Raw genomic sequence first — 56162 nt, 5'->3', positions numbered from 1 at the left:
AGACATGGACGCCCGGCTGCTTCGGCTCACTCGCCTTCAACGCCATATCCGCCACGAAGCCACGCGCGCGCGCCTCCTCCAGCGGCAGGAGTGCGTTGGCGCCCTTCCCCTCGCGCGCCTTGCGGACCGCTTCGTAATCGGCGGCGACCTGCGCCACATAGGGGTCGCGCTGGGTGTCGGACACGAGCGTCGTCGCCACGCCGACCGCACGGCTGGCGTCGAGGACGTGGACCACCGGGCCCGAATAGGCAGGCGCGATACGCAGCGCGGTGTGGACCTTGGACGTGGTGGCGCCACCGATCAGCAGCGGCATGGTCATGCCCGCCCGCTGCATCTCCTCGCCCACCGTCACCATCTCGTCCAGCGACGGGGTGATCAGGCCCGACAGGCCGATCATGTCGGCATCATTCTCGTTCGCCGCCGCGATGATCTTCGACCAGGGGACCATGACGCCCAGATCGACCACCTCGAAGCCGTTGCACTGAAGCACGACGCCGACGATGTTCTTGCCGATATCGTGCACGTCGCCCTTCACGGTCGCGAGCACGATCCTGCCCTTGCCCTTGGCGCCCGGTTCCTTGGCCGCCTCGATGAAGGGCAGCAGGTGCGCGACCGCCTTCTTCATGACGCGGGCGGATTTCACCACCTGCGGCAGGAACATCTTGCCCGAACCGAACAGGTCGCCGACGACGTTCATCCCGTCCATCAGCGGGCCTTCGATCACTTCGATCGGCCGGGCGAACTGCTGGCGGCATTCCTCGGTATCGTCGACGACATGCGCGTCGATGCCCTTGACCAGCGCATATTCCAGCCGCTTGGTGACGGGCAGGCTGCGCCACTCGGCGGCCTGCTTCTCGGCGACCGCATCGGTGCCGCGATAGCGCTCGGCGAGCGCGACCAGCCGCTCGCCAGCCTCGGGGTCACGGTTGAGGACGACATCCTCGCACGCCTGGCGCAGTTCGGGGTCGATCGTGTCGTACACGTCGAGCTGCCCCGCATTGACGATCGCCATGTCCATGCCAGCCGGGATGGCGTGGTACAGGAACACCGAGTGCATCGCGCGGCGCACCGGCTCGTTGCCACGGAAGCTGAACGACAGGTTCGACAGGCCGCCCGAGATATGGACGTGCGGGCAGCGCGCCTTGATTGCGCGGCACGCCTCGATGAAGTCGACGCCGTAATTGTTATGCTCTTCGATACCGGTCGCGACCGCGAAGACATTGGGGTCGAAGATGATATCCTCGGGCGGGAAGCCGATCCCCATCAGCAGGTCGTAGGCGCGCGCGCAAATCTCGACCTTGCGCTCCTTGGTGTCGGCCTGCCCGACCTCGTCGAAGGCCATGACCACCACCGCCGCGCCATACGCCATGCAGCGGCGGGCATAGTACAGGAACGACTCCTCGCCTTCCTTCATGCTGATCGAATTGACGATCGGCTTGCCGCTGACGCACTTCAGCCCCGCCTCGATCACGCTCCACTTCGAGCTGTCGATCATGATCGGCACGCGCGCGATATCGGGCTCGGCGGCGATCAGCTTGAGGAAGGTGGTCATGGCGTATTCGGCGTCGAGCAGCCCTTCGTCCATGTTGACGTCGACCACCTGCGCGCCATTCTCGACCTGGCTGCGCGCCACCTCCACCGCGCGGGTGTAATCGCCCGCCAGGATCATCTTCTTGAACGCCGCCGAGCCGGTGACGTTGGTCCGCTCGCCGACATTGACGAAATTGGTGGAGGATGCGGTCTGGGTCATGGGTTCTTCTTCAAATCCTCCCCGCTCGCGGGGAGGGGGACCAGCGAAGCTGGTGGAGGGGGGTCTCCGCAAATCATGTCGCTGGTGGATACCCCCCTCCACCGGCCTCCGGCTGGTCCCCCTCCCCGTTCCGGGGAGGAGTGTTCAGGCCGCCATGGTGAACGGCTCCAGCCCGGCGAGGCGGGTGACGACCGGCGGGGTCGGGATCGCGCGAGGGCTCATGCCGCGCACCTTGTCCGCGATCGCCTTGATATGTGCCGGGGTCGAGCCGCAGCAGCCGCCCAGCACATTGACCTGCCCCTCGACCGCCCATTCACCGACCAGACCGGCGGTGGTGACGGGCGCCTCGTCATAGGCCCCCAGCTCGTTGGGCAGCCCGGCATTGGGATAGATCATGATGAGCGTGTCGCAGATTTCGGAGAGCGTCTTCACATGCGGACGCAGCTGCTCCGCCCCGAACGAGCAGTTCAGCCCGATGGTCAGCGGCCTGGCATGGCGAACCGCGTGCCAGAAGGCCTCGACCGTATGGCCCGACAGGTTGCGCCCCGACAGGTCGGTCAGCGTCATCGACAGCATGATCGGGATTTCGCGGCCCAGCGCCTCGCCCGCCTCGATCGTTGCCATGATCCCCGCCTTGGCGTTGAGCGTATCGAACACCGTCTCGATCAGGATGAAGTCCGCGCCGCCCTCGACCAGCGCGTCGATCTGTTCGCGGTACACGTCCTTGAGGAAATCGAAGTCGATTTCGCGGTAACCCGGATCGTTGACGTCCGGGCTGAGCGACAGCGTCTTGTTGGTCGGCCCGATCGCGCCCGCGACGAAGCGGGGGCGCCCATCCTTCGCCTGATATTCGTCGGCGAGGCGACGGGCGAGCCTGGCGCTCTCGACATTGATCTCGCGCACCAGATGCTCGGCGCCGTAATCGGCCTGGCTGATCCGGTTGGCGGAGAAGGTGTTGGTCTCGGCAATGTCCGCCCCGGCCTCGAAATAGGCGCGGTGGATGGATTCGGGCACCTCCGGCTTGGTCAGCGCCAGTATGTCGTTATTGCCCTTCTGGTCATGGGTCAGGCCCAGCGTTCCCGCATAGGCCGCCTCGTCCAGCTTCCAGTTCTGGATCTCGGTGCCGAACGCGCCGTCGGTGATCAGGATGCGCTTGGCGGCTTCGGCCAGGAAGGTGTCGCGGGTCGTCATCGTCTTGCTCCTGCTCTGGCGAGCGGTTGTTCTTTTCGGGGTGGAGAGCCTCAGACGATTTGCCTGCGGCCCTGCCCTCCCCCATCCCCTCCCGCTTGCGGGAGGGGCGTGCCCAGGTCGACGGTCGACCCTCAATTCTCTTCTCCCCTCCCGCAGGCGGGAGGGGTCGGGGGAGGGCAAGCCGCAAGCGAAACCCTATGTCTTATCGCCCCTACCCCCGAAGCATTACCATCACGCCGCCGCGACCGCCTCCGCCGTCTTCCCCCGCACGCCCAGCAAATGGCTGATCGCGTAGGCCAGTTCGGCGCGGTTGAGCGTGTAGAAGTGAAACCCCTTCACTCCGCCCGCATACAACCGACGACACATCTCGGCCGCAATCGTCGCGGCGACCAACTGGCGCGCGCCGGGATGGTCGTCCAGCCCCTCGAACAGCCGGTCCATCCAGTCGGGGATGCGCGCGCCGCACATCGCGGCGAACTTGCGTGTCTGCGCCACGTTCGACACCGGCAGGATGCCCGGCACGATCTCCGCCGTGATCCCCGCCGCCGCCGCCGCGTCCCGGAAACGGAAATAGGCCTCGGGCGAGAAGAAGAATTGCGTGATCGCCCGGGTCGCGCCCGCGTCGATCTTGCGCTTCAGATTGTCGATGTCCGCCGCCTGGTCGACCGAGTCCGGGTGGCATTCGGGATAGGCCGCCACCGAAATCTCGAACGGGTGCAACTTCTTGAGGCCCGCGACCAGATCGGCGGCATTCTCGTAACCGCCCGGATGGCTGACGAAGCGCGCACCCTCGGCGGGGGGATCGCCGCGCAGCGCGACGATGTGCCGCACGCCCGCCGCCCAATATTCGTGCGCGACCTGGTCGATCTCCTCGCGGGTCGCCTCGACGCAGGTGAGGTGCGCGGCGGCGTCCATCGTCGTCTCGCGCTGGATGCGCGCGACGGTCGCATGGGTCCGCTCGCGGGTCGAGCCGCCAGCGCCATAGGTCACCGAGACGAAGCGCGGATCGAGCGGCTCCAGCGTGCGGATCGCATCCCAGAGCTGCGCGTCCATCTTCTCCGTCTTGGGCGGGAAGAATTCGAAGCTGACCGCGATATCGCCGCCGACATCGGCGAACAGCGGTTCCTCATGCGCCAGCGCGGCCTCTGCTCGCGTCAGGATCGTGTTCGTCATGCCGCCTTCACCCTATTCGTCTCGACGGGCCGAAGCCCCTTTTTCACACCCAGCCAGAGTTTGACGGTCAGTTCGCCACCTTCCAGCGTCTCGGTCTGCGCCAGCGTCAGCCCGGCGGGGCCGAACCAGCCCGCAATCTGTTCGTCGGCAAAGCCCAGACGGCTATGCGCCGCGCGCTGCCGCAATTCCTCGCGATCATGCGGAGCGAAGTCGGCGATCAGCAGCCGTCCGCCCGCATTCAACACCCGCGCCGCCTCGGCGATCGCCGCGCCGGGCTGTTGCGCGAAGTGGAGGACGTGGTGGAGGATCGCGATATCCGCCGCGCCATCGCTCATCGGCAGCGCGTAGAGATCGGCCTGACGCAATTCGGTATTGGCCCGGCCATACAGCTTCGCGCGGGCAAGCCGCAGCATCTCCGACGACCGGTCGATCCCCAGGGCGGCGTCGGCACGATTGCCGAACAGCTCGAGCATCCGCCCGGTGCCGGTGCCGATATCGATCAGCGTGCCGAGGTCGCCCTCGCCGATCAGGCCCGCCATCGCCTCCTCGATCTCGCTGTCGGCGACGTGGAGCGAGCGGATCGCATCCCACTCGCCCGCGTGATCCTCGAACCAGGCGGCCGCGCTCGCGGCGCGGTCGGCGCGCACCGCCGCCAGCCGCGCGACATCCGCGACCATCCAGGGGTCGGGAGAGTCCGCCGTCCAGCGATCCAGCGCCGCCATCATCGGATCCACCGCCTCGCGGTCGCCAAGCGCGACGAAGACCCAGCTTCCCTCCTTGCGCCGTTCGGCCAGTTCGGCATCGACCAGGATCTTCACATGACGGCTGACCCGTGGCTGGCTCTGTCCCAGCACCTGCGCCAGCTCCCCCACAGACAGCTCCATCGAACGCAGCAAGGCGAGGATGCGCAGTCGCGTCGGATCGCTGAGGGCGCGAAAGATTTCGAGCGCGTTGGCCATGGATCACGATATAAAGATATCTTTATATGCGGTCAACGACAGGAACTCATTTCCTAAGTCACGGACCCGAAACGGTCTCTCTGCGTTGGCACGCCGATCAATAGTGAAAACGGGAGTGTATGCCATGAAGAAGGCCATGATCCTCGCCATGACCGGCGCCGCCGCCATCTCGCTCGCCGCGTGCAGCCAGAACAGCCGCGAACAGACGCAGCAGGCGGCCGACGCGATCGGTTCGGACGTCAAGGCGACGACCCAGAACGCATCGGACGATGTCGAAGCCGCGACCTCCAAGGCCCTGAACTCGGCCGAGAACACCATGGACCGCGCTGGCGACAAGCTCGATCGTGCGGGCGACCGCGCTGCTGCCAAGGCCGACCAGGCAGGCGACAATATCGATCGCGGCCTCGACCGCGCGGGCGACAAGATCGAACGCGGCACCGATAATGCACGCCAGGCGACCGGTAACGCCCTGGTCCGCGCCGGTGAGGATGTGAAGCGCTAAGCGCCTACCCCTGATAGTAAGGGCGGGTCGGCGATGGAAACATCGTCGGCCCGTTTCTTTTTCGCTTCCGGGCTTCGCCGTGGAGGCGCGTGGTGAGGGTTTCCACGCTCTACCCCGCTCAATCGAACCGCACCTTGCCTCGCCCCGCCTTGACCTGGGCCCGCCCCTTCTTGGCGTCGACCCGGCGCGTCTGCGAGGCGCGCGTCGGTTTGGTCGGACGGCGCTTCTTGGGCACGATCGTCGCCTCACGGATCAGGTCGATCAGCCGCTCGCGGACCTCGCGCCGGTTCATTTCCTGCGAACGGCTGGCATCGGCGCGCAGCGTCAGCACGCCGTCCTTGCTCAGACGCTGTCCCGCGAGCACCGCCAGCCGCGCCTTCACCATCTCGGGCAGGCTGGGCGAGCCGCCCACGTCGAAGCGAAGCAGCACCGCGCTGTCGGTGGTGTTCACATGCTGGCCGCCCGGACCCGAGGCACGGGTGAAGCTCTCGGCGATCTCGCGCTCGTCGATCGCGATGGCGCGGGTGACGGGGATCAGCGCCATCGCCCGCCCCCCTAGTCCCGGAACGCGCCGAAGCGTTCGGGCACCGGGGCCTCCGCCGTGATCGGGTCCTTGTCGGCGCCGCGCGGCACGGTCAGGCTGGCGGCGTGGAGCAACATGCCCCCCGCCTCGCCCGCGCCATAGACGGGATCGCCGACCACCGGCGCGCCCAGACCGGTCGCCGCATGGACGCGGATCTGATGCGTGCGCCCGGTTTCCGGACGGAACTCGACCAATGTGCGCCCGCCCTCGTGACGCAGCGCGCGCCAGGCGGTCCGTGCCGCCTTGCCCGACGGATCGGCGACCATCCGCCAGCCTTCCTCGCGACTCGAAACCTTGGCGAGCGGCAGGTCGATCATCCCCTCGCCCTCGACAAGGCCGCCCAGCACCGCAAGGTAGCGCTTCTCGACCAGCCCGCCCTCGAATGCCTGCTGGAAGCGCGCATGGGCCTTGGGGTTGCGCGACAGCAACAGGCAGCCGCTGGTATCGCGATCCAGCCGGTGTACCGCATGCGGCCAGCGCTTGAACCCGAACTTGAGCGATTCCAGATGGTTTTCGAGGCTGATCGACCCGTTGCGGGGCCGATCGACGGGAAGGCCCGCCGGTTTGTCGATCACCAGCGCCTCGCCGTCGATGAATAGAACGCGATCTCCGTGCATCGCGCTCCCTTGCCACCGCGCGCGCCGACATGCCAGAGCCACGCGCGACATGCCGACCGCTCTCGCCGTTTTCCTCCGCCTCCTCGCGCTGCTGACGATCGCCTCGATGCCCATCGTCGCGCAGGCGCAGGGCTGTGACGGCCCGCTGCCGCCACCGGGCCCCGATGGCCGGGTCGCGGGCCATTTCCCCTATGGCGACGCGTCGCCCGCCGACATCGTGCCGGCGCCGCCCGGCTTCGGGCTCAAGCCCTATTGCCGCCTGCACCGCGCGATGATCCCCGATCTGCAGCGGCTGCTCGACGCGGCGCGGGCCGATCCATCGGTCGGCGGCACGCTCCACGGCCTGTCCTGCCATCGCGAGGTCGCACGTCAACGCAACGTCTTCTGCCGCGACCGCAGCGTCTCCGCCGCCGAACGCGCCATCTCGGTCGCGCCGCCGGGGCATAGCGAGCACGCGACCGGTTACGCGATCGACTTCGCGGTACGCCCGGCACGGGGGTGCCCGGATGCCGAGGCCTGCATGGCCGCCTCGCCCGCCGCACGCTGGCTGATCGCCAATGCTTCGCGATTCGGGTTCGAGATGAGCTTTCCGGCGGGCAATCAGCAGAGGGTGAAGTGGGAACCCTGGCACTGGCGCTGGGTCGGCACCAGCCCGGCCGAGCCGGGCGCGGCGCAGGCCCGCGCGATCTTCGCGAGGGCGCGGGCGCAGTTTCCCGCGAATCCGGGCGTGCGCGATTTGCTGAAGGTCCGGGTGACGGGCCAGCCGCCGGTTCCGGTGGTGACGCCGGTGGTGGCTCCGCCTGCGCCGGTGAAGAGGGGTCGGCGGCGTTAGGGCTTCCCCTGGCCTTCGACGTTTACCCAAAAGGAAAGCGGGGGCGCCCATCGGCACCCCCGTCTCCGATCACCCGAACAGCTTGGCAGCCGTCTCGGCGATACGCTTGCCCTGGTAGCGGGCGCCGTCCAGATCGACCTGGCTCGGCTGGCGGCTGCCGTCGCCATCGGCCAGGGTCGAGGCGCCATAAGGCGTGCCGCCATGGACTTCCTTGACACCCATCTGACCCTGGAAGCCGTAGTCGAGCCCGACGATGGTCATGCCGTGGTGGATCAGGTTGGTCAGAACCGAGAACAGCGTCGTCTCCTGCCCGCCATGCTGGCTGGCGGTCGAGGTGAAGGCACCGCCGACCTTGCCGACCAGACCGCCCTTCATCCAGACGCCGCCCGTCGTGTCCCAGAAGGCCGCCATCTGGCTCGCCATCCGGCCATAGCGGGTGGGCGTGCCGACGATGATCGCGTCATAGTTGGTCAGCGCGTCGGGGCCTTCGATCTCCGGATGCGCGGTGTCGGTCTTGAAGTGCGCGGCGGCGACCACCTCGGGCGGGGCGGTTTCGGCGACGCGGCGGATATCCACCTCGGCACCCCCGGCGCGCGCACCCTCGGCGATCGCGTCGGCCATCTTCTCGATGTGACCGTAGGACGAATAATAAAGGACCAGAACCTTGGCCATGTGAGATACTCCCTTCAAGAAACGATGGTTATTCCGAATCGACCAGAACGATCTCGGCATCCTCGATCGCGGTGATCGTCAACGTCCGCCCGCCGGACAGCGCCGCACCGTCGCGTGCCGCGAACGGCACACCGTCGATTTCGATCCGTCCGGTGGCGGGGACGAGATAGGCGTGACGCCCCTCGCCCACCCGATGCTCGACGCTTTCCCCGGCGCGCAAGGTCGCGCCCAGCACGCGGGCATCGGCACGGATGCGCAAGGTGTCGCCATCCTCCTCGAACCCGCTGGCCAGCGTGACGAACCTGCCCGACCGCTCGCCCTTGGGAAACGGCTTGGCGCCCCAGCTCGGCTGGCCGCCCCGGCTGCGCGGCTCTATCCAGATCTGGAACAGCGTCGTCGGCTCGGCCTCGAGATTGTATTCGGCGTGGCGGACACCGGACCCGGCGCTCATCACCTGAACGTCGCCCGCCGCGGTGCGACCGACATTGCCCATCGAGTCCTGGTGCGTGATCGCGCCGGTGCGGACATAGGTGATGATCTCCATGTCGGCATGGGGATGCGGCGGAAAGCCCGCATTGGGGGCGATGATATCGTCGTTCCAGACGCGGATCGCGCCCCAGCCCATGCGGGCGGGATCATGATAGTTGGCGAAGGAAAAATGATGCCGCGCGTCCAGCCAGCCATGGTTGGCATGGCCGAGACTTTCGAAGCTGCGACGCTCGATGCCCTGATCGATAGTGGTGGCGTTCACGGAATTTCTCCCTTGGTTGCGACCAAGATAGGCATCGGCACGGTTGCGTAAACGGAAACGCTGGAAACCGATCGTTTCCGTGTGCATTGTAGCGCGAAGCCGGTCCGTTTCGGTCCGCGCGAGGGGGCGAACTGGGTGTCGATGCGTCTGCCGGATCTGGAGGCCTGGGCGATCTTCGCCGCCGTCGTCGAGCACCGATCGTTCAGCGGCGCCGCCGACGCGATCGGCCTGTCCAAGGCGACCGTGTCCAAGGCGATCACCCGTCTGGAGGCGCAACTCAGCCAGTCGCTGTTCCACCGCACCTCGCGCCGCCTGGCGCTGACCGAGGCGGGCAAACCGCTGGCCGACCACGCCGCGCGCATCCTGGCCGAGGCGCGCGCCGCCGAGGAGGCCGCGCGCGACGCCGCCAGCGCCCCCGCCGGACGGATCCGCCTCGCCGCGCCCATGTCGTTCGGGGTGACGAACATCGCGCCGCTGATCGCCGAGTTCCTGACGGCGCATCCGGGGATCGAGATCGAGCTCAGCCTGTCCGACGCGCGGGTCGATATCGTCGCGGAGGGCTATGACATCGCGCTGCGCATCGCGGACCTGCCCGACAGCTCGCTGCGTGCGCGACGGCTGTGCGGGATATCGACCCATGTGATCGCCTCGCCCGGCTATCTGGCGGCGCATGGCACGCCGAGGCACCCGAACGAACTGGGCGAGCATCGGCTGCTCAGCTATTCGAACATCACCGGCCCCTGGCGCTTTCGCCATCCCGACGGCGCGGAAGTCTCCGTCCGCCCGCAGGGGCCGCTGACCGCCAATAGCGGCGACGCGCTGGTCCCCGCCGTGCTGGCGGGGCTGGGCATCGCGCGGCTGCCGGGCTTCATCATCGGACCGCACCTGGCCTCGGGCGGGGCGGTCGCGATCCTCGAAGACTGGACCCCGCCGCTGATCGGGCTTCACCTGCTCACCCCGCCCAGCCCGTTGCGACCGGCGCGAGTCGAGGCGCTGATCGCCTGGCTGGCCGACCGGGTCCGCGACCCCTGCACGATCGCCCGCGTGGCGGAGCCGGTACGATGAACCGCCTCCGCCCCGACCGGAGCGATACCCGCTTCATCCGGCGGATCATCGTCACGCTGCTGATCCTGGCGCTGACCGCCGCGCTGTTGCGCGCAGGCGATCTGCTGATCCTCGCCTTCGGCTCCATATTGGGTGCGATCGTCATCCATGCGATCGCCGACCTCTATGCCGACCATCTGCCGCTCGGGCCAAAGCGGTCGCTGACCCTGTCGATCGTCACCATATTGGGGGTGCTGGGCTTCCTGGCCTGGCTGTTCGGCGTCGCCTTTCGCCAGCAGCTCAACACGCTCGTCACCCAATTGCCCGATCTCATCGACCAGCTCGCCGCCTGGGCGTCGCAGTCGCCGGTCGGGGCCAAGGTCGTCGACGCGGTTCGCGCCGCCTATGCGGGCAGCCGGGTGGCGCAGGATATCGGCGGCATCGTGTCGGGCGCGGGCGAATTCGTGCTCAACTGCCTTCTCCTGCTGGTCGGCGCGTTGTTCTTCGCCGCCGATCCCAAGGTCTATGAACGCGGCTTCCTGCTGCTCATCCCCCGCTCGATGCGCCCCGCGATGGAGGACGCGCTATTCGACACGGGTTCCACGCTGCGGCTTTGGCTGCGCGCGCAACTCATCCAGATGACGACGATGGGGGTCCTCGTCGGCGTCGGACTCGCGATCGCCGGGGTGCCGTCGGCAGCGGCGCTCGGGCTGCTGACCGGGCTCAGCGAGTTCGTCCCCTATGTCGGGCCGATCGCCGCGATGCTGCCCGCGCTCGGGCTGGCGGCGCAGGCCGGGAACGGCGCGATCGTCGGCACCCTCGTCACCTTCGCGGTCGTCCGCCTGATCCAGACCAACGCGATCACGCCCTTCGTCACCAGCCGGGTGGTTTCGATCCCCCCCGCCGTCACGCTGTTCGCGATCATCGGGATCGGGACGATCTTCGGGCTGTTCGGCCTGTTCTTCTCCGCCGCGCTGCTGATCGTCGTGTTCACGCTGGTCCGCAGCCTGTATCTGCGCGAGGTGCTGGGCGAAGATATTCCGCCCGTCGCGCATCAGACCTTGCTCGATCCCGCCGCCCGCGTGAAACAAGAGAATAATAATCCGGGTTAGGAACGAATTAACCTTTTGCGTTCACCTCATCGTTGGTTAATGATTAAGGTATCGGGTCGCCCGGGGACATTGGTGGCGGCCAATCGCGAATGGGGATAGTCGATGCGCGTATTGCTGATCGAGGACGAACCGACGACCGCCAAGGCGATCGAATTGATGCTCGGAAGCGAGGGTTTCAACGTCTACACCACCGATCTGGGCGAAGAGGGCCTCGATCTGGGCAAGCTGTACGACTACGACATCATCCTGCTCGACCTGAACCTGCCCGACATGCACGGCTATGACGTGCTGAAGCGTCTGCGCGTCGCACGGGTGTCGACCCCGGTGCTGATCCTGTCGGGCATCAACGAGATGGACTCGAAGGTTCGCAGCTTCGGCTTCGGCGCCGACGACTATGTGACCAAGCCCTTCCACCGCGAGGAGCTGATCGCGCGTATCCACGCCGTCGTCCGGCGTTCCAAGGGTCATTCGCAGTCGATCATCCGCACCGGCAAGCTGGCGGTCAATCTCGACGCCAAGACGGTCGAGGTCGACAATGCCCGCGTCCACCTGACCGGCAAGGAATATGCGATGCTGGAGCTGCTCTCGCTCCGCAAGGGCACGACGCTGACCAAGGAGATGTTCCTGAACCATCTCTATGGCGGAATGGACGAGCCCGAACTCAAGATCATCGACGTCTTCATCTGCAAGCTGCGCAAGAAGCTGAGCATGGCGTGCGAGGGCGAGAATTATATCGAGACGGTCTGGGGCCGCGGCTATGTGCTGCGCGAGCCCGACGAGGCGGAGGCGGAACAGGCCGTCGCCTGATCCCGTCTTTCGGTTATGGAAAGGCCGGTTCGCGGGCGCGCGGACCGGCCTTTATCGTTGGGGTGTCGCCCTTCGACTTCGCCCCCCGGCCTATTTCCGCTCCCAGACCTTCTGCCCGCCGATCCAGGTTTCTTCCACCTGCGTCCCGCGCAACTCGCTCGGGTTGATGTCCAGCGGATTGCGGTCGACGATGACGAAGTCGGCCTGCTGCCCCTGCCCCAGCCGTCCGAACAGATCCTCGGCGAACCCGGCATAGGCGCCGTCCATGGTGAAGGCGCGCCATGCCGCCTCGCGCCCGATGATCTCCTGCGGCTGCCACCCGCCATAGGGCTGGCCGTCCGGGCCCTGGCGCGTGATCGCCGCCGCCCAGCCCGCGAAGGGATCGGGGCTCTCGACCGGATAGTCCGAACCGAAGACCAGGGTCGCGCCGTTCTTGAGCATCGTGTTCCACGCATAGGCGCCCGCCAGCCTGGCCGGGCCGAGCCGCGCCTCCGCCATCTGGCGATCGCTGGTTTCGTGCGTCGGCTGCATCGACGCGATGATGCCGTGCTTGCCGAAGCGGGGCAGGTCGACCGGATCGACGATCTGCGCATGTTCGATCCGCCAGCGCCGGTCGCCCTTATAGGTTTCGGCCAGTTCGTCGATCGCGTCGAGAACCTGCGCATTGGTGCGGTCGCCGATCGCGTGGACCGCGACCTGGTATTTGTCCATCGCCGCGCGGCTCATCAGGTTGCGGATGACGTCGTCGGTCATGAAGCCCAGGCCGCTTTGCCCCGGCGCATCGGCATAGGGCTGCTTCAGCCAGGCGCCGCGCGAGCCCAGCGCGCCGTCACCGTACAGCTTCACCCCGACAAGCCGGAGCTTGTTATTGTACAGCCACGGCGTCGGGCCGGTGCCGCCGATCCGGATCGTATCCTCGACCCCGCCGCCATAGCTCATGATGCGGACGCGCAGATTGCCGGCGTCGCCCATCCGGCGATAGGTCATCCACTCGTCCAGCGTCGTGCCCATATCGGCGGTCGCGGTGATGCCGTGGCTCAGCAACTCGTTCTGCGCCTTGAGGAAGGCGGTGTTGCGATCCTTGGCTAGCGGCTGCGGCATCGCCTTCTGGATCAGCGCCATCGCGGCATCGACGAACACGCCGGAGGGCTGTCCGCCGACCTTCTCGATCCGGCCACCGGCGGGGGCGACGGTCTTGGCGGTGATCCCCGCCACCCTCATCGCCGCGCTGTTCGCCCAGAGCGCATGGCCGTCCGCGCGCTCCAGCACCACCGGCCGATCGGACGCGACCGCGTCGAGGTCGGCGGCGGTCGGGAAGCGACCGAGGCCCCAGCTTTCCTGGTTCCAGCCGCCACCCAAAATGACCTTGCGATCCGGATTGGCCGCGACATAGGCCGCGATCCGGCTGCGCGCTTCGTCGAGCGACTTGGTGGTCGACAGGTCCAGCTCGATCAGCCGGAAGCCCAGGCCCATCACATGCCCGTGCGAATCGACGAAGCCGGGCAGCATCACCCGCCCCTTCATGTCCGCGCGCCAGTCGAGCTTCTCGGGGCGCTTGTCCTTCGCGCCCAGCAGCCGGACGACCTTTCCGTCGGGGGTCAGCAGCAGCCCCGTGAAGCGGACGACCTTGCCGTCCTTGTCGAGCGTCAGCCCCGTGACATTGTCGACCAGCGCGTCGGCCAGCGCCGCGACGGGGGTCAGCACGGTCGCCAGCACGGCGGCAAGGATGGTCCGGAGCGGACGACGAAGACGAGCCTGATTTGCCATAGGCGTCCGTTCCTAATCGCTGAATGGTCCGGTTGGAAGGTCGCCTCGGACAGGGAAGCGACGATCGATGCGGATCGTTGACTTGTCCCCTATCGAGGGAGACATCATGTCCAACGCTTGGAAAGGGGAATGACCGGCATGGCGTGGCACCACCGGATGGCCGGAAAGCTCCTTCGCCGCGTCTGGCGCATCACCCGCCCGCGCACGCTCGGCGTCCGGGCGATCCTGCTCGACCCCGATGATCGGATCGCGCTGGTCCGCCACACCTATACCGACCACTGGTATCTGCCGGGCGGCGGAGTGAAGAAGGGGGAAAGCACGCTTGCGGCGATCCGGCGCGAATTGCGCGAGGAGGTGGCGATCGACGACGCCCGGTTCGCGGCACTGCTCGGCGTCTATCACGCGACCGGAGAGGGAAAGGACGACCATGTCGTCATCTATGTCGCGCGGACCGTGACGCGTCGGGGCGATGCGCTGGAGGCCGCCGACACGGTCGAGATCGCGCAGGCGAGGTGGTTCGCGCTCGACGCGCTGCCGGACGATCTGTCGCCCGCGACGAAGCGGCGGATCGCGGAATATCGCGGCGGGGGAATGACCGCCGAACGCTGGTAGGCCGCCCCGTCAGGACCGCCGCACCACCTCGCGAATGACGAAGTGCGAGGCCAGCCGCGTCACCCCCGGCAGTCGCGCCAGCGTCTCGCGGTGGATCCGTTCATAGCTGTCGTCGCGGCGAACCTCGACCTGGATCATGTAATCCGCCTCGCCGCTCATCAGGAAGCATTCGACGATCTCCGGGCAACGCAGTATCTCGCGCTCGAACGCCGCCATCGTGTCCTGCCGTTGATCCTTGAGCGTCACATTGACCATCACCGTGGAGGGCCGCCCCCGCGCCTCGCTGCTCAGGATCGCGCGATAGCCGGTGATGACCCCCGCCTCACGCAACTGCGCGACGCGGCGATGCGCGGCGCTGGCGGACAGGCCGACCTTCTCACCCAGCGCGGCGCTGGTCAGGTCGGAATCGCGGGCCAGCTGGGCCAGGATGCGGCGGTCGATCGCGTCGGACATTCCATCCCGCTATCACGGGCCATCGCGCAAGGAAATCCTGTCGTAGCGCTACCGGCGGGACGGCTTTGCACACCTCTCCCGCCCGATCGGCGCTACTATCGCGGTAACATCTAACGGAGAGTCGATCATGCGCGTCGGTGTGCCCAAGGAAATCAAGAACCACGAATATCGCGTCGGCCTGACCCCGCCGTCGGTCGCCGAGCTGGTCGCCGCAGGGCATGAGGTCATCGTCGAGACCAAGGCCGGCAGCGGCATCGATTTCGAGGATCAGGACTATGTCGACGCGGGCGCGCGCATCGTCGCCACCGCCGCCGAGGTGTTCGACCAGGCCGAGATGATCGTGAAGGTCAAGGAGCCGCAGGCGAGCGAAGTCGCGATGCTGCGCCCGCATCACCTGCTCTTCACCTATCTCCACCTCGCCGCCGACAAGCCGCAGGCCGAAGGGCTGATGAAGTCGGGTGCGACCTGCATCGCCTATGAGACGGTCACCAGCCCCCGCGGCGGCGTGCCGCTGCTCAAGCCGATGTCGGAAGTCGCTGGCCGCATGGCGGTGCAGGTCGGCGCGCATTATCTCGAAAAGCAGCAGGGCGGCCGTGGCATCCTGCTCGGCGGCGTGCCCGGCGTGGCACCGGCCAAGGTCGCGATTCTCGGCGGCGGCGTTTCCGGCGTGAACGCGGCGCAGATGGCGGTCGGCCTGCGCGCCGATGTCACCATCTACGACATCAACAACGACCGTCTGGCCGAGCTGGACATGTTCTTTTCCAGCCAGATCAAGACCGCCTATGCGTCGAAGGCGGCGATCGCGGCGGCGGTGAAGAACGCGCACCTCGTCATCGGCGCGGTGCTGGTCCCCGGCGCCGCCGCACCGAAGCTGGTCACCCGCGACATGCTGAAGACGATGAAGCGCGGCTCGGTGATGGTCGACATCGCCATCGACCAGGGCGGCTGTTTCGAGACCAGCCACGCCACCACCCACCAGGACCCGGTGTTCGAGGTCGACGGCGTGATCCATTACTGCGTCGCCAACATGCCCGGCGCGGTCGCACGCACCTCGACCTTCGCGCTGAACAACGCGACCCTGCCCTTCGCGGTGAAGCTGGCGAACATGGGCGCCGAGGCCGCGATGAAGGCGGACGCGCACCTGGCGAACGGCCTGAACGTCTCGGGTGGCAAGATCCGCCACGCGGCGGTCGCCGAAGCGCTCGACCTGCCGTTCGAGGCCTGGGCGGGCTGAACGCACGCCGCCGTTCGCGCCGAGCGGGGTCGAGGGGCCTGCCCCGGGGGTTCGCCACACAGGCGGCCCCCCTGGCCTTCGATGCCGCTCAGCCCGCACGGAGCGCAAGAGCAGGCAGCGCGCGAACCAAAGAAACAAATACAGAACACGGGAGTTGGTCCCGCGAAAGGAATTCGCGATGACCGACAATCCCAAGACCGAACCCTTCTCCAACGCCGAGAAGGACCCCGACGACTGGACCACCGGTGACGAACCGATGACCGGCGCGCAGGCGAGCTATCTCAAGACCCTATCGGAAGAAGCGGGCGAAGGGTTCGACGATACGCTGAGCAAGGCCGACGCCTCCAAGCGGATCGATGCGCTCCAGGCCAAGACCGGACGCGGTCAGTAACCGCCTATTGGCCCATCATCCGCATCGCCTGATCGAGCAGCATCACCCGCTGCTCGATCGCCGGGCGGTACGGCGCGTCGGCGGGGGTGCGTTGCAGGGCGCGACGCCACAACAGGCTGGCCTTGGCGAAATCCCCCGCGCGCATCCAGGCCAGCCCCTCGAAGAAGAAGGGCACCGGGTCGTTCGCGCCCAGCGTGCGCGCGCGGCGAAAGGCGAATTGGGCGGCGGGGGACATCTGGTTGCGGTCATGCGCGAACAGGACGTTGCCCAGCTCGGTCCAATAGGGGACGCTGCGCGGATTCGCCCCGACCGCGCCGAGCATGATCTTCACCGCCGTGCGATTGTCGCCCGACCTCGCCAGCGCGTCCGCGGCGGTGAACATCGCCGCCTCGCCGCCATAACGGCCCATCAATTGCCCGCGCAGCTCGATCAGCGGCTCATTGTCCAGCAGCCGGTCGGCGGCACGCGCGGGCACGGCGGCGGGAAGCGTCGGCCGCCCCTGCCACGCATAGCCGACGCCACCCAGCGCCAGCGCGGCACCGAGCATCGTCCATAACGGCCTGGGGAAATGCAGCCGCAGCGCCAGCCCGATCGATGCCGCCGCCAGCCCGAGAAGGATCAACCACCCCATCAGCGCGCCTTCCGGAAACTGGACCGCGCGATCCAGGCGCCGACGCCCAGCAACAGGATCGGCGTCGCCCAGAGCAGCGCGGTCGCCCCCGACAGCGGCGGGTCGTAGCTGACATAATCGCCGTAACGCTCGATCAGCCAGCGTCGGATGGCCTCGGGCGTCTCACCGCGCGCGATCCGCTGGCGGACCAGCGCGCGCATGTCGGCGGCCATGTCCGCATCGCTGTCCGCGATCGACTGCCCCTGGCACACCACGCATCGCAACTCGCCCATCAGCGCGCGCGCCCGCGCCTCGGCATGCGGGTCGGCGAGCTGGGTGTTGCCGTAATCGGGCGCGGCGGTTCCCGCCGCCAGCGCCAGGGCGAGGAACAGGCTCATTGCGCGGCGCTCACGTCGCGGACGATCTGATCGACCTGATCGCCACGGATATCGCCGATATATTGCCGCACGATCCGGCCACGTCCGTCGATCAGGAAGGTTTCGGGCACGCCCGACGATCCCAGCGACATCTGCACCCGACTGCGCGCGTCATCGCCGATCGCGGCATAGGGGTCGCCGTTGCGACGCAGGAAGTCGGCGATGGCAGGCCCCTTGTCATGGATCGCGATCGCGTCGATCTCCACCCCCCTGGCCTTCAGCGCCATCAACTGCGGCGCCTCGGCGATGCAGGGGATGCACCAGCTTGCAAAGACGTTGAGCAGGCGCGGACGCCCCTTGCCGAAATCACCGCTCGCCAGTCCCGGCTTGCCCGGCACCATCGGGTCGAGGCGGAATTCGGGCAGCGGCTTGTCGACCAGCGTCGAGTGGACCGTGGTGTCGGACGGACGCATCAGGCTGCTCGCCACCACGACGAACAGGGTCGCAAAGGCCGCCAGCGGCACCCAGATCAGCCAGCGCTTCATCCCCAGAGCGCCTCGCGCCGCCGCTGCTGCCAACCCTTGAACCAACGTCCGGCGAGCGCCAGCGCGCCACCCAGCGCGACCAGCACGCCGCCCAGCCAGATCAGCGTCACGAACGGCTTCCACCACAGCCGCAGCTGCCAGCGGCCGGTCGCCGCATCCTGCTGCCCCAGCACGGTATAGAGCTGTCCGTCCCAATGGGTCGCGATGGCGCTTTCGCTGGTCGTCGTGGGAGGGTCGGTGAAGAAGCGCTGCTGCGGGCGGAGCGGCTCTGACGTGCCGTCGCGCGTCGCGGTCAGCCGCGCCTCCAGCGCCGACCAGTTGGGGCCGATCGCGGGGTAGATCCGATCGAGCTGTACCCGCCACGGACCGACGATCGTCGCCTGCCCCGGATAGAGCGCCACCAGTCGCTCGGCGGTGAACGCGCTGTCGCAGGCCATGCCGATCATGCTCACCCCGATCCCGGCATGGGCGACGACCATGCCCCAGATCGGCAAGGGCGTGCGTCGCCAGTTGCGCCGGGTGATCGGCAGCACGCTGGCGACGATCAGTCCGACGCCGAACGACAGGCCGAGCAGCGGGAGCACGCCCATGCCACCCGTAAGCGTCAGCGCCAGCGCGAGGGTCCCGGCCGCCGCGACCATCGGCCAGAGCATACGGATCAGCACCGCCTCCGCCTGATCCTGCCGCCAGCGAAGCATCGGCCCCACCGCCATGACGGCGACCAGCGCCAGCGCGATCGGTCCGGCGGCGGCGTGGAAGAAGGGCGGCCCGACCGACAGGCGCACGCCGAACCCTGCGGCGACCAGCGGATAGAGCGTGCCGATCAGCACGATGCCGAGAATGACCGACAGCAGCAGGTTGTTGATGACCAGACCGCCCTCGCGGCTGACGAAGGCGAAGCTCCGCCCCGCGCGCACCTGTCCGATCCGTGCGCCGAACAGCGCGAGCGCACCGCCGATATAGAGGCCAAGCAGCGCGAGGATGAACGCCCCGCGCCGGGGATCGACGGCGAAGGCATGGACGCTGGTCAGGATACCGGAACGGACCAGGAAGGTGCCGATCATCGACATGGAAAAGGCGACGACCGCCAGCATCACCGTCCAGGCGCGAAGGCCGTCGCGCGCCGCCAGCACGTTGACCGAATGGAGAAGCGCCGTCGCCGCCAGCCACGGCATCAACGAGGCATTCTCGACCGGGTCCCAGAACCACCAGCCGCCCCAGCCCAGCTCGTAATAGGCCCAATAGGATCCCGCCGTGATGCCGATGGTCAGCAGCACCCAGGCACCCAATATCCATGGCCGCATCGCACGGGCAAAGGCCGGGCCGACCTGTCCCGTCACCAGCGCGCCGACCGCGAAGGAAAAGGCCACCGACAGGCCGACATAGCCCGCGTAGAGCGTCGGCGGATGGAAGGCGAGGCCGGGATCCTGCAATAGCGGGTTCAGCCCCTGCCCCTCCGCCGCCGCCGGGTTCAGCCGCGCGAAGGGGTTAGAGGCGAACAGCAGGAACGCGTAGAAACCCAGCGCGATAGCCCCCTGCGCCGCGAGCGTCGCGACATGCGTCGCCCGGTCGAGCGCGCGTTCCTTCCACGCGACGAGCGCGCCCCCTGCCCCGAGGATCGTGACCCAGAGCAGCATCGACCCTTCGTGATTACCCCAGGCGCCCGCGAACTTGTAGATCCAGGGCTTGGCCGAATGGCTGTTCTCGACGACCAGCCTGACCGACAGGTCGGTGTTCAGGAACACCGCGATCAGCGCCGCCATCGCGATGGCGACCAGCGCGCCCTGGACGATCGCCACCGGCCCGATCGCCGCCATCGCCTGCTCGCCCGCCACGTCCTTGCGCCGCAGGGCGAGCGCACCGAGCAGCAGCTGCAACGCCGCCAGCGTCGCCGCGAACCACAGCGCGGCCAGGCCCGCCTCCGCGATCATGGCTCGAGGCTCCGGCTCTCGTGCATCTTGCCTGCCATTTCGGGGGGCATGTATTTCTCGTCATGCTTGGCGAGCAGATTGGTCGCGACGAAGCGGCCATCGGGCTGGAACTGCCCCTCCGCCACCACGCCCGACTTCTCGCGGAACAGGTCCGGCGTGATCCCGGCGAAGGTGACGGGCGTCGTCGCCTTGCCGTCGGTGACCACGAAGCGCACGGTGACGCCGTCGGCAGCGCGGTGCACCGAACCCGCCTCGACCATCCCGCCCAACCGCACCGCGCGGCCCAGCGGCAGCCCTTGCGCCTGTGCATCCGAGGGCGTGTAGAAGAACGCGGCCTGGTCCTTCATCGCCGACATGGCGAGCAGCGCCGCCGCCACGATCGCGGCCAGCGCCAGCAGCGCCAGCGTGAGACGTTGGGATTTGGGCGTCATTTCTCGGCGCGCTTCATCGCCAGATAGCTGACCAGGGTCAGTACCCCCGCGCCCCCCAGCATGACCGCATAGGCGGCCGCGACGAACGCCATCTGGTTCATGCGCGCGCCATCCGCCGCATCCGCGCCTCGGCCTTGGCCTTGGCCAGCAGCGTGCGCATCCGCATCAGGACGATCGCCGCGAACAGGAAGGTGAAGCCGCCAAGCGCGATCGGCAGCGGCCAGAGCAGCGACTTGTCGATGCTGGAGCCGGTCAGCCCGATCGACTGACCCTGGTGCAGCGTGTTCCACCAGACGACCGAATAGCGGATCACCGGCAGTAACGCCGTTCCCGCCAAACCATAGAGCGCCGGGATCCGCCCGTCGCCACCGCGATCCGCATCGGCCCGCGCGAGGGCTATATAGCCGAGATAGACGAACAGCAGCAGCAGCATCGAGGTCAGCCGCCCGTCCCATTGCCACCACGTGCCCCAGGTCGGGCGCCCCCATATCGAACCGGTGGCGAGGCACAACGCGGCGAACACCGCCCCCGGCCAGGCGATCGCCCGCGCGGCGACCTGTGCCAGCGGATGCCGCCAGACGATCAGCGACAGGCTGGCCACCGCGATTCCGCTCCACCCCCCCATGCCCAGCCAGGCGGCGGGGACGTGGATGTAGAGGATGCGCACCGTCTCTCCCTGGAGATAGTCGGGCGGCGTCCGGGTCAGCCCCGCCCATACCGCGACCGCGATCAGCACGATGCCGAGCCCCAGGAAAATCCCGGTCAGCGGACGAGCGATCTTCAGGAAACGCGCAGGGTTCGCAAGGGTGTGAAGGGTCGGCACAGTGGCATGACTGTAGGGGCGTTTTTCGGGCGCGTCATCCGTGTTTCCGGCATCCCGCCCCCTCTTCTCAAGCCCCTCCCGCAGGCGGGAGGGGTTTGGGGAGGGCAGGGTGTCTCACCGAGACCATCGCCCGTGGCACGGCCCTCCCCCATCCCCTCCCGTTTGCGGGAGGGGCGTGAGATTCAACGGCGGTTGGACCCCATAACATCCTGATTCGTCTTATCTCCGCGACATCCCTATCGGGAGCGCGAAGGGGATCCCCACACATCATGCCTGCATTCCACCGCCTGCCTCTGCTCGCCCTCGCGCTCGCCCCCACCCCCCTTCTCGCCCAGGCCACCGAATCCGATATCATTACCGTCACCGGGCGCGGCCTTGCCGACCAGCCGGGCGACCGCGCGTTCGACGTCGTCACGATCGACCGCGACCGGATCACGCAGAATGCTTCGCAGCGGCTGGAGAATGTCCTGGCCGACGTCGCCGGGCTCCAGCAGTTTCGCCGGTCCGACAGCCGCTCCGCGCATCCGACATCGCAGGGCATCACCTTGCGCGGCCTCGGCGGGAACGCGTCCAGCCGTGCGTTGCTGGTGCTCGACGGGGTGCCGCAGGCCGATCCGTTCGGCGGCTGGGTGGTGTTCCCCGCCTATGCGACCGGACGACTGGGCCGGATCCGCGTGACGCGTGGCGGCGGTTCGGGCTTCTGGGGGCCCGGTGCATTGGCGGGCACGATCGAGATCGACAGCGCGACGCCCGACCAGCTTTCTCCGCTCGACGTGGCGCTATCCTATGGCAGCCGCAATTCGGTCGATGCGCAAGCGTCCGCCTCGCTGGTGCGCGATGGCGGGTTCCTGACCGTGTCGGGTGCCTATGCGCGCGGCGACGGCTTCACCCCGATCGTCGCGGAGCAGCGCGGTCCGGTCGACCGCCCCGCCCCCTATGAACAATTTTCCGGCGCGGCACGCGGCGTCGTCGCCATCGCGCCCGCCACCGAATTGCAGATGACGCTCGCCGCCTTTCACGACGCGCGCGACCGGGGCACGGACTTCACCGACAATCGCTCGGACGGCGCGGATGCCAGCGTTCGACTGGTCGGGCGCGGGCGCTGGGGATGGTCGGCGCTGGCCTATGTCCAGACCCGCCAGTTCGCCTCGCGCTATGCCAGCGTCAACGCCGCGCGGACGGCGGCGACGCTCACGCTCGACCAGTATAACGTGCCCGCCACCGGGCTCGGCGGGCGGATCGAGGTGTCGCCGCCGCTCGGCGACGCCATCACGCTGCGGCTGGGCGGCGATATCCGCGATACCAGTGGGCGGACGCAGGAGCTCTACACCTATGTCGCGGGACTGCCGACCCGGCGGCGCGAGGCGGGGGGCGCGACGCGAACCATGGGCCTGTTCGCCGATGGCAGCGTCGAGGCGGGGATGCTTACCCTGACCGCCGCCGCCCGTGTGGACGACTGGCGTATCCGCAACGGGCGGCTGGACGAGACGGTGCTGGCGACGGGCGCGGTGCTGACCGACACCGCTTTCGCCGACCGCTCGGGGCAGGAATTCACCGGGCGGCTGGGTGTGGCGCTACGCCCGGTTCAGCCACTGACCTTGCGCGCCGCCGCCTATCGCGGATGGCGGCTGCCGACGCTCAACGAACTCTATCGCCCATTCCGCGCCGGTGCCGATGCGACGGCGGCCAATCCGATGCTCAACCCCGAGCATGTCGACGGCGTGGAGGGCGGTTTCGATCTGCTGCCCATGGCCGGGCTGCGGCTGTCGGGAACCTATTTCCTCAATCGCCTGACCGAGGCGATCGCCAATGTGACGATGGGCCAGGGACCGGGGACCTTCCCCGGTGTCGGCTTCGTCGCGGCGAGCGGCGTGTACCGGATGCGACAGAATCTCGACGCGATCCGCTCGGCGGGGTTCGAGCTGGAGGCGAATGCGACCGCCGGGCCGGTCAACGCGCGGGCGTCGTGGTCGCATGTCGGCGCGCGGGTCGAGGCATCGGGGCTGGCGGCACCGCTCGATGGCCTGCGCCCCGCACAAACGCCGCGCGATCAACTGTCCGCAACGCTGGCGGTCGAGCGGCGCGGCGCCGTCCTCAGTGGAACCGTGCGCCATGTCGGACGGCAGTTCGAGGACGACCAGAACAGCCGCACCCTCGCGCCCGCCACGACGCTGGACGCCTATGCGGCGGTGCCGGTGGTGCGCGGCTGGCTGATCGAGGCGCGGGCGGAGAACCTCGCCGATGCACGGGTGGAGGCGGCGTATAGCGGCGCCGGGCTGATCGAGCGGGCGACGCCGCGGACGCTGTGGATCGGGGTCAGGACACGGTTGTGACGCAATCCCCTGGCCTTCGACGACGCCCCTACCCCCGCCGCTTCACCAACGCCGTCCTCAAGCACCGACACACCACCTCATCCCGCTGGTTCAGCGCCTCATGCCGGAAGGTCACCAGCCCCGCTCCCGGCCGCGACCTGCTCTCGCGCAGAGCCGTCACCTCGCTGGTCGCGCGCAGCGTGTCGCCCAGGAAGACCGGCGCGGGCATGACCAGTTCGTCGTAACCGAGATTCGCAACCAGCGTCCCCAGCGTCGTCTCCCCCACCGACAGCCCGACCATCAGCGAGAAGGTGAAGGTGCCGTTGACGAGGATGCGCCCGAACTCGCTCGCCCTGGCCGCCTCCGCGTCGATGTGCAGCGGCTGCGGATTGTGGGTCATGGTCGAGAAGAGGAGATTGTCCGTCTCGGTAACGGTGCGGCGGATCGGATGTTCGATCCGGTCGTTGATCGTCCAGTCCTCGAAGAAGCGCCCGCTCATGCCGCGTCCTCCGCGACGATGCGGACCAGCGCGAGGCCTTCGGCCACCTGACCGCCGGTTTCGGCCTTCAGGTCGGTGACGATCCCGTCGAATGGCGCGGTCAGGACATGCTCCATCTTCATCGCCTCCAGCGTGACCAGCGGCTGGCCCGCGCCGACCGCCTGCCCCTCGGTGACGGCGACCGCGATGATCCGGCCCGGCATGGGCGACAGCACCGCGCCGTCGCCAGCCCCGCCCGCCGCCAGCCCATCGGCGCGCCAGCGGGTGAAGGACCAGCTTTGCCCGCCCTCCGAGATCAGTAGCGCGTCGCTCGGGGAAGCAGGCACCTCTCCCGCCTCGCCGAAATCGACGGTGATCGGCTGCCCGTCCAGCAGGAAGCGCGCGGTCCGCCGGGGCGCGGCATTGAGGCGAAAGCCCGTCAGTTCATCCTCCCCGATCAGCGCCGCCGCCGCCTCTGCCAGTGCTTCTTCGGAAGGCTCCATCGGCGGCATCAACGCCTCGCCCTCGCGCGCGATCAGGCCGGTATCGACCTGACCCGCAGCGAAATCGACATGGTCGAGCGCCTGGACCAGAAAGCCCGCATTGGTACGCACCGGCCAGATCACCGCCTCGTCCAGCGCATCGGCCAGCGCCTCGTGCGCCTCGTCGCGGGTGTCGCCATGCGCGATGACCTTGGCGATCATCGGGTCGTACCAGGGGGTGATCTCCGCGCCTTTCTCGACCCCGGTGTCGATGCGGATGGCGGGATCGTCGCCGAGGTCGAACACCTCCAGCGTGCCGATCGCGGGCAGGAAGCCCTTGGCCGGATCCTCGGCATAGAGCCGCGCCTCGATCGCATGGCCGTGGATCGCGAGTTGGTCCTGCGCCATCGGCAGGGGCTCGCCCGACGCGACGCGAAGCTGCCATTCGACCAGATCGACGCCGGTGATCGCCTCGGTAACGGGATGCTCGACCTGGAGCCGGGTGTTCATCTCCATGAACCACACACGATCGGCGCGTAGCCCTTCGGAGGCGTCGGCGATGAACTCGATCGTGCCCGCGCCGACATAGTCGACCGCCTGCGCGGCGCGGACGGCGGCGCCGCACACGGCTTCGCGGGTTTCCTCGTCCATGCCCGGTGCCGGGGCCTCCTCGATCACCTTCTGGTGGCGGCGTTGCAGCGAGCAGTCGCGCTCGAACAGATGCACGACCTGTCCGTGGCGATCGCCGAAGACCTGCACCTCGATATGGCGGGGCGAGAGGATGTATTTCTCGATCAGCACCCGGTCGTCGCCAAAGGAAGACGCCGCCTCGCGACGGCAGGAGGCCAGCGCCTCGGCAAAACCGGCGGGGTCGTCGACCCGGCGCATCCCCTTGCCACCACCACCCGCCACCGCCTTGATGAGGACGGGATAGCCTACCTTGTCGGCTTCGGCGGCGAGGCGGTCGGGAGACTGGTCCTCGCCCAGATAGCCGGGCGTCACCGGCACGCCCGCCGCGATCATCCGCGCCTTGGCGGCGTCCTTCAGGCCCATGGCGCGGATGCTGTCGGGGTTCGGACCGACCCAGACCAGCCCGGCGGCGATCACCGCCTCGGCGAACTCGGCATTTTCGGACAGGAAACCATAGCCGGGGTGGATCGCCTCCGCCCCGCTGTCCCTTGCAGCGGCGAGGATGCGTTCGGCCATCAGATAGCTTTCGCGTGCCGGGGCCGGGCCGATCAGGATGGCTTCGTCTGCGAGCCGGACGTGCAGAGCCTGCGCATCGGCCTCCGAATAGACCGCAACGGTGCGCAGGCCCATCTCCCGCGCGGTGCGGATGATACGGCAGGCGATCTCGCCACGATTGGCGATGAGGAGGGAATCAAACATGGGTTTCAACCTCATTCCTCCCCAAGCTATGCTTGGGGAGGGGGACCATGCGCAGCATGGTGGAGGGGCGATGGGAATACCGACGAAGCCGGGCCGGACGGTACGAAGAGCGCGACATCTCAGGCGCGACTTGACGCTGCCGGAGATCGTGCTGTGGCGTGTCCTGCGCGAGCGGCCGGAAGGCTTGCGTTTTCGCAGGCAGCATCCGGCGGGGGCGTATGTGCTCGACTTCTACTGCGCGGCGGCAAAGCTTGCGGTGGAGGTCGATGGGGAAGCCCATGAGCGGGGAAACCGGCCGGAGCGGGACGCGCGGCGCGATGCGTTTCTCGCGGAGCATGGCGTGGCCGTCTTGCGTATTCCGGCCCGCGAGGTGCTTCGCGATCTGGACAGCGTCGTTCGCTATATCGTCGCTCAGGCTCGCGATCGCCTGCCCCTCCACCGTCCTGCGGACGGTCCCCCTCCCCAAGTGGAACTTGGGGAGGAATAAGCCGGCTTCTCCAATCCTCCCCAAGCTGTGCTTGGGGAGGGGGACCGCCGCGAAGCGGTGGTGGAGGGGCATCCCCCCGCGCATCACATCCGGAACACCCCGAACCGGGGCGCCTCCGCGATCGGCGCGTTCAGGCACGCGTCCAGCGCCAGCCCCAGCACGTCCCGCGTCTGCGCCGGATCGACGATGCCGTCGTCCCATAGCCGCGCGGTCGCGTACCAGGGATTGCCTTCATCCTCGTAACGCTGGCGGATCGGCGCCTTGAACGCCTCCGCTTCGTCCGGCGTCCAGTTGTCGGCGTCGCGGTGGACCGTCGCCAGCACGCTCGCCGCCTGCTCGCCGCCCATCACGCTGATCCGCGCATTGGGCCAGGTGAACAGGAAGCGGGGCGAATAGGCACGCCCGCACATGCCGTAATTGCCCGCGCCGAAGCTGCCGCCGATCAGGATGGTGATCTTGGGCACCTGCGCCGTCGCCACCGCCGTCACCAGCTTGGCGCCATGCTTGGCGATCCCCTCCGCCTCGTATCGGCCGCCGACCATGAAGCCGGAGATGTTCTGGAGGAACAGCAAGGGGATACGCCGCTGGCAGGCCAGCTCGATGAAATGCGCGCCCTTCTGCGCGCTTTCCGAGAACAAGACGCCGTTATTGGCGAGGATCGCGACCGGCTTGCCATGGACATGCGCGAAGCCACAGACGAGCGACGCGCCGTACAGAGCCTTGAACTCGTGGAACCGCGATCCGTCGACCAGCCGCGCGATCACCTCATGCACGTCATAAGGCGCGCGCACGTCCTGCGGGATCAGGCCGTACAAATCCTCCGCCGGATAGCGCGGTGAGTCGGCCTCGGCCAGGTTGACGTCCGGCATCGCCTGGAGCGGCAGGGTGTCCACGATGTCGCGGACGATCGACAGCGCATGGTCGTCATTCTCCGCGACATGGTCGACCACGCCGGACTTGCGGCCATGGGTATCCGCGCCGCCCAGTTCCTCGGCCGAGATGACTTCGCCCGTCGCCGCCTTCACCAGCGGCGGCCCGGCGAGGAAGATCGTCCCCTGCCCGCGCACGATCACCGTCTCGTCCGACATGGCGGGCACATAGGCCCCGCCCGCCGTACAGCTTCCCATGACGCAGGCGATCTGGGGGATGCCCGCCGCCGACATCTGCGCCTGGTTGAAGAAGATGCGGCCGAAATGCTCGCGATCGGGAAAGACCTCCGCCTGATGCGGCAGGTTCGCACCGCCGCTATCGACCAGATAGATGCATGGCAGCCGGTTCTCGAGCGCGATCTCCTGCGCGCGCAGATGCTTCTTGACGGTCAGCGGGTAATAGGTGCCGCCCTTCACCGTCGCGTCATTGGCGACGATCATCACCTGGCGGCCATGGACCCGGCCGATCCCCGCGATCATCCCGGCGCCGGGGACCGCGTCGTCATACAGGCCGTTGGCGGCGAGCTGGCCGATTTCCAGGAAGGGCGAACCGGCATCCAGCAACTGCTCCACCCGGTCGCGGGGGAGCAGCTTGCCACGCGCGACGTGGCGCTCGCGCGAGGCTTCGCTGCCGCCGAGCCCGGCCCGGGCGACATCGGCGCGCAGCCGGTCGGCCAGCGCGCGGTTGTGTTCGGCGTTGGTACGGAACGCCGCATCGTCGCGCGACATCCGGGAAGACAGAACTGTCCCCATCAATTCCTCCCCATCTCTGATGGGGAGGGGGACCGCCGCGAAGCGGTGGTGGAGGGGCGAGGGGCGAATGCCCCTCCACCACTCGCTACCCGAGCGGTCCCCCTCCCCGAGCACAGCTTGGGGAGGATTGGCGTAAGGCTCATTGCGCCACCTTTTCGAGCTTGCCGATCAACTCGCGACCGATCAGCATCCGGCGAATTTCGTTCGTCCCCGCGCCGATGTCGAGCAGCTTGGCATCGCGTGCGAAGCGTTCGACCGGCCAGTCCTTGGTATAGCCCGCACCGCCCAGCGCCTGGATCGCCTCCAGCGAGACCTTCACCGCATTCTCGCTGGCGAGCAGGATCGCGCCCGCCGCGTCGAACCGGGTGGTCCGCCCGGCGTCGCACGACCGCGCCACCGCATAGACATAGGCGCGGGCCGAATTGAGCGCGACATACATGTCGGCGATCTTCGCCTGGATAAGCTGGAACTCGCCGATCGCCCGGCCGAACTGCCGCCGCTCGCGGACATAGGGGACCACCACGTCGAGGGACGCCTGCATGATGCCGAGCTGAATCCCCGCCAGCACCGCGCGCTCGTAATCGAGCCCGCTCATCAGCACGCCGACGCCACCGTTCACCGGCCCCATCACCTGCGCATCGCCCACGAAACAGTCGTTGAAGACCAGCTCGGAGGTCGGGCTGCCGCGCATGCCCATCTTGTCGATCTTCTGGCCGATCGAAAAGCCCGCCATGTCCTTCTCGATCAGGAAAGCGGTGATGCCCCGGCTTCCCTCGCCCGTCTTGGCATAGACGACCAAGGTATCCGCATAGGGCGCGTTGGTGATCCAGAATTTGGTGCCGTTCAGTACCCAGCCACCCTCGACCTGACGCGCACGCAGCTTCATCGAGACGACGTCGGACCCGGCCGACACTTCGGACATGGCAAGGCTGCCGACATGCTCGCCCGAGATCAGTCCGGGCAGATATTTCGCCTTCTGCTCCGCCGAGCCCCAGCGCCGGATCTGGTTGACGCACAGATTGGAATGCGCGCCGTAGGACAGCCCCAGCGACGCCGACGCGCGCGACACTTCCTCGATGGCGACGACATGTTCGAGATAGCCGAGCCCAAGCCCGCCATCGGCCTCGTCGACGGTGATGCCATGCAGCCCGAGCGCGCCCATTTCGGGCCATATGTCGCGGGGAAACCAGTCCTCCGCGTCCATCCGGGCGGCAAGCGGCGCGATCCGGTCGATCGCGAAACGACGCGTCGCCTCGCGGATCATGTCCGCGCTTTCGCCCAACGCGAAATCGAAATCGTCGATCATGTCCTCTCCAAGCGGCTCTTTGAGTCCGTTGCCCAGCTTTAAACGGATATTACCCAAACGCGCAATCTTCGTTCCGGGATGATACGGTCTATCGGTGCGTTCCGGGATCAAATGGTTGATCCAGGCATTTGCAACTTTACTCGAAACCCGTCATGCGACGGGCGCGAGAGGAATTTTCTACCTGATGGCCAGCCGTCCCGTTGCCACCGATCCAGGCCAGGACATTACCGCCTGCGATCGGGAACCCATTCATATTCCCGGCGCGATCCAGCCCCATGGGCTGTTGCTGGTCGTCGACGCCGCGACGCAGCGGACCGTCGCGGGGGCAGGTGCGATCGAGGAGCGGCTCGCCGCCGACTGGCTGGACCAGCCGCTCGCCGCGCTATTGGGTGACGACGTGGCGCAGATGGTCGCCGCGATGCCGATCGGCCCCGGCTCGGTTGTCGCCGCCATTCCCGTAGAGGGGCTGGCCGAGGCCTTTTCGGTGACCGCGCATCGCGTCGCCGGGGAGCGCATCCTGATCGAGCTGGAGCCCGGCATCGCCGACGCGCCCTGGGGTCGCGGCAGTCCGCTGGCCTGGCTCGACGCCGCCGCCACCAGTTTCGAGCGGACCGGCGACCTGGCGATGCTGTTCGATCGCGCCGCGACGACCTTTCGGATGCTGACCGGGTTCGACCGGGTCATGGTCTATCGCTTCCTCGACGAGGATGCGGGCCGCGTGGTCGCCGAGGCGCGCGCGCCCGAATTGCCGTCCTTCCTCCATCATCACTTCCCGTCCTCGGACATTCCGAAACAGGCGCGCGCGCTCTATGTCCGCAACCGGACGCGCAGCATCCCCGACATCGCCTATACCCCCGCGCCGCTGCGTCCCGCCGGGTTCGAGACGCTGGACCTCAGCGACGTCGCGTTGCGCAGCGTGTCGCCGATCCATCTTCGCTACATGGCCAATATGGGCGTGGCGGCATCGGCGTCGATCTCGATCGTCAAGGACGGCATCCTGTGGGGAATGGTCGCCTGTCACCATTACACCCCCCGCCGCCTGTCCGCCGAGCTGCGCGCCGCCGCCGCCGCGCTCGCCAGCGGCCTCGCCCGCCAGATCCGTGCGCGGGAGGAGGCCGAACTCTACCGCGAGCGGTTGCGCCTGCGCGCGGCGGAGGACGGCATCCTGCCGCGCCTGATCGGCCTGGGCGAGATCGTCCCCGCGATCCGGCGGCTGATGCCCGACATGATGGCGATGCTCGGCGGATCCGGCTTTGCCATCGTCACGGGCGGCAAGGTGCACGAGCATGGCCTCTGCCCGCCGACGCTCGCCACGCTCGACCTCGCCCAGGCGGTGACCGCGCGGAGTGGCGGCGAGCTGTTCGTCACGCACGAACTGTCGGCGGCCTTTCCCATGAGTGCCCCGCTCGCCTCGACCGCCAGCGGGCTGCTCGCGCTGCCGCTGATCGATGGCGGCATCACCCTGCTATGGTTCCGCGCCGAGCAGGTCGAGGAAGTGGAGTGGGCGGGCAATCCGCACAAGTCGGTGGCGCTCACCCCCGACGCTACGCTGACCCCGCGCGCCTCGTTCGAAAGCTGGCGCGAAACGGTTCGTGGCCGGTCGCGCCGCTGGACGATGGAAGAGGTCGAATCCGCGCATCGGCTTCGTCGCGCGCTGCACGACGCATCGCAGAACCAGAGGCTGCGCGGCCTCAACACCGCGTTGCAGCGGACGCTGGACGACAAGGACGCCCTGCTCCAGCAGAAGGACGTGCTGATGAAGGAGGTGGATCACCGGGTCCAGAACAGCCTTCAGCTCGTGTCCTCCTTCCTGTCGCTCCAGGCGAAGGCGGCGAATGATCCGCGTGTGCGCGAGCAGTTGCAGGAGGCGCAGGCGCGCCTCTCGGCGGTGGCGCTGGTCCACCGACGGCTGTACCGCGACGACCAGATCCAGACGGTCGACCTTGCCCGCTATCTCGAGGATCTGGTCGGCGACATGCGCCAGTCGCTGGGCCGCGACTGGTCGGCGATGATGCGACTGGACCTGACGCCGGTGCTGATGCCGACCGATCGTGCGGTCAATCTGGGGCTGGTCACGACCGAGCTGATCATCAACGCCACCAAATATGCCTATGACGGCGCGGCGGGGCCGGTGACCATCACGCTCGAGCAATATGGCAACCGGCTGCGGCTGATCGTCGCGGACGAGGGGCGCGGAAAGAGCGACGACGAGATCGGCGAAGGTCGCGGCTTCGGCAGCCGGATGATGGCGGCGATGATGCAGCGCCTGTCGGGTACGATTGAATATGACAACAACCAGCCGGGCCTGCGCGCGATCGTGATCGCCCCGATCGCGGATTGATCGGCTTCGGGCGGAGGGATTCCCCTGGCCTTCGCCGCCAACGACCTAAGCGGCCCGCCCGTAGAGCGCGAACACCCGCTCGGCCGCCGACACCGCGCGCGCGATCCAGTCGTCGTCACCAGCCGCCGAGTCCAGCGCCAGGCGAAAGTCGCGCCACTCCCCCGGGCCGAACCCCGATTCGAGATAGGCCCTGGGCAACTGCTCACCCACTTGCCGCGCCAGCATCACGCCGCCCAGCCGCGATCCCTCGGTAACGTAGAGCGCGCCCCAGCGCGCGGCATCGTCATCGGGCAGATCGAACGCCAGCGGTTCGGGCATGTCCCGCCCCAGCGCGGACAGATCCGCCGCCAGTGCCGCGCGGCGGGAGCGCCAGGGAAATGCGATCCCCTTCCCGGCCAGCCAGGCCTCGACCGGCGGCAGCGCGCGGGCATGGGCGATCAGGAAGGCGGTGTAGCCCTCCCGATCGTCCAACCGATACTGCCCATAGGCGGCATCCACCGCCTCGTGCGCGGGGGTCGTCCGCGCGCGCAGGATCATCGATGCGCGCGCGTCGCCCCCTGCGTCATTCACTTCAGACAGGCGACGATCCCCGCGATGACCGCCAGCGTCTCTTCCGGATCGCGGACGCGCACCGTGTCGAGGCCCAGTTCCTTGGCGGGGTAGTCGTTGCCGCCCGGGAAGATCGCGTCGCCGATGAACATCATGTCATCGAGCGGAATGCCGCTCGCGTCGCGCAGCTTCTTGAGGCCATAAGCCTTGTCGACGCCCTCGCGGGTGATGTCGATCGAGGTCGCGCCGCCCATGTTGATCGACAGGCCCGGCAGGCGCTGCTTGAGATCGGCCTGGATGACCTTGCGCTTCTCGAACTTGGGATCCCAATGTTCCTTGGCATCGATCGGCGCCTGCTGGCCGAGTGCCGAGAAGGTGATCTGGCTGCCGCGATCCTCGATCCGCTCGCCCCAGGTCTGCTCGGGCACGAAGCCGGTCGCTTCCAGCGAGGCGTCGAATGCCTCGAGGATCTTCGCCTTGGTCGCATCGTCGAACAGCTCGGCGTAGACGGTCGTCCAGCTACCGTCCTGATAGGTGTAGAGCTTGGTTCCCGTGGTCGGCATCAGCCACAGCTTGCTGCGGTCGGCGCGCTCCGGCAGGCGGCTGGCCACCTGCTTGTCGAATTGCGGCCAGTCGCCACCCGAGATCACCGCGACATGCGCGACGTCGAGCAGGTCGGCCAGCGCCTCTCCCATCGGATCGCCAAGCGGCTGTTTGCTCTCGGCCAGCGTACCGTCGAGGTCGAACGCAACCAGTTGCTTCATGAAGGCACTCCGATTCTGGGCATGATGATATGATCGATGGCATGGGCCACGCCGTCGTCCGCGTTGGAACGGGTGTGTACCGACACCTGCTCCTTAACAGCATCGGGCGCATTGGCCATGACGATCGGCAGGCCGGCGCGTCTCAACATGGGAAGATCATTGGCCTGATCGCCGAGCACCGCCACCTGCGACAATGGAACTCCGAACGCCTTCGCGAGTGTCTCGACTCCGTCGCCCTTGTTCGCCTTCGATGCGGTGACGTCGAGATAATAGGTCTGCGACTGGGCGATCGTCGCCGCCTCGCCATGCTTGGCGTTGGCGCGGTCGAGCAGCCCGCGCAACAATTCGGCATCGTCGCTGACCAGCGTGATCTTGTCGACCTTGTCGGCCAGCCTTGCGAAGTCCTGCGTGATCTCCGGTTCCTGCGACGAGGCCTTGCGCTCATGCTCGACATGGGTGCCCTCGCCGCTGCTGGCGTACCAGCGATCATCGGCGAAGACCCAGATGGCGACGGGCTTGTCCGCCGCCATGGCCAGCACGTCGTTCACCACCTCCGCCGGAACGCGGAACCGCGCGTCGATCGCGCCGTCGCGCCCGAACACGGTGCCGCCGTTGAACGCCCCGATCGGCGCGTCGATCGCCAGTTCGTCCGCCAGCCAGCCCAGGCCCGAGCGGGGCCGGGCGCTGATGATGGTGAAGCCGACCCCCGCCGCCTCCAGCCGCTTGACGGCGGCGACGGTGGCGGCGCGGAGCTTCTTGTCCGGATCGACGAGCGTGCCGTCGACGTCCGATACGACCAGCCGGATGGGCTCGCTCATTGCGGGATTTCGGTGTGGCCGCCAAAGCCGAAGCGCATCGCCGACAACACCTTGTCGCCGTACGTGTGCTCGATCCGGCTGCGATAGCGCGCGAAGAGCGAGGCGGTCAGGACGTTGGCGGGGACCTTCTCCTCCATCGCGGCATCGATCGTCCACTGTCCCTCGCCCGAATCCGCGACATGGCCGGAGAACTGCTCCAGCATCTCGTCCTTCGCCAGCGCGATCGCGGTCAGGTCGAGGAGCCAGGAGGAGATCACGCTGCCGCGACGCCAGACTTCGGCGATATCGGTAAGGTTGAGGTCGAAGCGCTCGTCCTCGGGCAGCTTGTCGCTGTTCTTCGACTTCAGGATATCGAAGCCCTCGGCATAGGCCTGCATCAGGCCATATTCGATGCCGTTGTGGATCATCTTGACGAAGTGCCCCGCACCGGCGGGGCCCGCATGGATATACCCCTTTTCGGCACGCTGATCGACCTTGGCGGCGACGCGGCCCGGCGTGCGGACAATGTCGCCCAGACCGGGGGCCAGCGCGTCGAAGATCGGGTCGAGATGATCGATCGTCTCGTCATCGCCGCCGATCATCATGCAATAGCCGCGCTCCAGACCCCAGACGCCGCCCGAGGTACCGACGTCGACATAATGGATGCCCTGTTCGGCCAGCATCTTCGACCGACGGATATCGTCCTTGTAGAAACTGTTGCCGCCATCGATGACGACGTCGCCGTCCTTGGCGAGCTTGGCGATTTCCGCGATCGTGTCCTCGGTCGGACCACCGGCGGGCAGCATCACCCACCAGATCGCCTTTTCGGCGAGCTTGGTGGCCATGTCCTCCAGCCCCGTGGCGGCTTCGGCGCCGTCGGCGGCGAGCTTCTGCACCGCCTCGTCGCTGCGATCCCAGGCCACCACCTGATGCCCCGCCTGCATCAGGCGGCGTGCGATATTGCCACCCATGCGGCCAAGGCCGACCAGACCGATCTTCATGCGGGAACTCCGTTACTGTCGTTACAAAGAGAGGGGCTGCAAAGAGAAAGGCCCCCTCCCCGCTTTGGGGAGGGGGCCCGCCGGGATCAGGCCGCCGGCTGCTTCTTGCCGATCGCGCCGAGCAGGTCGTCGAACGCCTTGACGAAGGAGGCGACCCCCTCCGCGACCAGCGTGTCGGTGACGCCGTCCAGGTCCAGGCCCAGCCGCTCGGCCTCGGCCAACACATGCTTGGCCTCGTCGATGTCGGCGGTCAGCGTATCGGCCACCGTGCCATGATCGCGGAAGGCGTCCATCGTCTTGGGCGGCATGGTGTTGACCGTGTCCGGCCCGATGAGCGTGTCGATATAGAGCGTGTCCGGGAAGGACGGATCCTTGGTGCCCGTCGACGCCCAGAGCAGCCGCTGCGGCTGGGCACCCTTGGCGGCCAGCGCCTGCCAGCGGTCGGACTTCAGGAAGTTCAGATACCATTGATAGGCCATCTTGGCGTTGGCAATGGCGACCTTGCCGCGCACGGCCTTCAACGCATCGGCCTCGGCATCACCGGCGGCGATGCGATCGTCGATCTTCTTGTCGATCGCCGAGTCGATGCGGCTGACGAAGAAGCTGGCGACGCTGGCGATCCGATCGATCGGCTGCCCGGCCTTCACCCGCTCTTCGAGCCCGGCGGCATAGGCCTCCGCCACCTTGATATAGGCGGCCTGCGAGAAGAGCAGCGTCACGTTGACGTTGATCCCCTTGACGATCGTCGCCGAAATCGCCGGAGCACCCGCATCGGTGCCGGGGATCTTGATCATCAGGTTGGGGCGATCGACCGCGTGCCAAAGCTTCTCGGCCTCGGCGATGGTCGCGTCGGTGTCGTCGGCGATATAGGGCGACACCTCCAGGCTGACATAGCCGTCCTTGGCGTCGAGCTTGTCATAGACGGGCTTGAGCGTTTCCGCCGCCGCCTTGATGTCCTGGATCGCCAGATGCTCGTAACGGTCGATCGTCGCCGCGCCGGGATTTTCCTTGTCGAAGGCGGCGAGCGTCGCGTCATAGGCGTCGCCATGCCCCATCGCCTTTTCGAAGATCGACGGGTTGGAGGTGACACCGGTCAGCCCGTCCTCGGCGACGAGCTTTTCCAGGCCCTTCGCCTCGAGGAACTTGCGATCGACGAAATCGAGCCAGGGGGCGCAGCCCTTGGCGCCCAGTTCCGACAGCTTGCTCATCACTTGGTCTCCAGCATTTCGCGGGCCACCTTCACGACATTGTCGTGGGTGAAACCGAACTTGTCCTGCAACTTGGCGAGCGGTGCCGACGCGCCGAAGGTCGACATGGTGACCGTCCGCCCCTCGAACCCGACATAGCGGTCCCAGCCCATCGACCCGGCCTGCTCGACCGCCAGCCGCTTGGTGACGGCGCGCGGCAGGACGCTTTCCTTGTAGGCCGCATCCTGCAACTCGAACCGATACCAGCTCGGCAGCGAGACGACGCGGACCTTCCGCCCTTCCGCCTTCAGCGTCTCATAGGCGTCCGTCACCAGCGACAGTTCCGAGCCCGTCGCAATCAGGATCAGGTCGGGCGTGCCGTCGCAATCGGCGAGCACATAGCCGCCCTTCTTCACGCCCGAGGCAGCCGCGTACTTGCCGCGATCCAGCGTCGGCAACGCCTGGCGCGAGAAGATCAGCGCGGTCGGGTGGCTGGCCGACTCGATGGCGCAGCGCCACGCCTCGGCGACCTCGTTCGCGTCGCCCGGCCGGATGGTATCGAGGCCGGGGATCGCGCGCAGCGTCGCCAGATGCTCGATCGGCTGGTGGGTCGGACCGTCCTCGCCCACGCCGATCGAGTCGTGCGTGAAGACGAACACCGCGCCGATCTCCATGATCGCGGCGAGGCGGATCGGCGCGCGCATATAGTCGGAGAAGACCAGGAAGGTCGCGCCGTAGGAACGCAGATGCGATAGCGCCATGCCGTCCACGATCGCGCCCATCGAATGCTCGCGCACGCCGAAATGCATGTTGCGACCGTCATAGCTGCCCGCCTGGAACGAGCCGCCATCCTTGATGAGCGTCTTGGTCGACGGCGCGAGGTCGGCCGAGCCGCCGATCAGCCACGGCACCTTGGCGGCGATGGCATTCTGCACCTTGCCGCCCGAGTCGCGGCTGGCGATGCCCTTGGCATCGGTCTCGAACACCGGAATATTGGCGTCCCAGCCTTCCGGCAGCGTGTCGGCGAGCATCGCGTCGAGTTCGGCGGCGAGCTCGGGATAGGCCGCGCGATACTTGTCGACCATCGCGACCCATTCGTCGCGCAGCGGCTTGCCGCGCTTCTCGATCGCGCCCTGAAAGGCCTCGCGCACGCCGTCGGGGACCAGGAACCTGGCGTCCTCGGGCCAGCCATAGGCCTTCTTGGTCGCACGGATCGCATCGTCGCCCAGCGGCTCGCCATGCGCCTTCTCGCTGCCCGCCTTGGGGCTGCCATAGCCGATCACCGACTTCACCACGATGAAGGTCGGCTTGTCGGTCGTCGCCTTGAAATTGTCGAGCGCGGCGGTCAGCGCGCCCACGTCGTTCGCGTCGTCGACGTGAAGGACGTTCCAGCCATAGGCCTCGAACCGCTTGCCCACATCCTCGTCGAACGCGATGTCGGTGCCGCCCTCGATCGAGATATGGTTCGAATCGTAGATCCAGCAGAGGTTCGAAAGCTTGAGGTGTCCGGCGGTCGAGGCGGCCTCGGACGCGACGCCCTCCATCATGTCGCCGTCGCCGCAGACGACATAGACATCATGGTCGAAGACCGGAAAACCCTCGCGGTTGAAGTGCGCCGCCAGCCAGCGCTCGGCGATCGCCATGCCGACCGAATTGCCGCAGCCCGCGCCCAGCGGACCGGTCGTCGTCTCGACGCCGGTGGTGTGGCGATATTCGGGATGACCCGGCGTCTTGGAATTGAGCTGGCGGAAACCCTTCAGGTCTTCGAGGCTGAGCGCGGGCTTGCCCGACTTCTTGCCGTCCGCGTCGATCTCCTCGATCCCCGCCAGGTGGATCAGCGAGTAGAGCAGCATCGAGGCATGGCCGACCGACAGGACGAAGCGGTCGCGATTGGGCCAGTCCGCATGTGCGGGATCGTAGCGCAGGAACTTCGACCAGACGGTGTGACCGACCGGTGCCAGCGCCATGGGCGTGCCGGGATGGCCCGAATTGGCCTGCTGCACCGCGTCCATCGACAGGGTGCGAATGGTGTCGATGGTCAGTCGCTCGATCGACCCGTCTTCGTGCAGATGGGTATCGGCCACGGCGTGGGTGGTGGCATCGGTCATGGAGTCTGGCCTCATCCTTGTCTTATGCGATCGAACGCCTCCGCGCTCGCTCTGGTTGCCATGCGCGTCCGGCCTTAGCGCGGGTTCCGTCCCCGTTCCAGCCGGGTAACGATCCCGTTATCCGCAATATAGGCGGCATCGATTTCACGCAGAAACAGACCATGCCCGACAACGCCTGGTATCGCTACCAAAGAATCCGCCAGCGCGATCAAGGCGGTGTCGTCCCAGCCATGGCCATCAATCACGATATTGCCATTGTCCGTCCGATAGTCCGGCCGCTCGACCAGGCGAACGAAGTGGTTCGCGAGCTGCCCCATGACATAGCGCCGCGCGAATGGCAGGACCTCGACCGGCAGGGCCACGCCGCCGAGCCGTGTCGCCCGCTTGGAGCCGTCGGCGATGACGATCATCCGGGTGGCGGCATCCGCGACCACCTTTTCCCGCAGCATCGCCCCGCCCGCGCCCTTCACCGCGTGAAGCCGCGCGTCGATCGCATCGGCGCCGTCGATCGCGATATCGATCCGCGCCACCTCGGCGAAATCCCGAACCGCAAGGCCCAGCGATTCCGCCATGGTCGCGCTTGCCACGGACGTCGCGACCGTCTCGATCCGCAGACGACGGTCCGCCAGCGCGGCAATGGCATGTGCCGCCGTCGAGCCCGTTCCCAGGCCCACCAGCATGTCGTCGCATACCTCTTGCACCGCGGCGGTGGCGGCAAGGCGCTTGTCGGCGTCCCGATCGTTCATGTGCATCCAGAAATGCTTCAGGACCGCAAAGGCTCCCGGCCGTGCAATTTTGCGGCGGCGCGACAAATTGCGACAAATAAGGCATCGCGGAATAGGCCATCAACGCTTGCCTTTTCCAACTTAACTTGTGCAATTTGACATGAGACAGCAACGTTTGCCCGGATCGCGCATTGACGCGCGAGCCGGGTTCCCGCTCGGCATTTCAGGCAGGTGGACGATTTGAACTTTCCAGGCTTTCGCGGGCGCCGGGCGCTTGCCGGTACGGCCATGGTACTGGCGCTGGTGACCATGTCGGGGTGTGGCGGCGGCGACAAGGGCGGTGCGGCCAAGGGTCAGGCCGGTGGGCAGCAACAGACGCCGACCGTCGGCTATGTGACGGTGCAGCCGACCAATGCCCCGATCGTGACCGAACTGGCCGCGCGAACCACCGCCTTCGAAAGCTCCGACGTCCGCCCGCAGGTGACCGGTATCATCCGCCGCCGCTTCTTCACCGAAGGCTCGCTGGTGAAGCGCGGCCAGCCGCTCTACGAAATCGACCCGCGCCTGTATCGCGCCTCGGTGAACCAGGCCGCCGCCAATCTGCAGAGTGCGCAGGCCAATGCCGAGGCGACCCGCACGCTCGCCGAACGCTACCGCCCGCTGGCGCAGATCGAGGCGATCTCGAAGCAGGACTATACCAATGCGCAGGCTTCCGCCCGGCAGGCGGCGGCTCAGGTCGCACAGACCCGCGCCGCGCTGGACACCGCGCGGGTCAATCTGCAATTCACCACCGTCCCCGCCCCGATCAGCGGGCGGATCGGCCGTTCGCTCTTCACCGTCGGCGCGCTGGTCAGCGCCAGCCAGACCGATCCGCTGGCCCAGATCCAGCGGCTCGACCCGATCTTCGTCGACATCCAGCAATCGGCCGCCGACCTGCTCTCGCTTCGCCGCAGCCTGTCGGCGCGCGACGGCCTGATCCCCGCCAGCGCGCGGGTCTCGCTGCGGCTGGAGGACGGCACCGACTATGGCCAGACCGGCACGGTCGAGTTCGCCGAAGCGGTAGTCGATCCGCAGACCGGCACGGTCACGCTGCGCGCGCGCTTCCCCAACGGCCAGGGGCTCTTGCTGCCCGGCATGTTCGTGCGCGCGCGCTTCGCACAGGCGATCGACACCAGCGCCTATCTGGTGCCGCAGCAGGCGATCGCCCGCGATCCGAAGGGCAATGCGACGCTGTTCGTCGTCGGCCAGGACGACAAGGTGCAGCAGCGCACGGTCAAGGCAGAACGCACGCAGGGCGCCTTCTGGGTCGTCACGGACGGGCTGAAGCCCGGCGACCGGATCGTGACCCAGGGCCTCGCCAATCTGCGTGCGGGCCAGAGCGTGAAGGCGGTGCCCGCCAACACCCCGCAAAAGGTCCAGCCGCCCTCGCCCGAACAGATGAAGAAGATGCAAGCCGCCAAGGGCAAGGCGGGCTGACGGAGACATGCTCAGCCGCATCTTCATCGATCGCCCCATCTTCGCATGGGTTCTTGCCATCATCGTCATGCTGGCGGGCGTCGGCGCGATCCTGGGCCTGCCCATCGCGCAATACCCCGACGTCGCCCCGCCCCAGGTCTCGATCCGCGCCACCTTCCCCGGCGCGTCGGCGCAGACGCTCCAGAATTCGGTCACGCAGGTCATCGAACAGCAGCTGACCGGCATCGACGGCCTGCTCTATTTCCAGTCCTCCTCGTCCAGCCGTGGCTCGGTGACGATCACCGCGACCTTCGCCAAGGGCACCGATCCCGACATCGCACAGGTGCAGGTCCAGAATCAGGTCCAGCAGTCGGTCGCGCGCCTGCCGCAGCAGGTGCAGCAACAGGGTCTGGTCGTCCGCAAGTCGAACCCCGACTTCCTGTTGATCGCGGGCGTCTATGACGAGACGAACCGGATGACGAACCAGGACGTCTCCGACTATCTCGTCTCCAACCTCCAGGATCCGCTGGGCCGTATCCAGGGCGTGGGCGACACCAACGTCTTCGGTTCGCAATATGCGATGCGCATCTGGCTCAACCCGGAACGGCTCGCCTCCTATTCGCTGATGCCCTCGGACATCGTCACCGCGATCCAGAACCAGAATACCGAGGTCGCGGCGGGCGAAATCGGCGGCACGCCGTCGGCGAGCACGCAGATGCTCAACGCCACCGTCACGTCGCAGTCGCGGCTCCAGACACCCGAACAGTTCCGTGAGATCATCGTCAAGACGCTCAACAACGGTGCGACGGTCAAGCTGTCCGACGTGGCGCGGATCGAGCTGGGCGCGGAAAGCTATGCCGCGGTCAGCCGGATCAACCAGCATCCGGGCGCGGGTATCGCGGTCCTGATGGCGCCGGGTGCCGACGCGCTGAAGACCGCCGAGCTGGTGAAGGCGGAGATCAGCAGCGTCGCCAAGACCTTCCCGCCGGGCCTTAAGATCGCCTATGCCAACGACACGACGGCGTTCATCAAGCTGTCGATCGACGAGGTGGTCAAGACGCTGATCGAGGCGATCATCCTGGTCGTGATCGTCATGTTCGTCTTCCTGCAAAGCTGGCGCGCGACGCTGATCCCGACGATCGCGGTGCCGGTCGTGCTGCTGGGCACCTTCGCCATCTTCTATCTGGCGGGCTTCTCGATCAACACGCTGACCCTGTTCGGACTGGTGCTGGCGATCGGCCTTCTGGTCGACGACGCGATCGTCGTCGTCGAGAATGTCGAGCGCCTGCTCGAGGAAAATCCCGACATGACTCCGCGTGACGCCACGATCGAGTCGATGAACGAGATCACCGTCGCACTCATCGCGATCGCGCTCGTCCTGTCGGCGGTGTTCCTGCCGATGGCGTTCTTCGGCGGATCGACCGGCGTCATCTATCGCCAGTTCTCGATCACCATCGTCTCGGCGATGATCCTGTCGGTCGCCGTCGCGATCATCCTCAGCCCCGCCCTGACCGCCAGCCTCCTCAAGCAGAAGGCCAAGGAACATGAGGAAGGCGCATGGCTCGATCGCAAATTTCCGCGCGTGGCCCATGGGTTGCAGCGCGCGAAGGACGGCTTCAACCGCCGCTTCGACTGGACGGTCGAGAAATACGTCTCGGCGGTACGGACCGTGGTCGACCGCAAATGGCTGTTCCTGCTGATCTATGCGGGCGTGGTCGCGTTGCTCGCGGTACTGTTCCTGCGCCTGCCCACCGGCTTCCTGCCGACCGAGGACCAGGGTTCGGCACTGATCCAGTTCCGCCTGCCCGCCGGTGCGACGCAGGGCCGGACGATGGAAATCCAGAAGCGGGTCGAGGATTATTTCGCCCAGCATGAAGGCAAGAACGTCTCGGTGCTGTTCTCGGTCGCCGGTGGCGGCGGCGGCGGCACCAGCGGTCAGAATACCGGCCAGGGCTTCATCAACTTCGTCGACTGGAAGGACCGCAAGGGCAAGGAAAACGGCGCCGACGCGATCACCGGTCGCGCCTCCGCCGCGTTCCGGGGACTGCGCGACGCGCAGGTCTTCGCGCTCGTACCCCCCGCGATCCGGGGTCTCGGCCAGTCGGACGGCTTCACCATGGAGCTGCAGAACATCTCGGGCATGCCGCTCGAAAAGTTCGAGGCGATCCGCGACCAGTTGCTCGCCAAGGCCAATGCCGACCCCAAGCTGTCCTCGGTCCGCCTGACCGAGTTGCCCGACATCGCCACGCTGCGCGTCGATCTCGACCAGCAGAAGCTGTCGGCGCTGGGGCTGACACAGCAACAGGTGAACTCGACCCTGTCGACCGCCTGGGGTGGCCAGTACGTCAACGACTTCATCGACCGTGGCCGCGTCAAGCGCGTCTTCGTCCAGGGCGACGCGCCGTATCGCGCCGAGCCCGAAGACCTCAAGCAATGGTTCGTGCGCGGGTCGAGCGGCCAGATGGCGCCCTTCTCGTCCTTCTCGACGATCAACTGGGGCGTCGCGCCGACGACGCTGTCGCGCTTCAACGGCATCACCTCCTATGAATTCCAGGGGTCGGCCGCGCCGGGCTACAGCTCGGGCGACGCGATGCAGCGCATGACCGAGCTGGCGGCGGAAATCCCCGGCACCTCGATCGCCTGGGCGGGTCTGTCCTATCAGGAGCGGCTGTCGGGCGGACAGGCGCCGGTGCTGTACGGCCTGTCGATCCTGGTCGTGTTCCTGTGCCTGGCCGCACTTTATGAAAGCTGGTCGATCCCGTTCGCGGTGCTGCTGATCATCCCGCTCGGCCTGATCGGCGCGGTGGCGTTCGTGACGCTGCGCGGGCTGACCAACGACGTCTATCTGCAGATCGGGCTGCTCACGACCATGGGGCTGGCGGCGAAGAACGCCATCCTGATGATCGAGTTCGCGGAACAGGCGGAGAAACAGGGCAAGCGCGTCATCGACGCCGCGCTGGAGGCGGCCAAGATCCGTCTGCGGCCGATCCTGATGACCAGCTTCGCCTTCATCTTCGGCGTGCTGCCGCTCGCCATCTCGACCGGCGCGGGCGCGAACAGCCGTATCGCGATCGGCACCGCGGTGATCGGCGGCATGTTGACCGCGACGGTGCTGGCGATCTTCTACATCCCGCTGTTCTTCGTGCTCGTCCGCCGGTCGGTCCGCAACGGGCTGGCGCGGTTGCGTGGCAAGCCGATGAGCGAACATGGCGCGGGGCATCGTCCGACGCCCGACGTGCCCGAGGCGGAGAAGGCATGATGCGTATCCCGTCTCCCCTGCCCGCCTTGCTGCTGGCCGCGACCGCGCTTTCCGGCTGTTCGCTCGCCCCCAAATATGAGCGGCCGGCGACGCCGGTGCCGACCTCCTGGCCGGTCGGCGACGCCTATCTCCGCCAGTCGGAGGCGGCATTGCCGACGGTGCGCTATACCGACGTGTTCCGCGACGCCCGGCTGCAACGGTTGATCGTGCAGGCGCTGTCCAACAACCGCGACCTGCGCATCGCCGCCGCCAATATCGCCTCCACCCGCGCGCAATACCGGATCCAGCGCGGCAGCCTGTTCCCGCAGATCGATGCGACCGGGCGCTACAGCTATACCGATCGCGGCTCGGGCGGCGCGGCCAGCCAGGCGGTCGGCAATGGCGGGACCGGAACCGGGACCGGCGGCGTCGGGACCGGCACGGGCGGGACGGGAACGGGCACTGGCACCGGTACGGGCGGCGTCGGCACGGGGACCGGCAACACCGGCGGCACGATCGTGACCAGCTCGAACAGCGGCAGCGCCTGGTCGGTCAACCTGGGCACCACGGCGTTCGAACTCGACCTGTTCGGGCGCATCCGCTCGCTGACCGGCGCGGCGCTCGACCGCTATTTCGCGACCGAGGCGGCGGCACGGGCGACCCGGCTGACGCTGGTCGGCGACATCGCGGATGCATGGCTGAATTACGGGGCGGACCAGAGCCTTCTGGTCATCGCGCAACAGACCGCGGCCAGTGCCGAGCGAAGCGTTACCCTCACCCGCGCGCGGCTGAACGGCGGGATCGCGCCGCGTACCGATGTGCGGCAGGCCGAACAGATATTGGCGACGGCACAGGCCGATCTGGCGCAGCAGAAGACCCTCGTCGCGCAGGACATCAACGCGCTGCAACTGCTGGTCGGCGCGCCGATCGACCCCAGCCTGTTGCCGCGTTCGATCGAAGAGGCATCGCCGACGATCGCCGCGCTCCCCGCGGGTCTCGATTCCGGCATCCTGCTCCGCCGTCCCGACGTGGTGCAGGCGGAATATCTGCTCCGCGCCACCAATGGACAGATCGGCGCGGCGCGCGCGGCACTGTTCCCGCGCATTTCGCTGACCGGGCTGGTCGGCTTCGCCAGCACCGCGCTGACCTCGCTCTTCTCGGGTGGCAGCTTCAACTATTCGGTGGCCCCCGCGATCAGCTATCCGATCTTTCAGGCGGGCGCGGGGATCGCCAATGTCCAATATTCGCAGGCCCAGCGCGATGCCGCGCTGGCGACCTATGAAAAGGCGATCCAGACCGCGTTCCAGGAAACCGCCGATGCGCTGGCTCGCCAGGGTACGATCGCGGACCAGCTCGGGGCCAATCGCCGCTTCCTGAACGCCGCGACCGATACCTATCGACTGACCGATGCGAGCTATCGCGGTGGGATCACGCCGTTCCTCAATACGCTGGATGCACAGCGCTCGCTCTATTCGGCGCAGCGGACGGTGATCGCCACCCAGTTGGTCGATGCGAGCAACCGGGTGTCGCTCTACCGCGCGCTGGGTGGAGACTCGCTGCTCGACGCCACGCCCAACGGCCCGGTCGCGGCCACACCGGGCCAATGAAGTCTGCCGCTCGTTTCCCTATCGGGAGGAACGAGCGGCGGGTTTCGGGTCAGTCCTGCTTCGGCCCGCGCGCCGCGCCGATCGCGTCGCGCCCGAACTGCGCGATCAGCTCGCCGATCTCCCGTGCCTGCGACATGGAGCGATTGCCCTGCTCGCGAAGGAATTCGGTCTGGATCCGCATCACGTCGGACAGGTCGCTCGCGGCCGCCGCCGCACGCATCGCGGCAAAGGCCTCACGCGTGTTGGTTTCCGCCTGATCCAGCATCTTGAGCGTCACCGCCGAGCCACCCTCGGCCATTTTCTGCCCGGACGCCTTCATCGCTTCGCCCGCGCCCTTCATCCGGTCGGTGAAGGCGCCCGCCCCCATATCGCCACCGATCGCACCCGCACCGCCGCCATTTCCGAATTCTTCGGCCATGTCATGATCTCCTTGCCCGTTACCCGTCCGGATTGAACCCTTGGGCGCGCCGGGAGTTGCACGGCCTCCCGGCCGGGCTCACAGCCGCTCGAAATAGCCCCGCAGGATCGCCTCGCCCTTGGTGGTGGCACACAGCATCCCGTCGCCGGTGCGCTCCACCCAACCGCGCATGATCAACAGGCGGATCCAGCGCGCACCGACCGAGCCGTCGATCGACACGCCAGCCGCCTCCAGCGCCGCCGCGTCGTCCCGCGGCGGATCGGCGACGAACACCGCCAGCATGATCTCCCAGGCGGGATCGCCGAACAGATCGCCATCCTCCCCCGCCATCGCCCGCACGTCGCGCCGATGTCGCAGGATCATCGCGGCGCATTCGCGCGACGTCGGTACGCGCGGCGGTCGCGGGACGGGCACGCCGCCCGCCTCGCCCGAGATCGCCTGGATGCGTGCCTGGACGTCGGTCATGATGCTCGAGAATTCGGCGAAGCTCGCGCGATCCTCTTCGGGCCAGTGGAGCAGGCGAAGATCAGACATCATGATGAACGCTCCCTCGCGCCGCCCCACGACCGGGCCCAGTCGGGATCGCGCCCATATAAGGCCAGCCGCCGCCGATGCCGCATCACCCCCAGGGCCAGGATCAGGATCATCGGATAGGCCAGCTTCCCCGCCGCCGCCGCGTACATCCACGGCATCAGGTCGCTATCGAGCCCACGCACCCCGTGGATACCCAGCGCCAGAAGGTGCAGCGCGGCCAGCCACACTGGCCAGAACCGGTTCGCCCGCATCGCCACGACGATCAGCCCGATCATCAGCGTCAGGTCGATGCCCAGCGTCAGCATGTCCACCGACCGGAAGCTGGTCGACGGATCGAACGGCACGAGCCAGGTCGCCAGCGACGCGGCGAGCAGCATGACCGCGATCCATCGTTCCGGTCGTCCGCCGAGCAGCAGCGCATACAGGCAGACCGCGCCCTGCACGATATTGAAGACGAGGATATGGATCACGACGCGCACCGCCGTGGAGAAGGACAAGCGGTCATCGCGCCGGAAGGCCCGTCAGACCGCAACACGAACCGATGCCGCCTGCGCCATGGAGCGTGACCGCCGCCTCACCCGAACCCCCGTCATCGCGCCTTCCCCCCGTTGCTGACGTAAACCTGCCGCACGATGCGGGTCGGCAGCCCCTTATCCGACGCCTCTTAACCGGCGAGGTGCGCGATCCGGCCGATCACTCGGGTCATCGCATCCAGTCCGATCGCCAGCATTCCAAAGCCGATGGCGAGCGCGATGGCGATGGTCGGAATCCATAGCAGTCGCTCGACCAGCGTCATGTCGTTGCGGCGCTGCCCGCGTCGCCGGAATGGCAGGGACAAGCGGGGCGATGCGTGGACATGGCCGTCCTGCACCGCCCCACCGACCGTACTCCCATCCGGTGCGGTCGGAACTGGCATAGCGGCGGTGTCCGAAACCAGCCCCGCAGAATCAGATATGATTTTATGCGGGGTGGATTTTTGTTCAATTGCAGCACCTTGGCTCGCGATACCCGCTTCGAACTCGGCCAGGGCCAGCGCCGCGTCACGCCGGTTGCGCGCGCCCAGCAATCGTACCGCTTCGGCGAGATACGTGTCGACCGTGGACTTACCCAGGCCCAGTTCGGCAGCGATTTCCTTGGAGCCCTTGAGTGCCTTGACGCCGTGAAGGCATTCGCGATGGCGGCGCGTGAGAAGGGCGAAACGTTCGGGCGTCATCTCGTTTTCCGGCCGCGCCGGAGGATCCGTACAGGCATGGATCCGCCCTAGCCGGGACGATGGGGCCTCGCCAAGCACTTCGATAGACGATCACCGCCGATCTGGCGGCAACGGAACCCGGTTAACGAGAGTCGATAAACGCCTCAGTTCCCTGGTTTGTGCGGCAGCCTTATTCCTTCGATCGAGTCGAGCGCGCGGAGCAGATCGTCGAACGCCGCGTCCTCCTCGACCGGGAAGGATCGGCGAAATCCCGAACCGAGCACGTCGAGATCGCGCTGGGTGAGCAGGCCGACGGCCACAATCTGGTCGGGGCGACGGGCGGATTTCGACTGGTCGTGCGTCATCGCCGCCACCCGGTCGCGGTGGACGCTCCGTTCCTTGCCCCGCTGGCCGCTCCGTGGCCCGGGCAGGGCGTGGGAAATCGTGAAACCATCAGGCCGCGCATTGTCCGAGCTCCAATCATCATGACTGAACCCGTTATTCGGCGTGCCTGTTCCACGCTTTTTCCACGCATTCGACCGGTGACCGGGACAGCCGGGGGCCGCACCGCGCTTTCCCGCCGCGACACCCTTCCCTCTGGCGCAACCCATTGCTAAGGCCGCGGGCGTCTACCGGATTTTTTCCCGGCGCGCCTGCTCGCGGCTGCATGCTGCCGTGTCCCCCGGGCGTGCTCGGCTCGACCAAGAAGGGACGCCCATGACTGCGATAGGCCAGGACAGCCTGAAGACCCGCTCGACGCTGAACGTCGATGGTAAGACCTATGATTATTTCAGCCTTTCCAAGGCTTCCGAGCAGCTCGGCGATATCAGCCGCCTGCCCTTCTCGATGAAGGTGCTGCTGGAGAACCTGCTGCGCTTCGAGGACGGCAAGACCGTCACGCGCGAGGATATCCAGGCGATCGTCGACTGGCAGAAGACCCAGCGTTCTGACCGCGAGATCCAGTATCGCCCGGCCCGCGTGCTGATGCAGGACTTCACCGGCGTTCCCTGCGTGGTCGATCTGGCCGCGATGCGCGACGCGATCACCAAGCTGGGCGGCGACGCGGCCAAGATCAATCCGCAGGTTCCCGTCCACCTCGTCATCGACCACTCGGTCATGGTCGACGAGTTCGGCACGCCGCAGGCGTTCGAGGACAATGTCGACCTCGAGTACCAGCGCAACATGGAGCGCTATGAGTTCCTCAAATGGGGCTCCAAGGCGCTCGACAATTTCTCGGTGGTTCCGCCGGGCACCGGCATCTGCCACCAGGTGAACCTGGAATATATCGGCCAGGCGATCTGGTCCTCGACCGAGACCGGCGACCATGCGCAGGGTTCGGCGGCGATCGCCTATCCGGACACGCTGGTCGGCACCGATAGCCACACGACGATGATCAACGGCCTGGGCGTGCTCGGCTGGGGCGTCGGCGGGATCGAGGCGGAAGCCGCGATGCTGGGCCAGCCCGTGTCGATGCTGATCCCGGAAGTCGTCGGCTTCAAGCTGACCGGCAAGCTGCAGGAAGGCATCACCGCCACCGACCTGGTGCTGACCATCACCCAGATGCTGCGCGCCAAGGGCGTGGTCGGCCGCTTCGTCGAGTTCTACGGCCCCGGCCTGTCGTCGCTGACGCTCGCCGACCGTGCGACGATCGCCAACATGGCGCCCGAGTACGGCGCGACCTGCGGCTTCTTCCCCGTCGACGACAAGACGCTCGACTATATGCGCCTGACCGCGCGTTCGGACGAGAATGTCGCGCTGGTCGAGGCTTATGCCAAGGCGAACGGCTTCTGGCGTCATGACGATGCCGCCGACCCCGTCTTCACCGACACGCTGGAACTCGACATGTCGACGGTCGTGCCGTCGCTGGCCGGTCCGAAGCGTCCGCAGGACAAGGTCGTGCTCACCGAGGTGGACGACGTGTTCAACGCCGACCTCGCCAAGGTCTATAAGAAGGACGCCCCCGCGCGCGTCTCGGTCGACGATCGTGGCCATGACATCGGCGACGGCGACGTCGTGATCGCCGCGATCACCAGCTGCACCAACACCTCGAACCCGAGCGTGCTGGTCGCCGCCGGCCTGGTCGCCCGCAAGGCGAACGCGCTGGGCCTGAAGCCCAAGCCCTGGGTCAAGACCTCGCTCGCCCCCGGTTCGCAGGTCGTGACCGATTACCTCGACAAGGCGGGCCTGACCGCCGATCTCGACGCGATCGGCTTCAACCTGGTCGGCTATGGCTGCACCACCTGCATCGGCAATTCGGGTCCGCTCGCCGAGCCGATCTCGAAGGCGATCAACGGCAACGACATCGTCGCCGCGAGCGTGTTGTCGGGCAACCGCAACTTCGAAGGCCGCGTGTCGCCCGACGTGCGCGCCAACTTCCTCGCCTCGCCGCCGCTGGTGGTGGCCTATGCGCTGAAGGGCACCGTCACGCAGGACATGCGTGAGACGCCGATCGGCCAGGGCAAGGACGGCCAGGACGTGTACCTGAAGGACATCTGGCCCTCGAACGAGGAAGTCCGTTCGCTGATGGATGCGAACATCGACGACGAGATGTTCCGCTCGCGCTACGGCAACGTCTATGCGGGCGACGCCAAGTGGTCGGCGATCGAAGTGACCGGCTCGGACACCTATGCGTGGCCCGCCGCTTCCACCTATGTCGCCAACCCGCCCTATTTCGAGGGCATGGAGATGACGCCGAAGCCCGTCACCGACATCATCGAGGCCAAGCCGCTCGCCATCCTGGGCGACTCGATCACCACCGACCACATCAGCCCGGCCGGTTCGATCAAGGCCGACAGCCCCGCAGGCATCTTCCTGCAGGAGCATCAGGTCGCCAAGAAGGACTTCAACTCCTATGGCGCGCGTCGTGGCAACCATGACGTGATGATGCGTGGCACCTTCGCCAATATCCGCATCAAGAACGAGATGGTGCCGGGCGTCGAAGGCGGCATGACCAAGTACGAAGGCGAAGTGATGCCGATCTATGACGCAGCGATGCGTCACAAGGCCGATGGCACGCCGCTCGTCATCGTCGCGGGCAAGGAATATGGCACCGGCTCGTCGCGCGACTGGGCGGCGAAGGGCACCAACCTGCTCGGCGTGCGCGCGGTCATCACCGAGAGCTTCGAGCGTATCCACCGTTCGAACCTGGTCGGCATGGGCGTCCTGCCGCTGCAGTTCGCGGATGGCGTGACCCGCGAGACGCTGAAGCTGGACGGCTCGGAGAGCTTCACCATCCAGAACGTCGCTGGCCTGCGCCCGCGTCAGGATGTCGAAGTGATCCTGGCGCGCAAGGACGGCTCGACCGAGACCTTCCTGACCAAGTGCCGCATCGATACCGTCAACGAGCTGGAATATTTCCTGAACGGCGGCATCCTGCAATACGTGCTGCGCAACCTGGCGGCATAACGGGTTCGCCCCTTATGATGCGGGAAGGCCCGTCCGGAGCGATCCGGGCGGGCCTTTTCTTCGTGTGGCCGGTGGAGGTCGAGAGCCTTTCCCCGCTCCCCTCTATGAGGGGCGAGGGAAGAAGGGCGGCTAATCGACGACCTTCTGCGCCTCGACGATCCGCGCGTCGCTGCCCAGGGTATAGAGATACGCCTTTCGCGCCTCCGACCCCGGCCGGAGGCGCTTGAGCGCCCGCTCCTGCTCGCGCGTCAGCGCGAAGCGGGTGTAGCCCGTTCGTATCAGGCACCCGTCCACCTCCGCCTGGAGTTGGGACTGTAACGCGTCGACATGCTGGTCCGGTCGGTACATGCGCCGCAGCCTCACCTGCCGCTCGCTCTTGTCGAACGCCGTTTCGTTCGGATCGATTGCGGGCATGTTGTTCTCGCGCTCGAGCACCTCGAAGCCGCGGATATATTTCCTGGCCTCGTCATCCCCGGCCACGTCGCGCCCGGCGGCCTTCAACATGCAGGCGCGGCTACCCCCTTCGAACAGCGCGCGGGTCGATCCGGGCTTGCCCCAGCTATAGGTCGGTGTCGATCGTGCCGGTGCGCCCGTCGCGGCCAGTGCAGCGACCGCCAGGCCAAGGGGAATGGAACGCAGCATTCTGATCCTCCCGCCGCTGGCCGCGAGGGAATCGCCGCGATCCAGTCATTTGTCGGACGGGGACGATAGACCGGCCGGGCGGCCGATCTCAATGCGAACGTTGCGCCTTGCGCAGCGCGGTTTCGCGCTCGAGTCGCTCGAGCATCTTCTCGATCGACTCCTCCGCCCGCTCGGGCAGTGGCAGGGACGCGCCCGGCTCGGTCCGCTCGGGCTCGCGCATCGACGGGATGGGCATGGGCTCGGCGGTCACCGGCCCATCGGCCAGCGGTGCAGGCGAGCGCACCGGCTCGCGTGGAACCGACAGGATCGCGTCGGGGTCATAGGCGGCCAGCGGCTGGTCGAGATCGGCGGGCAACGTCCGTTCGACGACCTCCTCATCGACCGGCGGTGGCGGCGCACCAAGCTCGGCGGCGTGAAGCGGTCGACGCGGCGGTGCATCGGGATGCCGGTCCGATCGCCGGACCGACGGCACATAATCCTCGTCACCCTCGCGTTCGACGGGGGCCTTGCGCGCCAGCAGGCCCCCCGGCCCCCAGAGCAGATAGACCAGCGCCCAGCTTACGCCGCCCGCGCCGATCCCGGCGGCGAGCGCGAGCAGCAGCCGCGCCTTGGTCCCCAACGGCGGCTGCGCGGCGGACAGGATATCCCCCAGGCTCAGTTGCGCCACCAGCATCTCCAGCCGCCAGCCAGGTGCGACCAGGACCAGAAAGGCCAGGATGACGCCGAACGCCCCGCCGACCAGGGCGGGTGCGAAGCGATGCGAAGAGGGCGTGGCGGTGAAGGTCATAGGCTTTTCGTCGAAGCCCCCTGTAATAGCCGCTGGTAAACAGGTTCGTAACGGCGAATGTTGGACGCCCAATCGCGTTCCTTTTCCACGAATTCCCGGCCAGCGACCCGCCGGGCGTCCCAAATCGGGCGGTCTGCCAGCAGGGTCGACAGCGCATCGGCCAGCGCATCCGGGTCGTCGGGGGGGAACAGCGTGCCCGTCTCTCCGTCACGAATCAGCTCGCGATGCCCGCCCACATCCGACGCCGCGACGAGTCGCCGCTGCGCCATCGCCTCGAGCGGCTTGAGCGGGGTGACCAGATCGGTCAGCCGCATCCTCTTGCGCGGATAGGCCAGGACATCGACCAGGCCGTAATAGCGTTCGACCTCCTGATGCGGCACGCGGCCGACGAAGCGGATCGCATCCGCAACCGGCGATGCCTCGGCCTGCGCACGGAGCGCCGCCTCCATCGGACCGCCGCCGACCAGCAACAGCCGCGCCTTGGGACGCGCCGCCACGAGCCGGGGCATCGCGGCGATCATATCGTCGAGCCCCTCATAATCGTAGAAGCTGCCGATGAAGCCGATCACCTCGGCGTCGACCAGCCCGCAGGACGCCGCCAGCGACTCGTCGCGCGGGGCGGGCGCTCCGAAGACCGTCAGGTCGACACCGTTGGGCGATACGATGATCTTGTCCGCCGCGATCCCCCGCGCGATCAGGTCGCCGCGAAGCCCTTCGCAAATGACGGCGACCGCGTCGGCCCGCGCGCAGGCCCAGCTCTCGATCGCGCGGGTGACGCGGTAACGTGCAGACCCCTCCCGGCCCGTGCCGTTGCCGTTGCCGACCGCCGCATCCTCCCAGAAGGCACGGATCTCATAGACCAGCGGCAACCCCCGCCGCCGCGCCACCACCCATGCCGCCAGCGCATCGAGCACGGGCGAATGGGCGTGGAGAATGTCGGGCCGGAACGCCGTCACCGCCGCCTCGATCGCACGGACATGCGCCGCCAGCCCCCTGCCTTCCCCGAACAGGCCGGAGCGGACCGGACGTCCAGGGGAAACGGGGGTGCGATGGAAGGTCAGGCCGTCGACCGTCTCGACCGCTTCCGAAGCCGCCCCCTGGCGCGGGCCCGTCACCGAGGCGACGGTCATCCCCGCCGCCTCCTGTGCCTTCAAGATGGCTCGGGTGCGGAAGCTGTATCCGCTCTGCAGCGGCAGGCCATGGTCGAGGACGTGCAGGATGCGCATGACGATATGCCTGTCATGCCAGCCCTTAACGTCGCGTCAACCGACGGATAATAAGCCGTTCCCAACACTGGCGAACGGATGACGGAAAGACGGGCGATGATCGACAGCTTTGCCCTTCTGCTCACTCACAGCCTGATGCTGATCGCGGCATGGCGGCTGCTTGGTCGTCGCGACCTCGACCAGGAGGGCGACGACCGCGCGCCGCGTGGCGGGCGCCCACCCAAGGCGGGACGCCACCCCGATGCGTGACCTGTTCCTGATCGGCTTTCTGTTCAGCCTGTTCGGCATGGGGCTTCGCCGCCCCTTCCTGATGGTGCTGGTCTATATCTATATCGATATCGTCTCGCCCCAGCGGCTGACCTATTATCTGCTCAACGCCGTGCCGATCTCGCTGATCGCGGTGGTCGCGGCATTGGGCGGATGGCTGTTCGCCGACGACAAGCGCGACAGCCGGTTCACCGCGCGACAGGGCGCGATCCTGCTGCTGCTGATCTATTGCGCGATGACGACCTATTTCGGTGCGGACTTTCCGGTCGAGGCCAAGGACAAGTGGGACTGGGTGTGGAAGGCGCTGGCCTTCGCCGTGTTCCTGCCGCTGACCCTGCGGACGCGGTTGCGGATCGAGTCGCTGCTGCTCTTCATGATCCTGTCGCTCGCCTCGATCGTCATCGTCGGAGGGATCAAGACGCTGTTTTCCGGGGGCGGTTACGGCGAATTGAACCTGATGGTGAACAACAATACCGGCCTGTACGAAGGCAGCATCATCTCGGCGGTGGCGGTGGCGGCGATCCCGGTCATCCTGTGGCTGATGAAGCATGGAACCGTCTTTCCGGCCGACTGGCGGGTGCGCGCCTTCGGCTTCGGACTGATCTTCGCCTGCCTGTTGATCCCGGTCGGCACCTCGGCACGGACGGGCCTGTTGTGTATCGGACTGCTCGCGGTGCTGATGCTGCGCGACGTCAAGCGGCGCCTCCTCTATATCGGCGCGCTGGCGGCGGCGGGGGTCGCGGTCGTGCCGCTGCTACCCGCCTCCTATACGCAACGGATGAATACGATCCGCACCTATCAGGGCGACGAATCGGCCTCGACGCGTCTCGCGGTATGGCGATGGACGCTCGACTATGTCAGCTCCAACCCCTTTGGCGGCGGCTTCAACGCCTATCTCCAGAACAGCCTTCGCTATGACATCACCACGGTGCAGGGCTCCGCGCATGACAGCAAGGTGGAGCAGAAGGTCACCACCGACCATGCCCGCGCCTATCATTCCAGCTATTTCGAGATGCTGGGTGAGCAGGGCTGGCCGGGGCTGTTCCTGTGGCTGGGCATCAACATCGCCGGGCTGCTGCGGATGGAATCGCTTCGCCGTCGCTATCGCCAGCCTGACGATCCACTGCACTGGGGTGGGCAATTGGCGGGCGCGCTTCAGCATGCGCACATGATCTATCTGCTCGGCGGCGCCTTTGTCGGGATCGCGTTCAACCCCTTTCTCTACCAGTTGATGGCGGCGCAGATCGGGCTCGACACCTATCTGGCGCGGCGCACGCGCGAGGGGCGGCAAAAGGCGGCGGTCGGGCGTCAGCCGCTCCGCGCCGGGCTCACCATTTCCGCGCCGTCGGCGTGATCCCCGCACCCAGGATATTGCCCCGGATCACCAGCGGCTCGCCCGACCAGTTGCCGACGAAGACCGGCTTGAAATCCGCGCCCGGTGCCAGCCGCGCGCGATTATTCTCGACCACCAGTCCCGACGAATCGTTCTTCGCCCCCTCCGGCGCGACCGAGATCAGCGTCGAGTGATTGTCCTTGTCGCGGCCGAAGACGAATTCGTTGCCCGCGATCCGGCCCTTCGCGCCGTTGGACAGGTCGATCATATAATTGGTCGAGTGGCCGTGGCTGTCGTCGAAACTGCTGTCCAGCACCTCGACATAGGGCGCGCGGGTCTTGACGTAATGACCGCCCTGCCCGCGCTCGAAGCGGCAGGCCACGACCCTCAGGCTCTTGTAGCGGCCCAGATAAATGCCGTGCGCGCCGTTGCCGGTGGGATCGTTGCCAAGTCCCGAAAAGGTCGAGTGATCGACCGCCACCGTGCCGTTCGGATCCTCGGCGGACAGGATACCCGACTGGCTGTCGAGGAACATCGCATTGCTGACGGTCAGCGGGCCCTTCTCGATACGGATGCCCGCGCCGTTGCCGTCACCCACCTCGATATGGCTGAACACGATGCCGTCGACCTGCGCCCCGCGACCGCGCAGCACCAGCGCGGCTTTGCCCTCGCAGGCGATGCGGGTGAAGACGACCTTGCCCGGTTCGGCGGCGACATAGGCGATCCGCCCCGCCCCCTGCACCGCACATTCGCGATAGGTGCCGGGGGCGATGCGGATCGTCCCCTCACCATCTCCTATCGCCGTCACCGCCGCTTGCAGTGTCGGAAAGCCCCGCCCGGCGACGGTGAAGGGCTGCGCCGCCCCCTGCGCCAGCGCGACGCCGGAGGTCAGACCGATCAACAGCAGCGGGACGAGGCGCATCGACATATCCTGACATAACAAGCGGGCACCGCATCCTGCCACGCATGGCGCGGTGATGCGATGCCCGCGAATGTCCCGTGACGGGATGAAGCCTATTCCTCCCAAGCTCACTTGGGGAGGGGGACCGCTCGCGTCAGCGAGTGGTCATGGGGCGGATCGGTCGCCGACCTTTCCGTCTTCGCGGAAAGGCCCCTCCACCACGCCCTGCGGGCGCGGTCCCCCTCCCCATCGGAGATGGGGAGGATTGGGAAGTCACGCCTCTTCGCTGACGGCTACGATACCATTCCTCCCCAAGCTCGCTTGGGGAGGGGGACCGCTCGCGTCAGCGAGTGGTGGTGGGGCGGATCGGTCGCCAACCTTT

The 56162-nt window shown here is 67.3% G+C and carries 53 protein-coding genes (1 of these 53 running past the window's edge); 17 read left to right on the top strand and 36 right to left on the bottom strand.

Annotation, left to right across the window (positions count from 1 at the left end):
* From metH to LRP66_RS04940, 4 genes are all read right to left on the bottom strand, one after another.
* Positions 1-1750, bottom strand: partial view of a methionine synthase gene (metH, locus tag LRP66_RS04955; protein ID WP_230481398.1) — the 5' portion only. The gene continues 851 nt to the left of window position 1, outside the view; only the first 1750 of its 2601 coding nucleotides appear in the window; it begins with the start codon at positions 1748-1750; the stop codon falls past the left edge of the window.
* A gap of 144 nt (positions 1751-1894) precedes the next feature.
* Entirely contained in the window at positions 1895-2941 is a 1047-nt protein-coding gene (locus tag LRP66_RS04950; RefSeq protein WP_230481397.1) for a homocysteine S-methyltransferase family protein, read from the bottom strand.
* A gap of 231 nt (positions 2942-3172) precedes the next feature.
* Positions 3173-4114, bottom strand: coding sequence for a methylenetetrahydrofolate reductase (gene metF, locus LRP66_RS04945; RefSeq protein WP_230481396.1), 942 nt, complete (start codon positions 4112-4114; stop codon positions 3173-3175).
* A complete protein-coding gene (locus tag LRP66_RS04940) occupies positions 4111-5073 on the bottom strand; it encodes an ArsR/SmtB family transcription factor (RefSeq protein WP_230481395.1) in 963 nt (320 codons plus the stop codon). Before LRP66_RS04940 ends, metF begins: the two co-directional genes overlap by 4 nt.
* Before the next feature lie 124 nt (positions 5074-5197).
* On the opposite strand from LRP66_RS04940, the gene LRP66_RS04935 reads away from it, so the two are divergent.
* Positions 5198-5575 carry a hypothetical protein gene (locus LRP66_RS04935; RefSeq protein ID WP_230481394.1) on the top strand — a complete coding sequence of 126 codons (378 nt, stop codon included), beginning with the start codon at positions 5198-5200 and terminating at the stop codon, positions 5573-5575.
* Positions 5576-5693: 118 nt separating this feature from the next.
* Here LRP66_RS04935 and arfB read toward each other — a convergent pair whose 3' ends face one another.
* Together arfB and LRP66_RS04925 are read right to left on the bottom strand one after the other, a co-directional pair.
* Entirely contained in the window at positions 5694-6119 is a 426-nt protein-coding gene (arfB, locus tag LRP66_RS04930; RefSeq protein WP_230481393.1) for an alternative ribosome rescue aminoacyl-tRNA hydrolase ArfB, read from the bottom strand.
* An 11-nt stretch (positions 6120-6130) separates the two neighbouring features.
* On the bottom strand, positions 6131-6775 hold the full coding sequence (locus LRP66_RS04925; RefSeq protein ID WP_230481392.1) for an RluA family pseudouridine synthase: 645 nt from the start codon (positions 6773-6775) through the stop codon (positions 6131-6133).
* Between the two features lie 49 nt (positions 6776-6824).
* Here LRP66_RS04925 and LRP66_RS04920 point away from each other — a divergent pair, with 49 nt between their 5' ends.
* A complete protein-coding gene (locus LRP66_RS04920) occupies positions 6825-7607 on the top strand; it encodes a M15 family metallopeptidase (RefSeq protein ID WP_230481391.1) in 783 nt (260 codons plus the stop codon).
* 69 nt (positions 7608-7676) lie between these two features.
* Here the strand turns inward: LRP66_RS04920 and wrbA are convergent, their stop codons facing one another.
* Together wrbA and LRP66_RS04910 are read right to left on the bottom strand one after the other, a co-directional pair.
* Positions 7677-8279: an NAD(P)H:quinone oxidoreductase gene (wrbA, locus tag LRP66_RS04915; RefSeq protein WP_230481390.1), complete on the bottom strand. Its 603-nt coding sequence runs from the start codon at positions 8277-8279 to the stop codon at positions 7677-7679.
* 28 nt (positions 8280-8307) lie between these two features.
* Complete coding sequence (locus LRP66_RS04910) at positions 8308-9030, bottom strand: pirin family protein (protein ID WP_230481389.1); 723 nt, start codon at positions 9028-9030, stop codon at positions 8308-8310.
* 141 nt (positions 9031-9171) lie between these two features.
* Here LRP66_RS04910 and LRP66_RS04905 point away from each other — a divergent pair, with 141 nt between their 5' ends.
* From LRP66_RS04905 to ctrA, 3 genes are all read left to right on the top strand, one after another.
* On the top strand, positions 9172-10095 hold the full coding sequence (locus tag LRP66_RS04905) for a LysR family transcriptional regulator (protein ID WP_230481458.1): 924 nt from the start codon (positions 9172-9174) through the stop codon (positions 10093-10095).
* A complete protein-coding gene (locus LRP66_RS04900; RefSeq protein WP_230481388.1) occupies positions 10092-11186 on the top strand; it encodes an AI-2E family transporter in 1095 nt (364 codons plus the stop codon). Before LRP66_RS04905 ends, LRP66_RS04900 begins: the two co-directional genes overlap by 4 nt.
* 102 nt (positions 11187-11288) lie before the next feature.
* On the top strand, positions 11289-11993 hold the full coding sequence (gene ctrA / locus LRP66_RS04895) for a response regulator transcription factor CtrA (RefSeq protein WP_230481387.1): 705 nt from the start codon (positions 11289-11291) through the stop codon (positions 11991-11993).
* Positions 11994-12083: 90 nt separating this feature from the next.
* On the opposite strand, the gene LRP66_RS04890 is transcribed toward ctrA, so the two are convergent.
* Entirely contained in the window at positions 12084-13760 is a 1677-nt protein-coding gene (locus LRP66_RS04890; RefSeq protein ID WP_230481386.1) for an amidohydrolase, read from the bottom strand.
* Between the two features lie 129 nt (positions 13761-13889).
* Between LRP66_RS04890 and LRP66_RS04885 the strand changes: the two genes are divergently transcribed.
* A complete protein-coding gene (locus LRP66_RS04885) occupies positions 13890-14372 on the top strand; it encodes an NUDIX domain-containing protein (protein ID WP_230481385.1) in 483 nt (160 codons plus the stop codon).
* A gap of 9 nt (positions 14373-14381) precedes the next feature.
* Here LRP66_RS04885 and LRP66_RS04880 read toward each other — a convergent pair whose 3' ends face one another.
* The gene (locus tag LRP66_RS04880; protein ID WP_230481384.1) at positions 14382-14825 is read right to left on the bottom strand and encodes an Lrp/AsnC family transcriptional regulator; all 444 of its coding nucleotides are present in this window, start codon (positions 14823-14825) and stop codon (positions 14382-14384) included.
* 127 nt (positions 14826-14952) lie between these two features.
* On the opposite strand from LRP66_RS04880, the gene ald reads away from it, so the two are divergent.
* Both ald and LRP66_RS04870 read left to right on the top strand, forming a co-directional pair.
* Positions 14953-16059 (top strand): alanine dehydrogenase, encoded by a 1107-nt coding sequence (ald, locus tag LRP66_RS04875; RefSeq protein ID WP_230481383.1) that lies wholly within the window; start codon positions 14953-14955, stop codon positions 16057-16059.
* A 178-nt stretch (positions 16060-16237) separates the two neighbouring features.
* Positions 16238-16450: a DUF3072 domain-containing protein gene (locus LRP66_RS04870; protein ID WP_230481382.1), complete on the top strand. Its 213-nt coding sequence runs from the start codon at positions 16238-16240 to the stop codon at positions 16448-16450.
* Positions 16451-16454: 4 nt separating this feature from the next.
* Here the strand turns inward: LRP66_RS04870 and LRP66_RS04865 are convergent, their stop codons facing one another.
* The 6 genes from LRP66_RS04865 to ccmC all read right to left on the bottom strand — a co-directional run bounded on the left by LRP66_RS04865 (position 16455) and on the right by ccmC (position 21167).
* The gene (locus LRP66_RS04865; RefSeq protein WP_230481381.1) at positions 16455-17081 is read right to left on the bottom strand and encodes a tetratricopeptide repeat protein; all 627 of its coding nucleotides are present in this window, start codon (positions 17079-17081) and stop codon (positions 16455-16457) included.
* Positions 17081-17458 carry a cytochrome c-type biogenesis protein gene (locus LRP66_RS04860; RefSeq protein ID WP_230481380.1) on the bottom strand — a complete coding sequence of 126 codons (378 nt, stop codon included), beginning with the start codon at positions 17456-17458 and terminating at the stop codon, positions 17081-17083. Before LRP66_RS04860 ends, LRP66_RS04865 begins: the two co-directional genes overlap by 1 nt.
* The gene (locus LRP66_RS04855; protein WP_230481379.1) at positions 17455-17982 is read right to left on the bottom strand and encodes a redoxin family protein; all 528 of its coding nucleotides are present in this window, start codon (positions 17980-17982) and stop codon (positions 17455-17457) included. Before LRP66_RS04855 ends, LRP66_RS04860 begins: the two co-directional genes overlap by 4 nt.
* Positions 17979-19913, bottom strand: a complete 1935-nt coding sequence (locus LRP66_RS04850; protein ID WP_230481378.1) for a heme lyase CcmF/NrfE family subunit — start codon at positions 19911-19913, stop codon at positions 17979-17981. The genes LRP66_RS04855 and LRP66_RS04850 overlap by 4 nt, the downstream gene beginning before the upstream one ends.
* Positions 19910-20344: a cytochrome c maturation protein CcmE gene (gene ccmE, locus LRP66_RS04845; RefSeq protein WP_230481377.1), complete on the bottom strand. Its 435-nt coding sequence runs from the start codon at positions 20342-20344 to the stop codon at positions 19910-19912. The genes LRP66_RS04850 and ccmE overlap by 4 nt, the downstream gene beginning before the upstream one ends.
* Before the next feature lie 97 nt (positions 20345-20441).
* The gene (ccmC, locus tag LRP66_RS04840) at positions 20442-21167 is read right to left on the bottom strand and encodes a heme ABC transporter permease CcmC (protein ID WP_230481376.1); all 726 of its coding nucleotides are present in this window, start codon (positions 21165-21167) and stop codon (positions 20442-20444) included.
* Between the two features lie 269 nt (positions 21168-21436).
* Between ccmC and LRP66_RS04835 the strand changes: the two genes are divergently transcribed.
* Positions 21437-23500 carry a TonB-dependent receptor gene (locus LRP66_RS04835; RefSeq protein WP_230481375.1) on the top strand — a complete coding sequence of 688 codons (2064 nt, stop codon included), beginning with the start codon at positions 21437-21439 and terminating at the stop codon, positions 23498-23500.
* Positions 23501-23528: 28 nt separating this feature from the next.
* On the opposite strand, the gene LRP66_RS04830 is transcribed toward LRP66_RS04835, so the two are convergent.
* Positions 23529-23978, bottom strand: a complete 450-nt coding sequence (locus LRP66_RS04830) for a MaoC family dehydratase (protein ID WP_230481374.1) — start codon at positions 23976-23978, stop codon at positions 23529-23531.
* On the bottom strand, positions 23975-25828 hold the full coding sequence (locus tag LRP66_RS04825) for an acetyl/propionyl/methylcrotonyl-CoA carboxylase subunit alpha (protein WP_230481373.1): 1854 nt from the start codon (positions 25826-25828) through the stop codon (positions 23975-23977). Before LRP66_RS04825 ends, LRP66_RS04830 begins: the two co-directional genes overlap by 4 nt.
* 76 nt (positions 25829-25904) lie before the next feature.
* On the opposite strand from LRP66_RS04825, the gene LRP66_RS04820 reads away from it, so the two are divergent.
* A complete protein-coding gene (locus LRP66_RS04820) occupies positions 25905-26315 on the top strand; it encodes an endonuclease domain-containing protein (RefSeq protein WP_230481457.1) in 411 nt (136 codons plus the stop codon).
* An 83-nt stretch (positions 26316-26398) separates the two neighbouring features.
* On the opposite strand, the gene LRP66_RS04815 is transcribed toward LRP66_RS04820, so the two are convergent.
* Both LRP66_RS04815 and LRP66_RS04810 read right to left on the bottom strand, forming a co-directional pair.
* Positions 26399-27997: a carboxyl transferase domain-containing protein gene (locus LRP66_RS04815; RefSeq protein WP_443026655.1), complete on the bottom strand. Its 1599-nt coding sequence runs from the start codon at positions 27995-27997 to the stop codon at positions 26399-26401.
* A 139-nt stretch (positions 27998-28136) separates the two neighbouring features.
* Entirely contained in the window at positions 28137-29303 is a 1167-nt protein-coding gene (locus LRP66_RS04810; protein ID WP_230481371.1) for an acyl-CoA dehydrogenase family protein, read from the bottom strand.
* A gap of 184 nt (positions 29304-29487) precedes the next feature.
* On the opposite strand from LRP66_RS04810, the gene LRP66_RS04805 reads away from it, so the two are divergent.
* Entirely contained in the window at positions 29488-31644 is a 2157-nt protein-coding gene (locus LRP66_RS04805; RefSeq protein ID WP_230481370.1) for a histidine kinase dimerization/phosphoacceptor domain -containing protein, read from the top strand.
* A 45-nt stretch (positions 31645-31689) separates the two neighbouring features.
* Here LRP66_RS04805 and LRP66_RS04800 read toward each other — a convergent pair whose 3' ends face one another.
* The 7 genes from LRP66_RS04800 to rpiA form a co-directional block, all read right to left on the bottom strand.
* Complete coding sequence (locus LRP66_RS04800; RefSeq protein WP_230481369.1) at positions 31690-32181, bottom strand: biliverdin-producing heme oxygenase; 492 nt, start codon at positions 32179-32181, stop codon at positions 31690-31692.
* Positions 32182-32210: 29 nt separating this feature from the next.
* On the bottom strand, positions 32211-32957 hold the full coding sequence (locus LRP66_RS04795; RefSeq protein WP_230481368.1) for an HAD-IIB family hydrolase: 747 nt from the start codon (positions 32955-32957) through the stop codon (positions 32211-32213).
* Positions 32954-33775: a Cof-type HAD-IIB family hydrolase gene (locus LRP66_RS04790; RefSeq protein ID WP_230481367.1), complete on the bottom strand. Its 822-nt coding sequence runs from the start codon at positions 33773-33775 to the stop codon at positions 32954-32956. Before LRP66_RS04790 ends, LRP66_RS04795 begins: the two co-directional genes overlap by 4 nt.
* A complete protein-coding gene (gene gnd, locus LRP66_RS04785; protein ID WP_230481366.1) occupies positions 33772-34755 on the bottom strand; it encodes a phosphogluconate dehydrogenase (NAD(+)-dependent, decarboxylating) in 984 nt (327 codons plus the stop codon). The genes LRP66_RS04790 and gnd overlap by 4 nt, the downstream gene beginning before the upstream one ends.
* A gap of 86 nt (positions 34756-34841) precedes the next feature.
* A complete protein-coding gene (gene tal / locus LRP66_RS04780; protein ID WP_230481365.1) occupies positions 34842-35963 on the bottom strand; it encodes a transaldolase in 1122 nt (373 codons plus the stop codon).
* Entirely contained in the window at positions 35963-38050 is a 2088-nt protein-coding gene (gene tkt, locus LRP66_RS04775; RefSeq protein ID WP_230481364.1) for a transketolase, read from the bottom strand. Before tkt ends, tal begins: the two co-directional genes overlap by 1 nt.
* A gap of 74 nt (positions 38051-38124) precedes the next feature.
* On the bottom strand, positions 38125-38796 hold the full coding sequence (rpiA, locus tag LRP66_RS04770; RefSeq protein ID WP_230481363.1) for a ribose-5-phosphate isomerase RpiA: 672 nt from the start codon (positions 38794-38796) through the stop codon (positions 38125-38127).
* Between the two features lie 267 nt (positions 38797-39063).
* Here rpiA and LRP66_RS04765 point away from each other — a divergent pair, with 267 nt between their 5' ends.
* From LRP66_RS04765 to LRP66_RS04755, 3 genes are read left to right on the top strand one after another with little or no spacing between them, the layout of a single operon-like run.
* Positions 39064-40251: an efflux RND transporter periplasmic adaptor subunit gene (locus LRP66_RS04765; protein ID WP_443026659.1), complete on the top strand. Its 1188-nt coding sequence runs from the start codon at positions 39064-39066 to the stop codon at positions 40249-40251.
* Between the two features lie 7 nt (positions 40252-40258).
* Positions 40259-43489, top strand: a complete 3231-nt coding sequence (locus tag LRP66_RS04760) for a multidrug efflux RND transporter permease subunit (RefSeq protein WP_230481361.1) — start codon at positions 40259-40261, stop codon at positions 43487-43489.
* Complete coding sequence (locus LRP66_RS04755; protein ID WP_443026658.1) at positions 43489-45075, top strand: efflux transporter outer membrane subunit; 1587 nt, start codon at positions 43489-43491, stop codon at positions 45073-45075. Before LRP66_RS04760 ends, LRP66_RS04755 begins: the two co-directional genes overlap by 1 nt.
* A 49-nt stretch (positions 45076-45124) precedes the next feature.
* Here the strand turns inward: LRP66_RS04755 and LRP66_RS04750 are convergent, their stop codons facing one another.
* The 5 genes from LRP66_RS04750 to LRP66_RS04730 form a co-directional block, all read right to left on the bottom strand.
* The gene (locus LRP66_RS04750) at positions 45125-45493 is read right to left on the bottom strand and encodes a phasin family protein (RefSeq protein WP_230481359.1); all 369 of its coding nucleotides are present in this window, start codon (positions 45491-45493) and stop codon (positions 45125-45127) included.
* 78 nt (positions 45494-45571) lie between these two features.
* Positions 45572-46030 (bottom strand): hypothetical protein, encoded by a 459-nt coding sequence (locus LRP66_RS04745; protein ID WP_230481358.1) that lies wholly within the window; start codon positions 46028-46030, stop codon positions 45572-45574.
* Complete coding sequence (locus LRP66_RS04740) at positions 46027-46524, bottom strand: hypothetical protein (protein ID WP_230481357.1); 498 nt, start codon at positions 46522-46524, stop codon at positions 46027-46029. Before LRP66_RS04740 ends, LRP66_RS04745 begins: the two co-directional genes overlap by 4 nt.
* A gap of 167 nt (positions 46525-46691) precedes the next feature.
* Entirely contained in the window at positions 46692-47240 is a 549-nt protein-coding gene (locus LRP66_RS04735; RefSeq protein ID WP_230481356.1) for a helix-turn-helix domain-containing protein, read from the bottom strand.
* 143 nt (positions 47241-47383) lie between these two features.
* Positions 47384-47584 carry a hypothetical protein gene (locus LRP66_RS04730; protein ID WP_230481456.1) on the bottom strand — a complete coding sequence of 67 codons (201 nt, stop codon included), beginning with the start codon at positions 47582-47584 and terminating at the stop codon, positions 47384-47386.
* 352 nt (positions 47585-47936) lie between these two features.
* Between LRP66_RS04730 and acnA the strand changes: the two genes are divergently transcribed.
* Positions 47937-50624, top strand: a complete 2688-nt coding sequence (gene acnA / locus LRP66_RS04725; protein WP_230481355.1) for an aconitate hydratase AcnA — start codon at positions 47937-47939, stop codon at positions 50622-50624.
* Between the two features lie 129 nt (positions 50625-50753).
* Here acnA and LRP66_RS04720 read toward each other — a convergent pair whose 3' ends face one another.
* From LRP66_RS04720 to LRP66_RS04710, 3 genes are all read right to left on the bottom strand, one after another.
* A complete protein-coding gene (locus tag LRP66_RS04720; RefSeq protein WP_230481354.1) occupies positions 50754-51266 on the bottom strand; it encodes a hypothetical protein in 513 nt (170 codons plus the stop codon).
* 88 nt (positions 51267-51354) lie between these two features.
* On the bottom strand, positions 51355-52053 hold the full coding sequence (locus tag LRP66_RS04715; RefSeq protein WP_230481353.1) for a hypothetical protein: 699 nt from the start codon (positions 52051-52053) through the stop codon (positions 51355-51357).
* On the bottom strand, positions 52050-53279 hold the full coding sequence (locus LRP66_RS04710; RefSeq protein WP_230481352.1) for a TIGR04063 family PEP-CTERM/XrtA system glycosyltransferase: 1230 nt from the start codon (positions 53277-53279) through the stop codon (positions 52050-52052). The genes LRP66_RS04715 and LRP66_RS04710 overlap by 4 nt, the downstream gene beginning before the upstream one ends.
* A 96-nt stretch (positions 53280-53375) precedes the next feature.
* Here LRP66_RS04710 and LRP66_RS04705 point away from each other — a divergent pair, with 96 nt between their 5' ends.
* Positions 53376-53528 (top strand): hypothetical protein, encoded by a 153-nt coding sequence (locus tag LRP66_RS04705; protein ID WP_230481351.1) that lies wholly within the window; start codon positions 53376-53378, stop codon positions 53526-53528.
* Complete coding sequence (locus LRP66_RS04700) at positions 53521-54900, top strand: putative O-glycosylation ligase, exosortase A system-associated (RefSeq protein WP_230481350.1); 1380 nt, start codon at positions 53521-53523, stop codon at positions 54898-54900. The genes LRP66_RS04705 and LRP66_RS04700 overlap by 8 nt, the downstream gene beginning before the upstream one ends.
* Here the strand turns inward: LRP66_RS04700 and LRP66_RS04695 are convergent.
* On the bottom strand, positions 54875-55801 hold the full coding sequence (locus LRP66_RS04695; protein WP_230481349.1) for a right-handed parallel beta-helix repeat-containing protein: 927 nt from the start codon (positions 55799-55801) through the stop codon (positions 54875-54877). The genes LRP66_RS04700 and LRP66_RS04695 overlap by 26 nt on opposite strands.
* Positions 55802-56162 lie beyond the last annotated feature (361 nt).

This window comes from Sphingomonas sp. Leaf21, assembly GCF_916858675.1.
Classification (GTDB): Bacteria; Pseudomonadota; Alphaproteobacteria; order Sphingomonadales; family Sphingomonadaceae; genus Sphingomonas.
The sequence above is the reverse complement of the archived record's forward strand: the minus strand, read 5'-3'. Positions and strand labels throughout refer to the sequence as shown.

Bases quoted from the DNA above. Each gene is read 5' to 3' on its own strand.
- LRP66_RS04950 (WP_230481397.1), bottom strand. From the start codon at position 2,941: ATGACGACCCGCGACACCTTCCTGGCCGAAGCCGCCAAGCGCATCCTG.
- metF (WP_230481396.1), bottom strand. From the start codon at position 4,114: ATGACGAACACGATCCTGACGCGAGCAGAGGCCGCGCTGGCGCATGAG.
- LRP66_RS04940 (WP_230481395.1), bottom strand. From the start codon at position 5,073: ATGGCCAACGCGCTCGAAATCTTTCGCGCCCTCAGCGATCCGACGCGA.
- LRP66_RS04935 (WP_230481394.1), top strand. From the start codon at position 5,198: ATGAAGAAGGCCATGATCCTCGCCATGACCGGCGCCGCCGCCATCTCG.
- arfB (WP_230481393.1), bottom strand. From the start codon at position 6,119: ATGGCGCTGATCCCCGTCACCCGCGCCATCGCGATCGACGAGCGCGAG.
- LRP66_RS04925 (WP_230481392.1), bottom strand. From the start codon at position 6,775: ATGCACGGAGATCGCGTTCTATTCATCGACGGCGAGGCGCTGGTGATC.
- LRP66_RS04920 (WP_230481391.1), top strand. From the start codon at position 6,825: ATGCCGACCGCTCTCGCCGTTTTCCTCCGCCTCCTCGCGCTGCTGACG.
- wrbA (WP_230481390.1), bottom strand. From the start codon at position 8,279: ATGGCCAAGGTTCTGGTCCTTTATTATTCGTCCTACGGTCACATCGAG.
- LRP66_RS04905 (WP_230481458.1), top strand. From the start codon at position 9,172: ATGCGTCTGCCGGATCTGGAGGCCTGGGCGATCTTCGCCGCCGTCGTC.
- LRP66_RS04900 (WP_230481388.1), top strand. From the start codon at position 10,092: ATGAACCGCCTCCGCCCCGACCGGAGCGATACCCGCTTCATCCGGCGG.
- ctrA (WP_230481387.1), top strand. From the start codon at position 11,289: ATGCGCGTATTGCTGATCGAGGACGAACCGACGACCGCCAAGGCGATC.
- LRP66_RS04890 (WP_230481386.1), bottom strand. From the start codon at position 13,760: ATGGCAAATCAGGCTCGTCTTCGTCGTCCGCTCCGGACCATCCTTGCC.
- LRP66_RS04885 (WP_230481385.1), top strand. From the start codon at position 13,890: ATGACCGGCATGGCGTGGCACCACCGGATGGCCGGAAAGCTCCTTCGC.
- LRP66_RS04880 (WP_230481384.1), bottom strand. From the start codon at position 14,825: ATGTCCGACGCGATCGACCGCCGCATCCTGGCCCAGCTGGCCCGCGAT.
- ald (WP_230481383.1), top strand. From the start codon at position 14,953: ATGCGCGTCGGTGTGCCCAAGGAAATCAAGAACCACGAATATCGCGTC.
- LRP66_RS04870 (WP_230481382.1), top strand. From the start codon at position 16,238: ATGACCGACAATCCCAAGACCGAACCCTTCTCCAACGCCGAGAAGGAC.
- LRP66_RS04865 (WP_230481381.1), bottom strand. From the start codon at position 17,081: ATGGGGTGGTTGATCCTTCTCGGGCTGGCGGCGGCATCGATCGGGCTG.
- LRP66_RS04860 (WP_230481380.1), bottom strand. From the start codon at position 17,458: ATGAGCCTGTTCCTCGCCCTGGCGCTGGCGGCGGGAACCGCCGCGCCC.
- LRP66_RS04855 (WP_230481379.1), bottom strand. From the start codon at position 17,982: ATGAAGCGCTGGCTGATCTGGGTGCCGCTGGCGGCCTTTGCGACCCTG.
- LRP66_RS04850 (WP_230481378.1), bottom strand. From the start codon at position 19,913: ATGATCGCGGAGGCGGGCCTGGCCGCGCTGTGGTTCGCGGCGACGCTG.
- ccmE (WP_230481377.1), bottom strand. From the start codon at position 20,344: ATGACGCCCAAATCCCAACGTCTCACGCTGGCGCTGCTGGCGCTGGCC.
- LRP66_RS04835 (WP_230481375.1), top strand. From the start codon at position 21,437: ATGCCTGCATTCCACCGCCTGCCTCTGCTCGCCCTCGCGCTCGCCCCC.
- LRP66_RS04830 (WP_230481374.1), bottom strand. From the start codon at position 23,978: ATGAGCGGGCGCTTCTTCGAGGACTGGACGATCAACGACCGGATCGAA.
- LRP66_RS04825 (WP_230481373.1), bottom strand. From the start codon at position 25,828: ATGTTTGATTCCCTCCTCATCGCCAATCGTGGCGAGATCGCCTGCCGT.
- LRP66_RS04815 (WP_443026655.1), bottom strand. From the start codon at position 27,997: ATGGGGACAGTTCTGTCTTCCCGGATGTCGCGCGACGATGCGGCGTTC.
- LRP66_RS04810 (WP_230481371.1), bottom strand. From the start codon at position 29,303: ATGATCGACGATTTCGATTTCGCGTTGGGCGAAAGCGCGGACATGATC.
- LRP66_RS04805 (WP_230481370.1), top strand. From the start codon at position 29,488: ATGGCCAGCCGTCCCGTTGCCACCGATCCAGGCCAGGACATTACCGCC.
- LRP66_RS04800 (WP_230481369.1), bottom strand. From the start codon at position 32,181: ATGATCCTGCGCGCGCGGACGACCCCCGCGCACGAGGCGGTGGATGCC.
- LRP66_RS04795 (WP_230481368.1), bottom strand. From the start codon at position 32,957: ATGAAGCAACTGGTTGCGTTCGACCTCGACGGTACGCTGGCCGAGAGC.
- LRP66_RS04790 (WP_230481367.1), bottom strand. From the start codon at position 33,775: ATGAGCGAGCCCATCCGGCTGGTCGTATCGGACGTCGACGGCACGCTC.
- gnd (WP_230481366.1), bottom strand. From the start codon at position 34,755: ATGAAGATCGGTCTGGTCGGCCTTGGCCGCATGGGTGGCAATATCGCA.
- tal (WP_230481365.1), bottom strand. From the start codon at position 35,963: ATGAGCAAGCTGTCGGAACTGGGCGCCAAGGGCTGCGCCCCCTGGCTC.
- tkt (WP_230481364.1), bottom strand. From the start codon at position 38,050: ATGACCGATGCCACCACCCACGCCGTGGCCGATACCCATCTGCACGAA.
- rpiA (WP_230481363.1), bottom strand. From the start codon at position 38,796: ATGAACGATCGGGACGCCGACAAGCGCCTTGCCGCCACCGCCGCGGTG.
- LRP66_RS04765 (WP_443026659.1), top strand. From the start codon at position 39,064: ATGGTACTGGCGCTGGTGACCATGTCGGGGTGTGGCGGCGGCGACAAG.
- LRP66_RS04760 (WP_230481361.1), top strand. From the start codon at position 40,259: ATGCTCAGCCGCATCTTCATCGATCGCCCCATCTTCGCATGGGTTCTT.
- LRP66_RS04755 (WP_443026658.1), top strand. From the start codon at position 43,489: ATGCGTATCCCGTCTCCCCTGCCCGCCTTGCTGCTGGCCGCGACCGCG.
- LRP66_RS04750 (WP_230481359.1), bottom strand. From the start codon at position 45,493: ATGGCCGAAGAATTCGGAAATGGCGGCGGTGCGGGTGCGATCGGTGGC.
- LRP66_RS04745 (WP_230481358.1), bottom strand. From the start codon at position 46,030: ATGATGTCTGATCTTCGCCTGCTCCACTGGCCCGAAGAGGATCGCGCG.
- LRP66_RS04735 (WP_230481356.1), bottom strand. From the start codon at position 47,240: ATGACGCCCGAACGTTTCGCCCTTCTCACGCGCCGCCATCGCGAATGC.
- LRP66_RS04730 (WP_230481456.1), bottom strand. From the start codon at position 47,584: ATGACGCACGACCAGTCGAAATCCGCCCGTCGCCCCGACCAGATTGTG.
- acnA (WP_230481355.1), top strand. From the start codon at position 47,937: ATGACTGCGATAGGCCAGGACAGCCTGAAGACCCGCTCGACGCTGAAC.
- LRP66_RS04720 (WP_230481354.1), bottom strand. From the start codon at position 51,266: ATGCTGCGTTCCATTCCCCTTGGCCTGGCGGTCGCTGCACTGGCCGCG.
- LRP66_RS04715 (WP_230481353.1), bottom strand. From the start codon at position 52,053: ATGACCTTCACCGCCACGCCCTCTTCGCATCGCTTCGCACCCGCCCTG.
- LRP66_RS04710 (WP_230481352.1), bottom strand. From the start codon at position 53,279: ATGCGCATCCTGCACGTCCTCGACCATGGCCTGCCGCTGCAGAGCGGA.
- LRP66_RS04705 (WP_230481351.1), top strand. From the start codon at position 53,376: ATGATCGACAGCTTTGCCCTTCTGCTCACTCACAGCCTGATGCTGATC.
- LRP66_RS04700 (WP_230481350.1), top strand. From the start codon at position 53,521: ATGCGTGACCTGTTCCTGATCGGCTTTCTGTTCAGCCTGTTCGGCATG.
- LRP66_RS04695 (WP_230481349.1), bottom strand. From the start codon at position 55,801: ATGCGCCTCGTCCCGCTGCTGTTGATCGGTCTGACCTCCGGCGTCGCG.